The 57,671-nt window shown below is 63.7% G+C and carries 47 protein-coding genes, 2 tRNA genes and 1 riboswitch (2 of these 50 cut by a window edge); of the genes, 15 read left to right on the forward strand and 34 right to left on the reverse strand.

The genetic code is table 11. The annotated features are described in order from the left end of the window. Positions 1-609: the 5' portion of a UDP-2,3-diacylglucosamine diphosphatase gene (locus C8C94_RS09405; protein ID WP_121420533.1), read on the reverse strand. 261 nt of this gene lie to the left of the window's left edge; the window shows 609 of its 870 coding nt (coding positions 1-609); it begins with the start codon at positions 607-609; its stop codon lies off the left edge, out of view. Continuing rightward, on the reverse strand, positions 609-1,346 hold the full coding sequence (locus C8C94_RS09410; protein WP_370449766.1) for a GNAT family N-acetyltransferase: 738 nt from the start codon (positions 1,344-1,346) through the stop codon (positions 609-611). Before C8C94_RS09410 ends, C8C94_RS09405 begins: the two co-directional genes overlap by 1 nt. Before the next feature lie 388 nt (positions 1,347-1,734). Here C8C94_RS09410 and C8C94_RS09415 point away from each other — a divergent pair, with 388 nt between their 5' ends. After that, positions 1,735-4,617 carry an EAL domain-containing protein gene (locus C8C94_RS09415; protein WP_233573587.1) on the forward strand — a complete coding sequence of 961 codons (2,883 nt, stop codon included), beginning with the start codon at positions 1,735-1,737 and terminating at the stop codon, positions 4,615-4,617. 135 nt (positions 4,618-4,752) lie between these two features. Then, on the forward strand, positions 4,753-6,978 hold the full coding sequence (locus C8C94_RS09420) for a bifunctional diguanylate cyclase/phosphodiesterase (RefSeq protein ID WP_121420536.1): 2,226 nt from the start codon (positions 4,753-4,755) through the stop codon (positions 6,976-6,978). Positions 6,979-7,235: 257 nt separating this feature from the next. Here the strand turns inward: C8C94_RS09420 and C8C94_RS09425 are convergent, their stop codons facing one another. The 6 genes from C8C94_RS09425 to C8C94_RS09450 form a co-directional block, all read right to left on the reverse strand. After that, positions 7,236-8,273, reverse strand: a complete 1,038-nt coding sequence (locus C8C94_RS09425) for an amino acid ABC transporter substrate-binding protein (protein ID WP_121420537.1) — start codon at positions 8,271-8,273, stop codon at positions 7,236-7,238. A gap of 25 nt (positions 8,274-8,298) precedes the next feature. Then, positions 8,299-8,859: a GNAT family N-acetyltransferase gene (locus tag C8C94_RS09430; protein WP_121420538.1), complete on the reverse strand. Its 561-nt coding sequence runs from the start codon at positions 8,857-8,859 to the stop codon at positions 8,299-8,301. A gap of 89 nt (positions 8,860-8,948) precedes the next feature. After that, positions 8,949-10,283 carry a phosphoglucosamine mutase gene (glmM, locus tag C8C94_RS09435; RefSeq protein ID WP_055398223.1) on the reverse strand — a complete coding sequence of 445 codons (1,335 nt, stop codon included), beginning with the start codon at positions 10,281-10,283 and terminating at the stop codon, positions 8,949-8,951. Between the two features lie 101 nt (positions 10,284-10,384). Further along, complete coding sequence (folP, locus tag C8C94_RS09440; protein WP_121420539.1) at positions 10,385-11,212, reverse strand: dihydropteroate synthase; 828 nt, start codon at positions 11,210-11,212, stop codon at positions 10,385-10,387. A 117-nt stretch (positions 11,213-11,329) separates the two neighbouring features. Next, on the reverse strand, positions 11,330-13,249 hold the full coding sequence (ftsH, locus tag C8C94_RS09445; RefSeq protein ID WP_055398225.1) for an ATP-dependent zinc metalloprotease FtsH: 1,920 nt from the start codon (positions 13,247-13,249) through the stop codon (positions 11,330-11,332). 175 nt (positions 13,250-13,424) lie between these two features. Beyond that, positions 13,425-14,087, reverse strand: a complete 663-nt coding sequence (locus C8C94_RS09450) for an RlmE family RNA methyltransferase (RefSeq protein WP_055398226.1) — start codon at positions 14,085-14,087, stop codon at positions 13,425-13,427. A 47-nt stretch (positions 14,088-14,134) separates the two neighbouring features. Here C8C94_RS09450 and C8C94_RS09455 point away from each other — a divergent pair, with 47 nt between their 5' ends. Both C8C94_RS09455 and C8C94_RS09460 read left to right on the forward strand, forming a co-directional pair. After that, a complete protein-coding gene (locus tag C8C94_RS09455) occupies positions 14,135-14,608 on the forward strand; it encodes a YhbY family RNA-binding protein (protein ID WP_055398227.1) in 474 nt (157 codons plus the stop codon). Continuing rightward, positions 14,608-15,393 (forward strand): hypothetical protein, encoded by a 786-nt coding sequence (locus C8C94_RS09460; protein WP_055398228.1) that lies wholly within the window; start codon positions 14,608-14,610, stop codon positions 15,391-15,393. The genes C8C94_RS09455 and C8C94_RS09460 overlap by 1 nt, the downstream gene beginning before the upstream one ends. Positions 15,394-15,432: 39 nt before the next feature. On the opposite strand, the gene C8C94_RS09465 is transcribed toward C8C94_RS09460, so the two are convergent. The 5 genes from C8C94_RS09465 to carA form a co-directional block, all read right to left on the reverse strand. Further along, complete coding sequence (locus C8C94_RS09465; protein ID WP_055398229.1) at positions 15,433-15,891, reverse strand: DUF4149 domain-containing protein; 459 nt, start codon at positions 15,889-15,891, stop codon at positions 15,433-15,435. A gap of 11 nt (positions 15,892-15,902) precedes the next feature. Continuing rightward, entirely contained in the window at positions 15,903-16,379 is a 477-nt protein-coding gene (greA, locus tag C8C94_RS09470; protein WP_055398230.1) for a transcription elongation factor GreA, read from the reverse strand. A gap of 180 nt (positions 16,380-16,559) precedes the next feature. Continuing rightward, positions 16,560-19,826 (reverse strand): carbamoyl-phosphate synthase large subunit, encoded by a 3,267-nt coding sequence (gene carB, locus C8C94_RS09475; RefSeq protein ID WP_121420540.1) that lies wholly within the window; start codon positions 19,824-19,826, stop codon positions 16,560-16,562. Positions 19,827-19,836: 10 nt separating this feature from the next. Continuing rightward, positions 19,837-20,262 (reverse strand): hypothetical protein, encoded by a 426-nt coding sequence (locus tag C8C94_RS09480; RefSeq protein ID WP_055398232.1) that lies wholly within the window; start codon positions 20,260-20,262, stop codon positions 19,837-19,839. Positions 20,263-20,282: 20 nt separating this feature from the next. Next, the gene (gene carA / locus C8C94_RS09485; protein WP_121420541.1) at positions 20,283-21,455 is read right to left on the reverse strand and encodes a glutamine-hydrolyzing carbamoyl-phosphate synthase small subunit; all 1,173 of its coding nucleotides are present in this window, start codon (positions 21,453-21,455) and stop codon (positions 20,283-20,285) included. 288 nt (positions 21,456-21,743) lie between these two features. Here carA and C8C94_RS09490 point away from each other — a divergent pair, with 288 nt between their 5' ends. Continuing rightward, positions 21,744-22,559 carry a hypothetical protein gene (locus tag C8C94_RS09490; RefSeq protein ID WP_121420542.1) on the forward strand — a complete coding sequence of 272 codons (816 nt, stop codon included), beginning with the start codon at positions 21,744-21,746 and terminating at the stop codon, positions 22,557-22,559. A gap of 57 nt (positions 22,560-22,616) precedes the next feature. Here the strand turns inward: C8C94_RS09490 and C8C94_RS09495 are convergent, their stop codons facing one another. The 16 genes from C8C94_RS09495 to rpsB form a co-directional block, all read right to left on the reverse strand. Then, positions 22,617-23,390 carry an RNA methyltransferase gene (locus C8C94_RS09495; RefSeq protein ID WP_121420543.1) on the reverse strand — a complete coding sequence of 258 codons (774 nt, stop codon included), beginning with the start codon at positions 23,388-23,390 and terminating at the stop codon, positions 22,617-22,619. A gap of 12 nt (positions 23,391-23,402) precedes the next feature. Continuing rightward, on the reverse strand, positions 23,403-24,029 hold the full coding sequence (gene rnhB / locus C8C94_RS09500; RefSeq protein ID WP_121420544.1) for a ribonuclease HII: 627 nt from the start codon (positions 24,027-24,029) through the stop codon (positions 23,403-23,405). After that, the gene (gene lpxB, locus C8C94_RS09505; RefSeq protein WP_121420545.1) at positions 23,995-25,158 is read right to left on the reverse strand and encodes a lipid-A-disaccharide synthase; all 1,164 of its coding nucleotides are present in this window, start codon (positions 25,156-25,158) and stop codon (positions 23,995-23,997) included. Before lpxB ends, rnhB begins: the two co-directional genes overlap by 35 nt. 10 nt (positions 25,159-25,168) lie before the next feature. Beyond that, positions 25,169-25,957, reverse strand: coding sequence for an acyl-ACP--UDP-N-acetylglucosamine O-acyltransferase (gene lpxA / locus C8C94_RS09510; protein WP_121420546.1), 789 nt, complete (start codon positions 25,955-25,957; stop codon positions 25,169-25,171). A 21-nt stretch (positions 25,958-25,978) separates the two neighbouring features. After that, positions 25,979-26,419 (reverse strand): 3-hydroxyacyl-ACP dehydratase FabZ, encoded by a 441-nt coding sequence (fabZ, locus tag C8C94_RS09515; RefSeq protein WP_010457855.1) that lies wholly within the window; start codon positions 26,417-26,419, stop codon positions 25,979-25,981. A gap of 16 nt (positions 26,420-26,435) precedes the next feature. After that, positions 26,436-27,419, reverse strand: coding sequence for a UDP-3-O-(3-hydroxymyristoyl)glucosamine N-acyltransferase (lpxD, locus tag C8C94_RS09520; RefSeq protein ID WP_121420547.1), 984 nt, complete (start codon positions 27,417-27,419; stop codon positions 26,436-26,438). Between the two features lie 24 nt (positions 27,420-27,443). Next, on the reverse strand, positions 27,444-27,965 hold the full coding sequence (locus C8C94_RS09525; RefSeq protein ID WP_055398240.1) for an OmpH family outer membrane protein: 522 nt from the start codon (positions 27,963-27,965) through the stop codon (positions 27,444-27,446). Beyond that, entirely contained in the window at positions 27,965-30,262 is a 2,298-nt protein-coding gene (gene bamA / locus C8C94_RS09530; protein ID WP_121420548.1) for an outer membrane protein assembly factor BamA, read from the reverse strand. Before bamA ends, C8C94_RS09525 begins: the two co-directional genes overlap by 1 nt. Before the next feature lie 45 nt (positions 30,263-30,307). After that, positions 30,308-31,672, reverse strand: a complete 1,365-nt coding sequence (rseP, locus tag C8C94_RS09535; protein ID WP_121420549.1) for an RIP metalloprotease RseP — start codon at positions 31,670-31,672, stop codon at positions 30,308-30,310. Positions 31,673-31,698: 26 nt separating this feature from the next. Further along, entirely contained in the window at positions 31,699-32,880 is a 1,182-nt protein-coding gene (ispC, locus tag C8C94_RS09540; protein ID WP_121420550.1) for a 1-deoxy-D-xylulose-5-phosphate reductoisomerase, read from the reverse strand. Then, positions 32,877-33,731, reverse strand: a complete 855-nt coding sequence (locus tag C8C94_RS09545; RefSeq protein ID WP_121420551.1) for a phosphatidate cytidylyltransferase — start codon at positions 33,729-33,731, stop codon at positions 32,877-32,879. The genes ispC and C8C94_RS09545 overlap by 4 nt, the downstream gene beginning before the upstream one ends. Before the next feature lie 27 nt (positions 33,732-33,758). Next, the gene (uppS, locus tag C8C94_RS09550; protein WP_121420552.1) at positions 33,759-34,490 is read right to left on the reverse strand and encodes a polyprenyl diphosphate synthase; all 732 of its coding nucleotides are present in this window, start codon (positions 34,488-34,490) and stop codon (positions 33,759-33,761) included. Between the two features lie 289 nt (positions 34,491-34,779). Further along, positions 34,780-35,340, reverse strand: coding sequence for a ribosome recycling factor (gene frr / locus C8C94_RS09555; protein ID WP_094287828.1), 561 nt, complete (start codon positions 35,338-35,340; stop codon positions 34,780-34,782). Positions 35,341-35,389: 49 nt separating this feature from the next. Next, positions 35,390-36,112: a UMP kinase gene (gene pyrH / locus C8C94_RS09560; RefSeq protein WP_008906712.1), complete on the reverse strand. Its 723-nt coding sequence runs from the start codon at positions 36,110-36,112 to the stop codon at positions 35,390-35,392. A gap of 56 nt (positions 36,113-36,168) precedes the next feature. Continuing rightward, positions 36,169-37,095: a translation elongation factor Ts gene (gene tsf / locus C8C94_RS09565; protein WP_055398247.1), complete on the reverse strand. Its 927-nt coding sequence runs from the start codon at positions 37,093-37,095 to the stop codon at positions 36,169-36,171. 106 nt (positions 37,096-37,201) lie between these two features. Further along, on the reverse strand, positions 37,202-37,954 hold the full coding sequence (rpsB, locus tag C8C94_RS09570; RefSeq protein ID WP_055398248.1) for a 30S ribosomal protein S2: 753 nt from the start codon (positions 37,952-37,954) through the stop codon (positions 37,202-37,204). 187 nt (positions 37,955-38,141) lie between these two features. Between rpsB and C8C94_RS09575 the strand changes: the two genes are divergently transcribed. From C8C94_RS09575 to C8C94_RS09585, 3 genes are all read left to right on the forward strand, one after another. Then, on the forward strand, positions 38,142-39,497 hold the full coding sequence (locus C8C94_RS09575) for an amidase (RefSeq protein WP_121420553.1): 1,356 nt from the start codon (positions 38,142-38,144) through the stop codon (positions 39,495-39,497). Between the two features lie 52 nt (positions 39,498-39,549). Then, complete coding sequence (locus tag C8C94_RS09580) at positions 39,550-40,782, forward strand: FAD-dependent oxidoreductase (RefSeq protein WP_055398250.1); 1,233 nt, start codon at positions 39,550-39,552, stop codon at positions 40,780-40,782. A gap of 84 nt (positions 40,783-40,866) precedes the next feature. Beyond that, positions 40,867-42,408: an NAD(P)H-hydrate dehydratase gene (locus C8C94_RS09585; RefSeq protein ID WP_121420554.1), complete on the forward strand. Its 1,542-nt coding sequence runs from the start codon at positions 40,867-40,869 to the stop codon at positions 42,406-42,408. A 3-nt stretch (positions 42,409-42,411) separates the two neighbouring features. Here the strand turns inward: C8C94_RS09585 and C8C94_RS09590 are convergent, their stop codons facing one another. Further along, positions 42,412-43,152, reverse strand: coding sequence for an AraC family transcriptional regulator (locus C8C94_RS09590; RefSeq protein WP_121420555.1), 741 nt, complete (start codon positions 43,150-43,152; stop codon positions 42,412-42,414). Positions 43,153-43,282: 130 nt separating this feature from the next. Here C8C94_RS09590 and C8C94_RS09595 point away from each other — a divergent pair, with 130 nt between their 5' ends. Continuing rightward, positions 43,283-44,275 carry an alpha/beta fold hydrolase gene (locus C8C94_RS09595; RefSeq protein WP_121420556.1) on the forward strand — a complete coding sequence of 331 codons (993 nt, stop codon included), beginning with the start codon at positions 43,283-43,285 and terminating at the stop codon, positions 44,273-44,275. A 93-nt stretch (positions 44,276-44,368) separates the two neighbouring features. On the opposite strand, the gene rnr is transcribed toward C8C94_RS09595, so the two are convergent. Further along, entirely contained in the window at positions 44,369-46,696 is a 2,328-nt protein-coding gene (gene rnr / locus C8C94_RS09600) for a ribonuclease R (protein ID WP_121420557.1), read from the reverse strand. A 19-nt stretch (positions 46,697-46,715) separates the two neighbouring features. On the opposite strand from rnr, the gene C8C94_RS09605 reads away from it, so the two are divergent. Further along, positions 46,716-46,800, forward strand: a tRNA-Leu gene (locus tag C8C94_RS09605). A 185-nt stretch (positions 46,801-46,985) separates the two neighbouring features. Beyond that, a tRNA-Leu gene (locus C8C94_RS09610) sits at positions 46,986-47,070 on the forward strand. Positions 47,071-47,219: 149 nt separating this feature from the next. On the opposite strand, the gene C8C94_RS09615 is transcribed toward C8C94_RS09610, so the two are convergent. Next, the gene (locus tag C8C94_RS09615; protein WP_121420558.1) at positions 47,220-49,976 is read right to left on the reverse strand and encodes a DUF349 domain-containing protein; all 2,757 of its coding nucleotides are present in this window, start codon (positions 49,974-49,976) and stop codon (positions 47,220-47,222) included. A gap of 923 nt (positions 49,977-50,899) precedes the next feature. Between C8C94_RS09615 and C8C94_RS09620 the strand changes: the two genes are divergently transcribed. From C8C94_RS09620 to C8C94_RS09635, 4 genes are all read left to right on the forward strand, one after another. Further along, positions 50,900-51,739, forward strand: coding sequence for a lytic transglycosylase domain-containing protein (locus C8C94_RS09620; RefSeq protein WP_055394774.1), 840 nt, complete (start codon positions 50,900-50,902; stop codon positions 51,737-51,739). A 93-nt stretch (positions 51,740-51,832) separates the two neighbouring features. Continuing rightward, positions 51,833-51,987, forward strand: a riboswitch (ZMP/ZTP riboswitch). A 35-nt stretch (positions 51,988-52,022) separates the two neighbouring features. Further along, entirely contained in the window at positions 52,023-53,267 is a 1,245-nt protein-coding gene (gene glyA, locus C8C94_RS09625; protein WP_121420559.1) for a serine hydroxymethyltransferase, read from the forward strand. Between the two features lie 17 nt (positions 53,268-53,284). After that, the gene (gene nrdR, locus C8C94_RS09630) at positions 53,285-53,734 is read left to right on the forward strand and encodes a transcriptional regulator NrdR (RefSeq protein ID WP_055394770.1); all 450 of its coding nucleotides are present in this window, start codon (positions 53,285-53,287) and stop codon (positions 53,732-53,734) included. 289 nt (positions 53,735-54,023) lie between these two features. Beyond that, a complete protein-coding gene (locus C8C94_RS09635; protein WP_121420560.1) occupies positions 54,024-54,926 on the forward strand; it encodes a DMT family transporter in 903 nt (300 codons plus the stop codon). Between the two features lie 15 nt (positions 54,927-54,941). On the opposite strand, the gene C8C94_RS09640 is transcribed toward C8C94_RS09635, so the two are convergent. Further along, the gene (locus tag C8C94_RS09640; protein WP_233573439.1) at positions 54,942-56,759 is read right to left on the reverse strand and encodes a bifunctional UDP-sugar hydrolase/5'-nucleotidase; all 1,818 of its coding nucleotides are present in this window, start codon (positions 56,757-56,759) and stop codon (positions 54,942-54,944) included. Between the two features lie 103 nt (positions 56,760-56,862). Beyond that, positions 56,863-57,671: the 3' portion of a chorismate synthase gene (gene aroC / locus C8C94_RS09645; protein ID WP_055394766.1), read on the reverse strand. 289 nt of this gene lie beyond the right edge of the window; only the last 809 of its 1,098 coding nucleotides appear in the window; the start codon falls outside the window, past its right edge; its stop codon occupies positions 56,863-56,865.

Raw genomic sequence — 57,671 nt, forward strand, 5'->3', positions numbered from 1 at the left:
TTTGACCTTGCCTTTCAGGTAAGCCGACAAAGACCAGTAGGGCAGGCCCATGCGGGCGCGCAGTGTGTTGAGGTACCGGTTGAGCTTGAGCGTGAATTCATAAAGGTTGTCGCCCAGATACGCCAGCCACTTGGCGCACTGGATGACTCCATCAAAATGGTCGCCGTGCGTGACCCAGAGGCTGCGGCCATCCGCCGTGGTGTGCACCGCATCGGCCCGCACCTCGATGCCTCCAAACGAGTGGCCTACGAACGCGCGGGCAAATTCGTCATGGTTGCCCGGCACAAACACCACCCGGCACCCCTTGCGCGCACGGCGCAGCAGCTTTTGCACCACATCGTTGTGGGCTTGTGGCCAGAACCACTTGCGGCGCAGTTGCCAGCCATCGACGATGTCGCCCACAAGGTAGAGGTGATCGCTGGGGTGGTGCTTGAGAAAGTCCAGCAGCGCAAACGCCTGGCAACCCGGCGTGCCCAGATGCAGATCAGAAATAAAGACCGCGCGGTACCGACGATGGCCGGCGGCTGAGGCATGTGCGTCTTCGGCCGCGTCCTCGTGGCCCATGGATGGCTCCATCCAGGGTCCCAGGGCATCGAATACGGCGCGCATCAGGCCCCCAGAAAATGCTTGCGATAGCGAGGATGCAGGTCCGCCAGGCGCATCAGCATCGGCAAGTCTGCCGTGTTGAAGTCTGGATCCCAAGCCGGAGCGCCCAGCACGCGGGCCCCGAGCCGCAGGTAGCCTTTGATCAGCGCCGGTGGCTCCACCGTGATGGATCCGTCGAGTTGCTCCACGGGCAAGGGCAAACGGGGAAGCACGTGGTATTCGATGGGGGCAAGGTGTGTCTTTCGCACCTGCTGCCAGATGCTGGCGGCCGCATCGCCGCTGACGACGCCGTTGTGAAGCATGGGGATGCTTGCGCAACCGATCATCGTGTCCAACTGGTTGCGCACCATAAAGTCCGCCAGCGCGCTCCACAAAGCCATGATCACGCCGCCGTGGCGGTGGTCGGGGTGCACACAGCTGCGCCCCAATTCCACCATGCGGGGGCGCAGCGAGCGCAGCCGCGTCAGGTCAAACTCGGTATCGCTGTAAGTACCGCCGACGCGCCGGGCCTGGGCCGGAGTGAGCACCCTGTAAGTCCCAATGACTTGCTGGCTCTGGACATCGCGCACCAACAAGTGCTCGCAGTAATCGTCAAAAAGGTCCACGTCATGGCCCGCAATGGGGGTCGTCAATCGAGCGCCCATTTCCGCCGCAAACACGTCGAACCGCAGCCGCTGCGCCTGGCGCACTTCATCTTCATGGCGCGCCCAGGCCACCTCAATAGCGCCGCGTTCCGGCATCGGATGCGCAGCACCCGTCAAAGCGCCCACTCCTTGAAGCACTCTCGGGGAAGCAACTTCGGCAGACAGCGGTGGTGTCAAGGTGGACAGTTCGTTCATGGTGCAACATCTCCTTGCATGAGGATGGGTTGGGCTGAAGGCACCAACCATGGCCGGGAATCTTTTTTCCCTGCGAGCAAGTGTGGAATTGGGACGTGACGTCGCCATGTCGGAGGCGTGTCAATGCCGTGACAGCCGTTCACGCAGAAGCACCAACGCTCGCCATCGTGCGGACTGCATAATTGATTCAGGAACCCGCACCGTGCATGCCCCCTCCCCCGCTCGCCCCCGGAGCCCTGTTACGGGCCCACTGGTCGTGTTTGTTCTGGCGGCGCTGTGCGCAGGGGTGATGGTGTGGGCGCTGGAGCGCCAGGAGCATGCACAACAGCGCACCCAGGTGGCGGACATGGCGGGCGACCATGTGCAGGCCCTGCAACGCGCCATCGAGCTGGCCCTGTCGGCCAACAACGCCCTGGTGGCCCTCGTGCGCCAGGGAAAAGGCCAGGTAACGCAGTTTGAAGAGATCGGCACCCAGATGCTGCCGTTCTATCCGGGCATCGCCGCCATGGGGCTGTCACCCAACGGGGTGGTCAGGCACGTAGTTCCGCGCCAGGGCAACGAAAACTCCGTCGGCTTCGATCAGCTCAATGACCCACGCCAAGGCCCCGAATCCGCCAGGGCACGGGAATCAGGCCGACTGACCCTGGCCGGCCCCATGGAACTGGTGCAAGGTGGCTTGGGAGTGGTGGGGCGCCAGCCTGTTTATCTGGAAGACACACAGGGCCACCGTGCCTTTTGGGGCTTTACCTACGTCACCATCCGATTGCCCGAGGTGCTGGCGGCCGCCCGACTGCCGCAATTGACCCAGCGGGGATACCACTACAGGTTGTGGCGCATCCGGCCCGACACGGGGGAAGAACAGACGATCGCAGCCTCGACCCCACCCGCTGGCCCCGACGCCGTGGGCCGTTCATTGACGCTGCCCAACGGACAATGGACGTTGAGCCTGGTCCCCATCAAAGGCTGGGGAGACCCGGGCGTGCTGGCCATGCGATGCGCGGTGGCCTTGCTGTTTGCGCTGCTGATGACCTACCTCGCCCGGCTGCTTTTCGAGCTGAAGGCGCATGAGCGCGGTCTGGCCTACCAGGTGGCGCAGCGCACCTCGGAGATCCAGGCCACCCAGCAGCAGTTGCGTGCCACCGTCGATGCCATCCCGGACCCGCTTTTCGAGCTTGACCTGGACGGCCTGTACTGCAGCGTGCACAGCCAGCGCGCTGAGTTGCTCATGGCACCCGCAGACATGCTGGTCGGGCACAACGTGACCGAGGTACTGCCTGCGGTGGCCGCACTGTCGGTGATGGACGTGCTGAACGAAGCCCACGCCCAGGGCTGGTCCACCGGTCGGCAGATCGTGCTTGATGTGCCCAGTCTGGGCGCCACCTGGTTTGAGTTGTCTGCGGCGCGCAAGGCCACATCCCCCAGCGCAAAGCCCAGGTTCATTGTGCTGTCGCGCGACATCACCGAACGCAAGCGGTCCCAGGAGCAGCTGCAACTCACCGCCCAGGTGTTTGACCAGAGCAGTGAAGCCATCGTGATTGCCGACGCGGCCCATACCATCGTGCGCATCAACCGTGCATTCACACGGATCACCGGGTACACGGAAGCCGAAGCGGTAGGACAGTCCGTGCGTCTGCTCACGGTCGCCGGAGCCGACGATGACTTCCACGCCGATACCGTCTACGCACAGTTGCCGCAGGGCGGAAGCTGGGAGGGCGAGGCCTGGGGGCGCCGCAAGGATGCATCCACCTACCCGCAGTGGCTGTCGGTGAGCAGCGTGCGAGACGGCAATGGCGTTGTCACGCATTCCATCACGCTGTTCCGCGACATCACCCAGCAGCGAGAGGCCCAGGACCGCATTCAACGGCTGGCCCACTTCGACCCGCTCACCAACCTTCCCAACCGCGCGCTCCTGGCGGAACGCGCCCACCGCCACATTACCGACGAGCAGGCGCGCGGCGGTACGCTGGCCATGCTGTTTCTGGACCTGGACCACTTCAAGAACGTCAATGATTCGCTGGGCCACAGAATCGGCGACATCCTGCTCGTGGCTGTCGCACAAAGGCTTCAGTCTCTCCTGAGGCCCCAGGACACGGTTTCGCGCCTGGGTGGGGACGAATTCCTGCTGCTGCTCCCCGCCACTTCCGCCGCTGCCGCCGCCGACATGGCCACGCAGCTGCTGGCCGCCGTGGCCCAGCCCTTCCAGATTGACCCCTACGAACTCACCACCACCTTGTCGATCGGCATTGCGATGTACCCGGCCGACGGGGAATCGTTCGACACGCTGTACCAGCGGGCAGACGCCGCCATGTACCGTGCCAAGCAGAACGGACGCAACCGGTACGGATTCTTCACCGCCGATCTTGAAGCCCGCACCGCCCGTGCCCTCCAGATCGAAAATGCGCTGCGCCGTGCGCTGGAGCGCAATCAGTTTGAGCTGCACTACCAGCCGCAGGTCTCGCTCACCACGCGCCAGGTGGTGGGTGCCGAAGCCCTGCTGCGCTGGCGCCATCCCGAACTGGGCCTGGTGTCGCCAGCCGAGTTCATCCCCGTGGCCGAGAGCAGCGGCATGATCGTGGCAATTGGCGAATGGGTCATCCACACAGCGGTGAGGGACACCAAACGCTGGCTGGATCTGCACCTGCCCCTGCGGGCCGTTTCCGTGAACGTTTCCGCCGTGCAATTCAGGCACCCCCAGTTGCCCGAGATGGTGACCCGCTGCCTGGAACAGGCTGGCCTGCCAGCCCGCAGGCTGGAGCTGGAGCTGACGGAGGGTGCCGCCGTGGACGATCCCGCCGCCGCACTGGCGATGATGGACCAGCTGCACGACCGGGGCGTGCGCCTGTCGATGGATGACTTTGGCACCGGGTACTCATCGCTGAGCTACCTCAAGCGTTTTCAGATCTACAAACTCAAGATCGACCAATCGTTTGTACGCGACCTCGAAGAGGATGCCAACGACCGCGCCATCGTGAGCGCCATCATCCGCATGGCGCAGGCGCTGGGTATGCAAACCACGGCAGAGGGGGTGGAGACCGACGGGCAGCTCGAATTTCTGCGTGCGCAGGGCTGCGACGAAGCGCAGGGCTTTTACTTCAGTCGCCCCCTGCCCGCGGATGCCTTCGAGGCCTACTTGCGCCAGCAGCAGGAGCAGCAGTCGTCGTCGTCAGGCTAGGCACTTGCGCGCCGTTGGTTGCGGGCGGCATTGCGGCGGTTACCGAAGGTGCCCCCATGGGTCTGTAAGGGAGCGCTGCTACACTTTGGTACAAATTACCCAGGCCGCCAGGCCCTACAGCCCGTACCGGTCTCCATGTTTGCGCCGTACAGCACTCCAGAATCGCAGCGTCCTGGAGTTGCCACCGACACTCCCTTGCAACGCGCGCTGCGCGAACAGCAAACCCTGCTCGACAGTGCAGGCGTAGGCATTGTGTTCCTGCGCCAGCGCAGTGTGGTGCGCTGCAACCAGCGGTATGCCGAAATTTTTGGCCATGCCAGCCCCGAGAGCCTGGTCGGGCTGAACACCGAAACCTTCTACCCTTCGCGCGAGGCGTTTCGCGATCTGGGCCGCACCGCCTACCCGGTCCTAGCCCAGGGCCAGGCGTTCCGCGTCGAGCGCCAGCTGCGCCGGCGCGACGGCAGCCTGTTCTGGGGCAGCCTGACCGGGCGGCTTATCAACCCGCACGACACAGCCGAAGGTTCCATCTGGATCCTGGACGACATCGACGAGCAAAAGCGTGCGCAGGCTGCACTGGGCGCAGCGGTGCGTGAAAAGCAGCTGCTCTTTGACAGCGCAATGGTGGGGATCGTGTTCCTGCGCGACCGGCGCCTGACCCGCTGCAACCACCACTTTGAGCAAATGCTGGGCTACGAGCCGGGTGAACTGGTGGGCAGCCCCTCGCGCCGGTGGTACGCCAGCGACGCTGCGTGGGAAGAGGTCGGCCGCCGATGCTATCCGCAGCTGGCCGCCGGCCACTCCTACGAGGGCGAGCTGGAGTTGTGCCGCAAGGATGGGACCCCCGTGATCTGCGAGGTGCGCAGCAAGTCCATCGACCCAGCCGATCCATCGCAGGGCTCCATCTGGATCACGATGGACATCACGGAGCGCAAGCAGGCGCAGGCCGTGCTTGCCAGTGCCCACGAAGACCTGGAAAGGCAGGTGCAGGACCGCACCCGCGAACTGCGCGAGACCGTTGACAACCTGCACCGTGAGATCAACGACCGCAAGGCCGATCAGGAGCGCATCTACTGGCTGGCCCACTACGACGCCCTGACAGGCCTGCCCAACCGCACGCTGCTGGCAGAACGGGCGCAGGAGGCCATCCGCGTCGCCCAGGAGGGCAACACGCCGCTGGCCCTGATCTTCCTGGACCTGGACCACTTCAAGCATGTGAACGACTCGCTGGGCCACCGCGTGGGCGATACCCTGCTCGTGGAGATCGCCAAGCGGCTGCGGGCCGTGGTGCGCGACAAGGACACCGTGTCGCGCCTGGGCGGTGACGAGTTCATTTTGCTGCTGCCGGGCGCCAACGCCCATGGCGCCGCCCGCGTGGCCGGCAAGCTGCAGGAGGCATCGCGCCAGCACTACCAGATTGACCACCACGAGCTGACCATGGCGCCGTCCATGGGCATCGCGCTATTCCCGCAGGATGGCACGGACTTCGACACGCTGACGCAGTCGGCCGATGTGGCCATGTACCGCGCCAAGCTCGACGGGCGCAACACCTTCAAGTTCTTCACCCCCGAGATGCAGGCGCAGTCGGTGCGCGCCTTGCAGCTTGAAAACGCCCTGCGGCGTGCGCTGGAGCGCAACCAGTTCCACCTGCACTACCAGCCGCAGATGAGCCTGACCAACGGCTCCGTGCGCAGCGTGGAGGCATTGCTGCGCTGGCAACACCCGCAGTTGGGCGCGGTGTCACCGGCAGAGTTCATTCCCATTGCCGAAGACAGCGGGCAGATCCTGCAGATTGGGGAATGGGTGCTGCGCACGGCGCTGTCACAGCTCAAAACCTGGCGCACGAACGGATTCCCCCACCTGACGATGGCCGTGAACCTGTCAGCCATCCAGTTTCGCCAGCCGCAGCTGCCGGAGCTCGTGAGCCGCATGCTGGCCGAGTTCGGTCTGCCGCCCGACTCCCTGGAGCTGGAGCTGACCGAAGGCGTTGCCGTGGACGACCCCCATGCTGCCGTGGCCACCATGGACCAGTTGCACGCACGCGGCGTGCGCATGTCGATGGACGACTTTGGCACCGGCTACTCATCGCTGAGCCAGCTCAAGCGCTTTCAGATCTTCAAGCTCAAGATCGACCAGTCTTTCGTGCGCGACCTGGGTGATGACGGCAACGACCGCGCCATCGTCAGCGCCATCATCCGCATGGCCCAGGCGCTGGGCATGCGCACCACGGCCGAAGGCGTGGAGACCGAAGGTCAACTGGCCTACCTGCGCGAACAAGGGTGCGACGAGGCGCAGGGCTACCACTTCAGCATGCCGCTGTCCGCGCCCGAGCTGGAAGCCTTCATGCGGCGGCAGTTGCATTGACCGACACTGCCCCATGCTGGCCGAAGGGCTCGTGCGGCGGCCAAGGAATGCACCGGTGGACGCAGGAGGGACAGCAGCCCATCGGCTCGAAAAATAGCATAAAAACAGGGCCTAGCGCTTAATGGCAAAGCGCAAGCAGCTATAAATTCAGTAGCAAATACACCCAATCTGCAGGACCGAGGCTCCTGGGGCTGTGCGGGCTTTCAGCAGTCAGCACCCCATGCGCCGTCGCCCAGGTCAGTCCCTGCAAGCGCAGTTCAGCGGATCGGAAACGCGTACATCAGGCCCTGCTTGCTCCACAGGTTGTTGAGGCCGCGCGACAGCCCCAGCGCCGACTTATGGCCGACGTTGCGCTCAAAAATCTCGCCGTAGTTGCCGGTGGTCTTGAGGGCGCGCAGCAACCAGTCCCGGTCCAGCCCCAGGAGCTTTCCGGTATCTTCCGAAGTACCCACCATGCGCTGCACCACCGGGTGGGCGCTGCTGGCTTTCAGCGAATCCGCATTGGCTTGCGTCACACCATACTCTTCGGCTTCGATCAGGCCGTAGATCACCCACTTGACCACGGCAAACCACTCGTCGTCGCCCCGCCGCACCAAGGGCCCCAGGGGTTCCTTGGAGATGAGTTCCGGCAAGATGGTGTGTATTGCCTTGCCTTGCGAAACACCGCTGCGCAAGGCTGCCAGGCCCGATGCATCGGTGGTGAATGCGGTGCACCGGCCCGCCAGATAGGCAGCCGTTGCAGCATCTACCTTCTCAAACATCACGGGTTTGATGTCGAGGCCGTTGGCACGGGAATGGTCGGCCAGGTTTTTTTCGGTGGTGGTGCCCGACTGCACACACACGGTCTGTCCCTTGAGCTGGCGGATGCTCCTGATCTTGCTCTTGGCAGGCACCATGAAACCCTGGCCGTCGTAGTAGGTAACGACCGTCTGGTGCAGACCCATCGATGCATCGCGCGCCAGCGAAAAGGTGGTGTTGCGCGAAAGCACGTCCACCTCGCCGGATTGCAAGGCCGTGAAGCGCTGCGGCACGTCCAACGGCACATACTTGACTTTCAGGCCGTCGCCCAGCACGGCGGCTGCAAGTGCCCTGCAGACATCCACGTCAAGTCCGGACCACTTGCCGCTGGAGTCTGCCATCGCAAACCCGGCCAGCCCGGTATTGACGCCACACACCACCTGCCCGCGCGCCCTGATACCGTCGAGAGTCTTGCCCGCATGGGCCACGGGAGCGGCCAGCAACGCGGCCACAACGATGGCGCCCATTGCGGCGATCTGGCCAAACACTGCCTTCATGCGGTCAGGTCTCCGGAAGGGTGATTCACGGTGCCGACAATGGCGCAGGCCCTGCCCCATCCAGCATCTTCTGCAGAAATTGCGCCTGCCCCATGCTGGGGTCCAGGGTGTAGGCAGCAAAGCCTTCCCGTTCGTACGCGCGCATTGCACTGTGGTTGCCCGAAAGCACTTCGAGCGTGAGCTTGCAGGCACCGCGCTCGCGGGCCAGCGTTTCCACCCGGTGCAGCATGCGCTGGGCGATGCGGTGGCCGCGCCAGCCGGGTGCCACCACCACGTCATGCACGTTGACCAGAGGCCGGCAGGCAAAGGTCGAAAAGCCCTCCAGGCAATTGATCAGCCCCACGGGCACCTCGCCGTGTGGCGCCGAAGCGTCCGCCACCCAGGCCATCACGCTGAAAGCCTGCGGCAGCTGGCGCAGCGCCTCGGGCAAGCCCCGCTGGACCTCGGCGCTCAATGGAACGCCACCACCCGCCACGTCCCTTGCATAGCCGTCGAGCAGTTCGACCAACGCCCGCGCTTCGCGGGCATTGCCGTAGTCCACGGAACGGACGGTGATGGTGGAAGGTATGTCAGTGTTTGAAGGCATTTATGGGGTTCCTGGTCGGCGGCAAAGGCCGCAGCGTAGCGGATCGTGCGGCGCGCCAACGGTGGAAGGAGCTCTCGGCGGGATCACCATCAGCCAGCACGGGCCGCGTCGGCCAACCTTTGCGCGCAGGAACTGGCCATTTGCGCATCACGGGCCTCCACCATCACCCGCAGCAGCGGCTCGGTACCACTCGCGCGGATCAGCACGCGGCCTGACGCGCCCAGTTCCTGCTCGACGGCCTGGGTCGTGTCAGCCAGCAAGCGGTTGGCCTTCCAGTCCTGGCCAGGGGCCAGCCGCACATTCAGCAGCACCTGCGGATAGAGCGTTATGTCGGCCAACAGTTGCGCCAGGGTACGGCCACTGCGCACACAGGCCTGCAGCACCTGCAAAGCACTCACCAAGCCGTCGCCGGTGGTATGGCGGTCCAGCGCCAGCAGATGGCCCGAGCCCTCGCCGCCCAGCACCCACTGGTGCCGCGCCAGCTCTTCAAGCACATAGCGGTCGCCCACCTTGGCCCGCACAAACTTCACGCCCTTTGCCTTCAGCGCCACCTCCACTGCCATGTTGGTCATCAGGGTGCCCACGACACCCGGCACATGCTCATCGCGGCCCATGCGGTCCGAAGCCATCAGGTACAAAAGCTCGTCGCCGTTGTACAGGCGCCCCGTGGCATCGACGATCTGCAGGCGGTCCGCGTCGCCATCGAGCGCAATGCCATAGTCGGCGTGGTTGGCGCGCACGGCCCGCACGAGCGCATCAGGATGGGTGGCTCCCACCTCGTGGTTGATGTTGAGGCCGTCGGGTGAGCAGCCAATCGACAGCACTTCGGCACCCAGCTCGTGGAAGACCTTGGGTGCCACCTGGTAGGCCGCGCCATGCGCGGCATCGACGACGATCTTGAGGCCCTTGAGGGTCAGGTCCTGCGGAAACGTGCTCTTGCAGAACTCAATGTAGCGGCCCGCCGCATCATCGAGCCGCCGCGCCTTGCCCAGGCTGGCCGAATCGGCCCACACCGGGGGTTCGCCCAGGGCCGCTTCCACGGCCTGCTCCCACGTGTCGGGCAACTTGGTGCCCTGTGCACTGAAAAACTTGATGCCGTTGTCGGGATAGGCGTTGTGGCTGGCGCTGATGACCACCCCCAGGCTGGCGCGTTGTGCGCGGGTCAGGTAGGCCACGCCCGGGGTGGGCAAAGGACCCAGCAGCACCACATCCACGCCCGCGGAGTTGAAGCCTGACTCCAGCGCGCTTTCCAGCATGTAGCCTGAAATGCGGGTGTCCTTGCCGATCAGCACCGTGGGGCGCTCCTCGGTCCTGCGCAACACTCGCCCGACGGCATGGGCCAGGCGCAGAACAAAATCCGGGGTGATGGGTGGCTGCCCGACGGTGCCACGAATGCCATCGGTTCCAAAGTATTGGCGCGTCATGTTCTAGCGTCTCCTCGTGTGAATCTCATTGTTTGTTATCCATCGCCAAAGGGTCTGGCATGCGCCCATCCATACAACGCCCCAGCCTCCGGAAGACCCCGTCAGACCGCTTGCATTGCACGCCACACCGCGAGCGCCGCCACGGTTTCGCGGACATCGTGCACGCGCACCACAGAAGCTCCACGCTCCACGGCCAACACCGCTGCGGCCACGCTGGGCACCATGCGCTGCTCTACTGCCAAGCCCGTCACCGCACCCAGCGATGACTTGCGGGACCAGCCTGCCAGAAGAGGATAGCCTGCAGCCCGCAGCACCGACTGGTGCGCCAGCAGCGCAAAATTCTGTTCCACCGTTTTGCCAAAACCAATACCCGGGTCCAGCACAATCCGGTTCTTTTCGACCCCTAGCGCTTGCAGGTCAAGCGCAGAGCGCTGCAAAAAGTATAGCACCTGCTGTACCACATCGCCCTCCATCGGGGCCACCTGCATGGTTTGGGGGTCGCGGTGCATGTGCATCAGGCACACCCCACATTGCGGGTGCGATGCCACCACCTCTGCGGCACCCGGCTGGCGCAATGCCCAGATGTCATTGATGATGTCCGCGCCCAGGTCCAGCACCGCGCGCATGACCTCGGGCTTGTAGGTATCGATGGAGATAGGAACCCCCAGGGACACCGCGCCCTGCACCAGGGGCACCACCCGCGCCAGCTCTTCGTCCAGCGGCACCGCCGGACTGCCGGGGCGCGTGGACTCCCCGCCAATGTCCAGAATGTGTGCCCCGTCGCGGAGCAACTGCTCGCAATGCCGCAGGGCCGCAGCGGTGGAGCCATGCCGCCCGCCGTCGGAGAACGAGTCCGGCGTGGCATTGACGATGCCCATCACGCGGGGCTCGGCCAGGTCAATAGAGAAACGGGAGGTCTGCCAGATCATGGGGGGATCGAGAAAAGGTCACAGGCGCCTTCCTGGTCGAGGTCGGGAGGCAGCACAACACCAGCCATGAAAAACGGGGCACAAGGCCCCGTGAGAACGGATGGACCGGCCAGCCAATCAGGCGGCCGATGGTGCGGTGTCCGTCGTCACCGCAGGCGTGCCGCCGCTGGAGTTGTCGCCGCCCGAGGGAGGAGTACGGGGCGTCCAGTCCTTGGGAGGACGGGGCTCCTTGCCAGCCATGATGTCGTCCAACTGCTCGGTGTCGATGGTCTCCCATTCGAGCAGGGCCTTCGCCATGGCGTGCATCTTGTCGCTGTTCTCTTCGATCAGGCGGCGGGCCAGGTTGTACTGCTCATCGATGATGCGGCGCACTTCCATGTCCACCTTTTCCATGGTCTGCTCGCTCATGGTCGTGGTCTTGGTCACCGAACGGCCCAGGAACACTTCGCCTTCGTTCTCGGCGTAGACCATAGGCCCCAGGGCATCGGTCATGCCGTAGCGGGTGACCATGTCGCGGGCAATGTGCGTGGCACGCTCGAAGTCATTGCTGGCCCCAGTGGTCATCTGGTTCATGAACACTTCTTCAGCGATGCGGCCACCAAACAGCATGCTGATCTGGTTGAGCATGTATTCGCGATCGTAGCTGTAGCGGTCCTGGGCAGGCAGGCTCATCGTCACGCCCAGGGCACGGCCACGGGGAATGATGGTGACCTTGTGCACGGGGTCGCACTTGGGCAGCAGCTTGCCAATGAGGGCGTGGCCAGACTCGTGGTAGGCCGTGTTGCGACGCTCTTCCTCGGGCATGACCATGCTTTTGCGCTCGGGGCCCATGAGGATCTTGTCCTTGGCCTTCTCGAAGTCCTGCATCTCGACGGTACGGGCATTGCGGCGCGCGGCCATCAGGGCAGCTTCATTGCACAGGTTGGCCAGATCGGCACCGCTCATGCCAGGGGTGCCGCGGGCAATGATGCCAGGGGCCACGTCCTGACCAATCGGGATCTTGCGCATGTGCACGTTCAGGATCTGCTCGCGGCCACGGATATCGGGCAGCGTCACATAGACCTGACGGTCGAAACGGCCAGGGCGCAGCAGGGCGGCGTCCAGGATGTCGGGGCGGTTGGTGGCAGCCACCACGATCACGCCCAGGTTGGTTTCGAAGCCGTCCATCTCAACCAGCATCTGGTTGAGGGTCTGTTCGCGCTCGTCGTTACCGCCGCCCAGGCCAGCACCACGCTGGCGGCCCACCGCGTCGATTTCATCGATGAAGATGATGCACGGAGCGTTCTTCTTGGCGTTGTCGAACATGTCGCGCACACGGGCCGCACCCACGCCGACAAACATTTCCACAAAGTCGGAGCCAGAGATGCTGAAGAACGGCACCTTGGCTTCGCCTGCGATGGACTTGGCCAGCAGGGTCTTGCCGGTACCGGGAGGGCCAACCAGCAGCAGGCCGCGCGGAATACGCCCGCCGAGCTTCTGGAATTTCTGCGGGTCTTTCAGGAAGTCCACGACTTCCTTGACTTCTTCCTTGGCCTCGTCGCAACCCGCCACGTCCGCGAACGTGACCTGGTTGTTGTTTTCGTCGAGCATGCGCGCCTTGCTCTTGCCGAAGCTGAAGGCGCCGCCCTTGCCGCCGCCCTGCATCTGACGCATGAAGTACACCCACACGCCGATCAGCAGCAGCATGGGGCCCCAGCTGACCAGGAGGGTCATGAGCAGGGAGCCTTCTTCACGGGGCTTGACGTCGAACTTGACGTTGTTGTTGATGAGATCGCCCACAAGGCCACGGTCCAGATAGGTGGCCGTCGTGCGGATCTTGCGGTCGTCATTGGTGACGGCCACGATCTCGGTGCCGCCCTGGCCTTCCTGGATGGTCGCGCTCTTGATGCGGTTGCTGCGGACTTCCTCCAGGAACTCCGAGTAGCCGACGTGGCCTGCGCTGGCTCCGGCACGGGTGTCAAACTGTTTGAACACCGTGAACAGCACCATGGCAATAACCAGCCACACGGCAATTTTTGAAAACCACTGATTGTTCAAGCGGGGCTCCAGTTGCGGGAAACAGAAAACGGACACACTGCCGTCATGGCACGCATGTGCGGCCCATTTTAGGTGTTTCAAGCCACCCGGCCATCCCTATTCCCCCTAGCGGCCATGGAAACAGCACGGGCTTTAGGGTCGAAATTCACGGATTCTTGACCTGAGGCAAGCCCGTTCAGGCGGTCTTCTTGAGGCCCATGCCCACCAGAAAGGTCTCGGACGATTTGTCGCGGGAGGCCTTGGGCTTCAACGGCTTGACCACTTTGAAGGTCTGTTTGAACAGCGTGACCAGATCGCTGTAGCCGCTGCCATGGAACAGCTTGACTACCAGGGCCCCATCCGGTTTCAAATGGTTGCAAGCAAACTCCACAGCCAGTTCGACCAGATGGGCAATGCGCGCAGCGTCGGCGGATTCGATACCGGACAGATTGGGAGCCATGTCCGAAACGACAACATCCACCACCCGACCATCCAGGGCCTGCTCTAGGCGCTCCAGCACCTCCGCCTCACGAAAATCACCGTTGATATAGGTAACACCCTCGATGGGCTCCATGGGCAGAAGGTCTAGCGCAATGATGGTGCCGTTGAGTTGGCCCGCTGCAGCCCCCCCGGGCGACATGCGCCTGCGCAGGTACTGACTCCAGGCGCCCGGCGTGGACCCCAGATCCACCACGGTGTAACCGGGTTTGATGAGACCCAGCTGTTCGTCGATTTCCTTGAGCTTGTAGGCGGCGCGTGCCCGGTATCCCTCTTTCTGGGCCAATTTGACATAGGTGTCGTTGACATGGTCGTTCAACCACGCCTTGTTGACCTTCTTGCTTTGGGTTTTGACTTTCATACCGCTCCATTGTCTCTCGACAATCAGCACCGCCGATAATATGGCCCATGCCCCAAATTCAACTGACTCCCGCCGAGCGCCGGGAACAACGCGCCAATGCCCACCACCTGGACCCCGTCGTCCTGGTCGGCGGCGATGGACTCACCCCTGCGGTCAAGAAGGAAATCGACGCCGCCCTGAACGCCCATGGCCTTATCAAGGTGCGCGTTTTCAACGATGACCGCGTGGCGCGCGAGCTGATGTACCAGGAGCTGACCGCCGAACTCAACGCAGCCCCCATCCAGCACATCGGCAAGCTGCTGGTACTGTGGCGCCCCCAACCCGTCAAGGAACGTACGGTCGATGAGGACCGCATGCCCGGCCCACGCGACGTCAAGGTGCTCAAATACAGCAAGCGCGGCGGCCAGCGCCCCGAGATCAAGCAACTGCGCGTGCTGGGCAACCAGCGCCTCACTTCGGGCGGCCAGATCAAGCGCGCCAAGCCCAAGCAAAAATCCATCAAGAAGCGCCAGGCAGACTGATGAGCCACGATGCAGGTTCGGCAGTACCTGCAAACTTTGCAGCACCTGCTGGCATGGCGCCCGTCCGCCACATCCTCTGCATGAAGTGGGGCACGAAATACGGCCCCGAATACGTCAACCGGCTGTATGCCATGGTGCGCAGGCACCTGAGCGGGGATTTTCGCTTTGTCTGCCTGACCGATGACAGCACGGGCATCCGCAGCGAAGTGCAGTGCCTGCCCATCCCCGCACTCGATCTGCCACCCGGCATCCCCGAGCGGGGCTGGACCAAGCTGGTCACTTTCAGCAAGGACCTGCACGGACTTCGAGGCACGGCCTTGTTCCTGGATGTGGACGTGGTCATCACCGGCAGCCTGGACGATTTTTTCACCCAGCCGGGTGAATTCCTGATCATCCACGACTACAAGCGCCCCTGGCGCATCACGGGCAACTCCTCGGTCTATCGCTTTGAGCTGGGAGCTCACCCCGACGTGCTGGAGCACTTTCGCGCGCATTTTTCAGAAATTCGTGAGCAGTTTCGCAACGAGCAGGCCTACTTGTCGGACTTCCTGCACCGGCAGGGCAAGTTGCAATACTGGCCTGCGGCCTGGTGCCCGAGTTTCAAATACCACGGAATACCGCCCTGGCCGACCAACTACTGGCGGCCGCCGTTTGTGCCAGCGGGCGCACGCATCGTGATCTTTCATGGGGAATGCAATCCCCCCGATGCTTTGGCCGGGCGGCGCAACCGGCGGTTTCGCTTCATTCGTCCGGCCACCTGGGTGGCGGAGCACTGGCGCGAATAGGCGGTTTGAAGGCGGCGCTGGTTGCGACCAGCGCTCGCTTCAGTCGTCTGCAGTGCCGTCAGGCCCGACCGGCAACAACGGCGGCTTCTGAACCTGGCGCAGTGTTTGCCACAACACGGCCAGTGCGCAGCACCACTGCAGCACATACATCACCGTCCCCACACTGTGCCACAGGCGCAAATCCTGCCGCGCCACGATACGCGGCGCCACACCAAACTGCGTGAGCAGCGCCAGCAGCATGCCACCAAGTATAAAAACCATAGCAGCTTGCGCCCATGGATACTGCGCTATCGCCTGTTTTGGCCTTGAAATCAGCAGCAGAACCAGACAGCAGGCGACCGCCACCCAGGTCTGCGCCGCAAACAGCTTGGCCGCCATGTTGCCCGCCACCATGGGCGACGGAAGGTGGGCAAACAGCATGGGAACGACCAGAAACCCGATGGTAGTCAGGCTGCCCCACCAGAGCGCAGCGACCAGGGCAGGAAGGCGGTGGAACATGCCGTTCCCGCTCACTGGTAGCTGACCGCCACCACTTCGTAGCGGCGAATCCCGCCGGGAGCCTGCACTTCGGCGGTATCGCCCTCTTCCTTGCCGATCAAGGCGCGGGCGATAGGGCTCGAGATATTGATGAGCCCTTGCTTCAGATCCGCCTCGTCCTCGCCCACGATCTGGTATTTCACGAGGTCGCCAGACTCTTCGTCTTCCAGTTCGACCGTGGCGCCAAAGACGACCTTGCCGCCGCCATCCACGGCGCTGGGGTCGATCACCTGAGCCACCGACAGCTTGCCCTCGATCTCCTGGATGCGGCCTTCGATGAAGCCCTGGCGGTCCTTGGCGGCGTCATAGTCAGCGTTTTCGCTGAGGTCGCCCTGCGCGCGCGCTTCGGCAATTGCCGTGATCACAGCGGGGCGCTCTACGGTCTTGAGGCGGTGCAGTTCTTCCTTGAGCTTTTCAGCACCGCGCTTGGTAATCGGAATGGTGGCCATCGTGTTGCGTCTCCATAAATCAAAACGGTGAAAGCGCCAGAAGCACTTCCACCGGTCAATCGCCAGGCATGCCCGCGCTGCGCTGGGCGATGCGAATGGCAAGTCTACAAAAGGAAACCGCCGCACGTTGCCGCGCGGCGGTGTCTGTTCAGGCGGCAATTATGCCGCTTTTGCCGATGCTCAGGCAGCCAGTTGGGCGTGCAGCTCCTGCACCGAGTACACGTCGAGCTTGTCCAGGTACTTCATGCCCTCCACCGCCGCCTCGGCGCCAAAGATGGTCGTGAACGTGGTCACGCGGGCCAGCAGCGACGAGGTGCGGATCGCACGCGAATCGGCAATCGCATTGCGGCGCTCTTCCACGGTGTTGATGACCATGACGATCTCGTTGTTCTTGATCATGTCCACGATGTGCGGGCGGCCTTCGGTCACCTTGTTGACCACGCCCACAGGCACGCCAGCTTCGGCAATAGCAGCTGCAGTGCCCTTGGTCGCCACCAGCTCAAAGCCCAGCGCCACCAGTTGGCGGGCGATGTCCACGGCACGCGGCTTGTCGGCATTCTTCACCGTGAGGAACACCTTGCCCGATGTGGGCAGCTTGGTGCCAGCGCCCAGCTGGCTCTTCACAAAGGCTTCGCCAAAGGTCTTGCCCACGCCCATGACTTCGCCGGTGGACTTCATCTCTGGGCCGAGGATGGTGTCCACGCCAGGGAACTTCACGAACGGGAACACGGCCTCCTTCACGCTGAAGTACGGCGGTGTCACTTCCTTGGTGATGCCCTGCGAGGCCAGCGTTTGACCCGCCATGCAACGCGCCGCGACCTTGGCCAGCTGGATGCCCGTGGCCTTGGAAACGAACGGCACCGTGCGCGAGGCGCGGGGGTTCACTTCCAGCACGTAGATCACGTCCTTGCCGTCCATCTCCTGGATGGCGAACTGCACGTTCATCAGTCCCACCACGTTCAGGCCCTGGGCCATGGCGGCGGTCTGGCGCTTGATCTCGTCGATGGTGGGCTGCGACAGGTAGTACGGGGGCAGTGAGCAGGCGGAGTCGCCGCTGTGCACGCCCGCCTGCTCGATGTGTTCCATGACCCCGCCGATGAAGGTGACGCCTGCCGAATCGCGCACGCAGTCCACGTCGCACTCGATAGCGTTGGAGAGGAAGCGGTCGAGCAGCACGGGCGAGTCGTTGCTCACTTTGACCGCCTCACGCATGTAGCGCTCCAGGTCACGCTGCTCGTGCACGATTTCCATCGCGCGGCCACCCAGCACGTAGCTGGGGCGCACCACCAGGGGGTAGCCCAGGGCGGCGGCCTTTTCCAGGGCTTCGGGTTCGGTGCGTGCCGTGGCGTTGGGCGGCTGGCGCAGGCCCAGCTCACCCAGCAGCTTCTGGAAGCGCTCGCGGTCTTCAGCCGCGTCGATCATGTCGGGGCTGGTGCCGATGATCGGGACGCCAGCAGCTTCCAGACCCAGGGCAAGCTTCAGGGGCGTCTGGCCGCCGTACTGCACGATCACGCCGACCGGCTTTTCCTTGTCCACAATCTCCAGCACGTCTTCGAGCGTCACGGGCTCGAAGTACAGGCGGTCGGAGGTGTCATAGTCGGTGGAGACGGTTTCGGGGTTGCAGTTGACCATGATGGTCTCGTAGCCGTCCTCGCGCATGGCAAGGGCCGCATGCACGCAGCAGTAGTCGAACTCGATGCCCTGGCCGATGCGGTTGGGGCCACCGCCCAGCACCATGATCTTCTTGTTGTTCGTAGGCTCCGACTCGCATTCGGCGACACCACCGTGGGTGGCGACTTCGTAAGTGGAGTACAGGTACGCGGTGTTGGTAGCGAACTCGGCCGCACAGGTGTCCACACGCTTGTACACGGGGCGCACTTTGAGCGCACGGCGTGCTTCGCGCACCGCCTTCTCGGTGGTCTTGAGCAGCTTGGCCAGCCGGCGGTCGGAGAAGCCTTTTTGCTTGAGCGTGAGCAGCGTGCCGGCATCCAGCGCCGCCAGGGCACCGTCACCCTTTTCGGCCACCAGCTTGTCGATGTCCAGCTCGATCTTCACGATCTGCTCAATCTGCACCAGGAACCACTTGTCGATCTTGGTCAGCTCGAACACTTCATCGACCGAAAGACCCATGGCAAACGCATCGCCCACGTACCAGATGCGCTCGGGACCGGGCTCGCCCAGTTCCTTTTCGAGCGTCTCGCGGTCCTGGGTTTTCTCGTTCATGCCGTCCACGCCAACTTCCAGGCCGCGCAGGGCTTTCTGGAAGGACTCCTGGAAGGTGCGGCCCATGGCCATGACCTCGCCCACCGACTTCATCTGCGTGGTCAGGCGGCTGTCGGCCGTGGGGAATTTTTCGAACGCAAAACGTGGGATCTTGGTGACCACGTAGTCGATCGAAGGCTCGAACGATGCAGGCGTGGCACCGCCCGTGATTTCGTTCTTGAGCTCGTCCAGCGTGTAGCCCACGGCCAGCTTGGCGGCGACCTTGGCAATCGGGAAGCCCGTGGCCTTGGAGGCCAGCGCCGACGAACGCGACACGCGCGGGTTCATCTCGATGACGATCATGCGGCCGTCCTTCGGGTTGACCGAGAACTGCACGTTGGAGCCGCCCGTGTCCACGCCGATCTCGCGCAGCACCGCGAGCGACGCGTTGCGCATGATCTGGTATTCCTTGTCGGTCAGCGTCTGCGCGGGGGCCACGGTGATCGAGTCGCCCGTGTGCACACCCATCGGGTCCAGGTTTTCGATGGAGCAGATGATGATGCAGTTGTCCGCCTTGTCGCGGACCACTTCCATCTCGTACTCCTTCCAGCCAAGCAGCGACTCTTCAATCAGCAGCTCATTGGTGGGCGAGGCTTCCAGGCCGCGCTTGCAGATGGTCTCGAACTCTTCAGGGTTGTAGGCAATGCCGCCGCCGGTACCGCCCAGCGTGAAGCTGGGGCGGATCACCGTGGGGAAACCCACGGTCTTTTGCACGGCCCAGGCTTCGTCCATGCTGTGGGCGATGCCAGAGCGCGCGGAGCCCAGACCGATCTTGGTCATGGCGTCCTTGAACTTCAAGCGGTCTTCGGCCTTGTCGATGGCTTCGGGGGTGGCGCCGATGAGCTCCACCTTGTATTTGTCGAGCACGCCGTTGTGCCACAGGTCCAGCGCGCAGTTGAGCGCTGTCTGGCCACCCATGGTGGGCAGGATGGCGTCGGGACGCTCCTTGGCGATGATCTTCTCGACCGTCTGCCAAGTGATGGGCTCGATGTAGGTGACGTCGGCCGTGGCCGGGTCGGTCATGATCGTCGCAGGGTTGCTGTTGATCAGGATGACCTTGTAGCCCTCTTCGCGCAGGGCCTTGCAGGCCTGTACGCCGGAGTAGTCGAACTCGCAGGCCTGGCCGATGATGATGGGGCCAGCGCCGATGATGAGGATGCTTTTGATGTCTGTGCGTTTTGGCATGGTGCGTCGATCAGTCGATCGTGGGTTCGGCTGCCTGGGGGCTGGGGGTTGGGGCAGAGGCTGCTGTTGCATCTGCGGGCAAACGCCGCTGGGTCAACTTGGCAAGCAGCGCCTCGGCGCGTGCGGGAGGAAGGTTCTTCTGCATCAGCTGCAGCAGGCCGTCGCCCTGGATCAGTGGGCGCAAGACTTCTTCTTCCGCGTCATAAAACGTCACTTCCCACTCCTGCAGCAGCTCTGCAAAGGCGGCATCGTCCAGCGTCTTGCCCTTGGCCACGAGCGTGACGAGCGGCATGGCCTTGTTCTCGACGAACGCTTTCTTGTAGGGCTTTTGCGCCCAACGTTCCGTGAACCACTCACGGTGGGGCGAAGGCAGGGTCAGGACACGCTTGTGGATCGCCTTTTCCAGCGATGCAAGGGGGAAGCTGAACAGTTTCATGGTGCTGTTTCCTTCCGCGCTTAACCGGCTTTTGCCGCGCGCATGGCGTCGGTGAAGCGGTCAAAGAGGTATGCGATGTCGTGCGGACCTGGGGATGCCTCAGGATGCCCCTGGAAACAGAAAGCGGGCTTGTCCTTGTGGACCAGCCCTTGCAGCGTGCCGTCAAACAGGCTGACGTGCGTGGCGCGCAGATTGGCAGGAAGCGATTCCATGTCCACCGAAAAACCGTGGTTCTGGCTCGTGATGCTCACGCGGCCCGTGTCCAGGTCCTTCACCGGGTGGTTGGCACCATGGTGGCTGTGGGTCATCTTGAAGGTCTTGGCACCAGCAGCCAGGGCCATGATCTGGTGCCCCAGGCAGATGCCGAACGTGGGCATGCCACTGTCCACAATCGTGCGGGTCGCGGCGATGGCGTAGTCGCAAGGCTCTGGGTCGCCAGGGCCGTTGGACAGAAAAACACCATCGGGCTTGAGAGCCAGCACATCAGCGGCCGGCGTCTTCGCGGGCACCACGGTGACCTTGCAGCCACGTTCCGCCAGCATGCGCAGGATGTTCTTCTTGACGCCGAAGTCGTACGCCACCACATGAAACTGTGGGGCCGACAGTTCGCCGTAGCCAGTACCCAGTTTCCACTCTGTCTGCGTCCACTCATAACGCGCTGCCGTGGTCACCACCTGGGCCAGGTCCAGCCCGGCCATGTTGGGGGCCGCCTTGGCCTTGGCGATGGCTTCGTCGATGAGCGCCTGCGTGACAGGCTGCCCTGCAGCAAGGCCGATGATGGTGCCGTTTTGCGCACCCTTGCTGCGCAGCAGGCGCGTGAGCTTTCGGGTGTCGATGTTGGCGATGGCAACGGTCTTCTCACGCACGAGGTACTGCGAGAGCGTTTCCGTGGAGCGGAAGTTGCTTGCCAGCAGCGGCAGGTCTTTGATGATCAGGCCTGCGGCGTGGACCTTGTCGGCTTCGATGTCCTCCACATTGACGCCGTAGTTGCCGATGTGCGGATACGTGAGGGTCACGATCTGCTGGCAGTAGCTCGGGTCGGTGAGGATTTCCTGGTAGCCGGTGATGGCGGTGTTGAACACCACTTCGCCGACGGTGGTGCCGGTGGCACCAATCGAATTGCCGATAAAGACCGTGCCGTCTGCGAGCGCCAGAATGGCGGGCGGGAAGTTTCCCTGTAGAGACAAAAGCACTGGGTTCTCCGGATGGTTACGGTCGCCCGGCGCCTGCAGTCCACTCGTGCACGCAAAGGTACGCAAGTGCTGGTGGCTGCTCTCAGATGGGTTGTTGCTTTGGGTGCGGTCGGGCGACGCTGTTGCGAGAAAAGCTCCCGATTATATCCTTCATGGCGCGCTCACCAACAAATGCGCGTCTTGCATAACCTTGTTACGTAAGCAAGTGTTCCAGGCATTTCAGAGGACAACAGGCGCCCTAGACTTCGCCCCGTTTCCCCACCGCCCCCACTCCAAAGGCTGATCCCGATGCGCATTTTTCTCCGACCCCTTGCCCTTTCCCTGGCGGGCCTGTGCGCCACCATGGCCGCTCAAGCCCTGGAGCTGGCGAAATACCCCCAGGTCTTCGTGGCACCCCAGGGCGTTGAAGTCGTGCTGGCCCCCACCGCAGACGGCAAGCAGGCCCTGGTGCGAGTGAGCGGCATCAACGACCCCATCGATCAGGTCGTCTTCCTGAGCCAGTTGGAGCAACGGGGCTCGGCGCGCGAGGTATACGCCACCACGCTCGATGGCCGCAGCTACGGTCTGCTGCAAAAGCAGAACCAGGCCTATCGCAATGGCGACCACTATGTGGTGTACCTGCCAGGCAAGCGCGATGGCGTGCCACTGGCCTTCAGCGAAGAAAAGAGCAAGGCCTTCAAGCTGGCGGACCTGCTGGCCAGCTACAAAGGCCAACAAAAGCAGGGCCTGCAGGACAAGCTGGCCCGCTTTGACCGCAACAAACGCCTGGCCAGCGTGCAGGCCGAACTGGTCAAGGCCGACCAGGACGCCACCGCTGCATGCGGTACGCCAGTGAAGACCAACGTTGACTGGGCCACCATTGACGACGAGAAACTCCAGTCGCTGAGCATCGGCAGCTTCTGCGGCGTGGTGGCATCAGAGCTGGAGTCCATGTGCCGCAACACCCCCGCCTTCAAAAGCACGGCATCCGGCCTGGGCTTGGTGCAATGCAAATTCGCTCCGCAGCTGAAAATCCGGGTGGAGAACCAGCAAGTGCTGTTCAGCACGGAGAAGGACGCCCCCAACCAGGAGGAATTCGTGCGCCAGTTCCTGCGCAATCTCTAAAAAAGTGAGGCGCTCCGCCCCCTGAGATCTGCTGGAAACGATCAAGAAGCGATGGTTTCAGCGCCCGGCGCCGCTCGCATGCAAGCAGATCGCTGCAGCCGCCGCCACATTCAGCGACTCTTCGCCGCCCGGTTGTGCAATGCGGATGCGCAGAGCGGCACGCTCTTCCAGTGCAGGGGAAACGCCCTGCCCTTCGTGGCCCAACACCCATGCACACGGCCAGGGCAAGGCGGCACGGTGCAGCCAGTCTCCGGCGTGTGAGCTGGTCACGAGCATGGGCACCTGCAGCGATTGAAGCTCGCCGTGCTCCACGCCCTCGATCAGGTCGAGCGCGAAATGCGCACCCATACCCGCCCGCAGCACCTTGGGGGACCACAATGCGGCGCTGCCCTTGATGGCCACCACCTGCCGGAACCCGAACGCGGACGCACTGCGCAGGATGGAGCCCACATTACCGGCGTCCTGCACACGGTCCAGCACCACGGTCGCCGCACCCGGATGCACCGCAGGGGGCGCGGGCAAATCCATGATGAAACCCATCCGAGCGGGCGACTCCAGCCCACTGATGTCGGCAAACAGTGCGTCAGCAATTACTATGATTTTCATAGCAGTTTGCACCCACTCTACCTGCGCCAGCGGCCAAAAAGACTCTGAAAACACCGCAATGGATGCGCGCTGGCCACGCTCCAGGGCCGCGCGGCAGAGGTGATCACCCTCCAGCCAAACCCGGCCTTGTTTGCGGTAGGCCGTGGTGTCCTGCGCAAGACGGCGCAGATCTTTCACGAACGTGTTGTCCCGCGAATGGATGGTGGTGATCGAGGAGGATGTCATGGTTGGGCAGGTTCAGCCGCGCAGATTCTGCGCCACGGGCGCAAAGGAACGCCGGTGGTGGACGCACGCGCCGTGCTCGCGCAGGGCCGCCATGTGCACCGCCGTGCCATAGCCTTTGTGGCCCGCAAATCCGTACTGGGGAAATTCTTCATTCACCTGCACACACCAGCGGTCACGGTGCACCTTGGCCAGGATGGACGCGGCCGAGATGGCCGGCACCAGCGCATCGCCCTTGACGATGGCCTCAGCCTGGATGTCGAGCGTGGGCAGCCGATTGCCATCGACGAGGACCATGACGGGCTTCAGGCGCAGCCCCATCACGGCCCGCCGCATGGCCAGCATCGTGGCCTGCAGGATGTTGAGCTGATCGATCTCTTCCACGCTGGCCTCGGCAATGCTGCAGCACAGCGCCTTGGCGCGGATTTCGTCGTAGAGCTTTTCGCGCCGGGCGGGCGTGAGCTTCTTGGAGTCTGCCAGGCCTGCGATGGGATGCAGATCGTCCAGGATGACTGCAGCAGCCACCACAGGCCCCGCCAGCGGGCCACGGCCCGCTTCATCCACGCCGGCCACAAGGCCTGGCGGATGCCAGGGCAGGCAGGCCTGTTCAGGCAGCGGGACGGAGGATTTTCTGGATCGCATCGGCAGCCAGTTGGGGAGTGTTGCGGCGCAGGCTCTCGTGCAGCGCCGTAAAGCGCTGCTCCAGGGCCGTGATTTTTTCGGGATGGTGCTGGCGGGCATCCAGCCATTGGAGTGTTGCCGCACAAAGCGCCTGGGGTGTCGCGGCATCCTGGATCAGCTCGGGCACGACGAAGTCGCCACACAGGATGTTGGGCAAGCCCACCCAGGGCTGCAACTGCTTGCGGCGCATAAGCCACCAGCTCAATGGGTGCATGTGGTAGCCAATGACCATGGGGCGCTTGAACAGGGCCGCCTCCAGCGTGGCGGTGCCACTGGCGATCAGCGTGGTGTCGCAGGCGGCGAGCACGGCGTGGGATTGCCCAGAAACGATCTGCACCACACCGCCCAGCCCAGCGGCCTGCGCTGCCTGCACGATGCGTTCGCGCAGCGCTGGCACGGCAGGCACTATCAATTTAATAGCTGGTCGCGCTTTTCTGATAAGCGCTGCAGCCTCAAAAAAGGGTTGAGTGATGTAGGCGATCTCCGAAGAGCGGCTGCCCGGCAGAATGGCAAGCACTTCGTCCGTATCCTGCAGCCCGAGCTGGGCACGGGCGGCTGCACGGTTCGGCACCATGGGAATCACACCCGCCAGCGGGTGCCCCACGTAGGTGGCGGCGATGCCATGCCGCGCGAGCAGTTCAGGCTCGAACGGAAAGATGCACAACACGTGATCAGCGCTGCGACGAATCTTCTCGACGCGTTCCGCGCGCCAGGCCCAGATGGAGGGGCACACGAAATGCACAGTCTTGATGCCCGCAGCGCGCAGGTCAGCTTCCAGCCCCAGGTTGAAATCAGGGGCATCCACACCGATGAAGACATCCGGGCGGTCCTTGAGCAACCGCTCACGCAGTTGCTTGCGGATGCCCAGCAACTCGCGCAGGCGGCGCAGCACTTCCATGCTGTAGCCATGCACGGCCAGCTTCTCGCTGGGCCACCAGGCATTAAAACCCCGGCGTTGCATTTGCGGGCCACCAATGCCGCAGGTCTGCAGGTCTGGCCAATGGGCCTGCATGCCGTCGATCAACAGACCGGCCAGCAGATCGCCCGATGTCTCGCCCGCCACCATGGCGACGCGGGGGGAAGCAGCCATCACCCAGCCCTCAGCGCGCTATGCCGCGCGTGGTGTCGGCCAGGAACCGCTCCATCATCGCGGCATCCTCGCTGGCCTGCGGTGAAGACTGCACCAGCTCAGCAATGGCGGCACGTGCAGCCTCCAGCGTGAGGCCCTGGCGGTAGATCAGCTTGTGCATCTGCTTGACCGCAGCAATGCGCTCAGGCGAGAAGCCGCGGCGGCGCAGCCCCACCACGTTATAGCCCCGCACGGCCAGCGGGTTGCCATCCACCAGCATGAAGGGGGGCACGTCCTGCGACACTGCGCTGGCAAAGCCCACCATGGCATGCGCCCCGACCTTGACGAATTGGTGGATGCCGGTAAGCCCGCCCACCGTCACCCAATCGCCCAGGTGGACATGGCCTGCCAGGGTGGTGTTGTTGGCCAGCGTGGTGTGGTTGCCCACATGGCAATCATGGGCGATGTGGGTGTACGCCATGATCCAGTTGTCGTCCCCCACCGTGGTGATGCCACCGGCCTGGGGCACACCGAGGTTCAGGGTGCAGAACTCGCGGATGGTGTTGCGGTCGCCGATGACCAGTTCGGTAGGCTCGCCCGCATATTTCTTGTCCTGCGGGATGGCGCCGATGGAGTTGAACTGAAAGATGCGGTTGTCGGCGCCAATCGTCGTGCGCCCGTCAATGACGCAATGTGCGCCGACCGTCGTGCCCGCACCGATCGACACATGCTCACCAATAACCGCATACGGTCCCACCGTGACCGAAGGGTCCAGGCGTGCGCCGTCCGCAACAATGGCAGTGGGATGAATATTGCTCACGATCCAACAGGCCCGGGTCGGTCAACCCACGCTGCGCATGGTGCACATGAGTTCGGCCTCGCAGGCCACCTCTTCGCCCACGCTGGCCACGCCCTTGAACTTCCAGATGCCGCCACGAACGCGATCGATGGTGATGCTCAGGATCAACTGGTCGCCGGGCTCCACCGGGCGCTTGAAACGCGCGCCATCAATGCCCACAAAGTAGTAGATATTGTTCTCATCGGGCACCTTGCCCATGGCATCAAACGCCAGCAAGCCCGCAGCCTGGGCCAGCGCCTCCAGGATCAACACACCCGGCATCACGGGACGTCCGGGGAAATGCCCCATGAAGTAGGGCTCATTGAACGTCACGTTCTTGATGGCCTTGATGCGGGTGTTGCTCTCAAGCTCGATCACTTTGTCCACCAGCAGGAACGGGTAGCGGTGGGGCAGTTGCTTGAGAATTGCGTGAATATCCATCATCGAGTTGTTCTTCCGTTCATGCTGCCTTGAGAGCCTGCTCAAGCGCCTTGATGCGCTCCCGCAAGCTGTGCAGTTGTTTGAGTGTTGCAGCGTTTTTTTCCCAGCGCGCATTGTCGTCGATGGGAAACATGCCCGTGTATTGCCCAGGCCGCGTGAGCGAGCGTGTGACCACCGTAGCTGCCGAGATATGCACGTTGTCGGCCAGCTCCAGATGGCCCAGCACAATCGCCCCGCCGCCCACAGTGCAGTGCGCGCCAATGGTCGCGCTGCCAGCCACCCCCACACACCCAGCCATGGCCGAGTGCTTGCCGATGCGCACGTTGTGGCCAATCTGGATCAGGTTGTCGAGCTTGACGCCATCTTCGATGACGGTGTCCTGAAGCGCGCCCCGGTCGATGCAGGTGTTGGCGCCGATCTCGACGTCGTCTCCGATGCGCACGGCACCGAGCTGTTCGATCTTGACCCACTGCCCTTGTTCGGGCGCAAAGCCAAAACCATCCGCGCCGATCACCACACCGGCGTGCACGATGCAACGCGCGCCGATGGTGCAGCCTTCGCCCACGGTTACACGCGACTTGAGGATGGTCCCCGCGCCCACCTGCGCTCCACGCTCCACCACACACAGCGGCCCAATGGTCGCAGTGGGGTGCACTTGTGCCGTGGGATCCACCACGGCACTGGCGTGTACCCCCGCGCACTGCGCTGGCGCATTGCGTTCCCGCCACAATTGGGTGGCACGCGCGAAATACACGTAGGGGTTGTCCGCCACGATGCAGGCACCACGTGCCAGAGCGGCATCGCGCATGGCAGGCGCCACAATGACACAGGCCGCCCGGGAGGCGGCCAGTTGCTGTTGGTAGCGGGGGTTGCTCAGGAAACTGAGATCTCCCGGCCCGGCAACCTCCAGGGGCGCGATGCGGGAGATGACGACATCCCGTGTCGCACCTCCTTCCAGCGAGCCACCGAGCGCATCAACTATGTGCCCAAGAAGCAAGCTCACGCGCCACCTGTCCAGGGCTGTGGCTTACTTGCCAGCAGAGGCATTCAGCGCCTTGATCACCTTGTCGGTGATGTCATGCTTGGGGTTGATGTAGACGGCCTCCTGGAGGATCACGTCGTACTTCTCGGCTTCAGCCACTTGCTTGACGACCTTGTTCGCACGTTCGAGCACCTGGGACAGTTCCTCGTTCTTGCGGGCGCTCAGGTCTTCCTGGAACTCGCGGCGCTTGCGCTGGAATTCACGGTCCTGGTCCACCAGCTGGCGCTGGCGGGTCGTGCGCTGGCTTTCAGCCATCGTGGGGGCTTCGCGTTCGAATTTCTCTGTGGCGGTCTTCAGGGTACTGCCCATGTCCACCAGTTCTTTCTCGCGACGGGAGAACTCCTGCTCCAGCTTGGCCTGTGCAGCCTTGGCAGTGCTGGCCTCACGGAAGATGCGGTCTGTATTGACAAAACCGGCTTTGAACGACTCTTGAGCTTGCGCAGGGGCTGCCACGGCCATGGAGCCAAGCAGCAGAGCCAAAGAGATATGGCGAGAAATGGATTTCATTAGAAAGACGTTCCAATCTGGAATTGCAGTTTCTGGATTCTATCGCCGGCGAACTTGCGCACCGGTTGCGCAAAAGCCAGACGCAAAGGACCGAGCGGGGAAATCCAGCTCAAGCCCAGGCCCACGGAAGAACGCATGTCACTGAAGGTAACTTTTTCGTTTTCTCCGTACACATTACCCACGTCAAAGAAGGTGAATACACGCAGTGTCCGGTCGTTCCCTGCACCCGGGAACGGCGCGATCAGTTCCGCGTTCAGCGTCACCTTCTTTGGCCCCCCCAAAGAGGCCCCCGTCACGTCGCGCGGACCCAGGGTACCCTGGTCAAAGCCACGCACCGAGCCCAACCCGCCCGAATAGAAATTCTTGAACACCGGGAACGGCCGGCCATTCATGCCCTTGCCGATACCCACCTCGCCATTGAAGGCGATTGTGAAACGTTTGTTCAGCGGTACGTACTGCTGGTACTGGTAGTTGGCCCGCACATAGCGAGCATCCCCAGCCACCGACCATTCTGAATTGAGGCGCTGATAGCGGCCGGAATTCGGTGCCAGAGCGCTGTCGCGGTCGTCCCGCGACCAACCGATCGTCAAAGGAATGGAGGTGCTGCTGTAGCCAAACTGGTCGGCATAAGCCAGGTAGGTGGCGGGAATGTTCGTCCCCGCCTTGATCTTGGTCTGCTCCAGCCCACCGCCAAAGAACACGGTATCGGTTTCACTGAACGGAACACCGAATCGCACCGACGTGCCGGTGGTCACCAACTCGTAGTTACCGCCCTGGTCTTCGTAAGGCTTGTCCGTGCGGTAGTACACGTCCAGCGTACGAGAAATGCCATCGGGCGTGAAGTACGGATTGGTGGTGCTGAACACGAGCGTGCGGCGGTACTTGCTGGTGTTGACATCAATGCCCAGGTAGTTGCCAGAGCCAAAAATGTTCTCTTGCTTGATACCAAACGACAGCGAGACCTTTTCGGCGCTGGAAAAACCTACCCCCATCTGCAGCGATCCGGTGGGTTTTTCTGCCACGTTGATCACCAGGTCCACCTGGTCTGGAGAGCCCGGCACCTCCTGGGTCTCCACATTGACCTCGGTGAAGAAGCCCAGGCGGTCCACGCGATCACGCGACAGGCGGATTTTTTCACCGTCGTACCAGGAGGCCTCGTACTGGCGGAACTCGCGGCGGATCACTTCGTCGCGTGTGCGGTTGTTGCCACTCACATTGATGCGGCGCACATAGGCACGGCGCGAGGGCTCCGCCTGCAGAACAAAAGCAACGCGGTTGTTTTCCCGGTCAATCTCGGGCACGGCTTCTACCCGCGCGAACGCAAAGCCAAACCGGGAGAAATACTCGGAAAACGCCTTGGTCGTTTCAGTGACCTGGTCCGCGTTATAGGGTTCACCAGGGCGAATGGTGACCAGAGACTTGAACTCATCTTCACGGTCCAGGTAGTTGCCTTCCAGCTTCACGCCAGACACCACATAGCGCTCACCTTCGGTCACATTGACAGTGATGGAAATGTCCTGCTTGTCGGGCGAAATAGCGACCTGGGTGGAATCGACACGGAATTCCAGATAGCCGCGCTGCAGGTAGTAGGAGCGCAGGGTTTCCAGATCGGCGTTGAGCTTGGCACGTGAATAGCGGTCCGACTTGGTGTACCAGCTGAGCCAGCCACCGGTGTCCTGATCAAACAGGCCTTTGAGCGTGGATTCGCTGAAGGCCTTGTTGCCAACAATGCGTACTTCCTTGATGCGGGCGGGATCGCCTTCGACCACGGTGAAAGTCAGGTTGACACGATTGCGCTCGATCGGGGTCACGGTCGTGACGACCTCGGCGCCATAGAGGCTCTTGTTGATGTACTGGCGCTTGAGCTCCTGCTCTGCCCGGTCGGTCAGCGCCTTGTCATAGGGACGACCCTCGGTCAGACCGACATCGCGCATGGCCTTCTTCAGCGCGTCCTTGTCAAACTCGCGGGTACCGGCGAAATCCACGTCGGCCACAGTGGGGCGCTCCTCCACCACAACCACCAGCACATTGCCAGTCGCCTCCAGGCGCACGTCCTTGAACAGGCCCAGACCGAAAAGTGCGCGAATGGCAGCTGCGCCCTTCTCGTCGTTGTAGTCGTCACCAACCCGCAGTGGCATGGAGGCAAACACGGTGCCGGGCTCGACGCGCTGCAGCCCCTCGACGCGGATGTCCTGCACCTTGAAAGGCTCCAGAGCCCATGCCGCATTGGCGGCAAAAATCATGGCTGCAACGGCCGATGCGGTACGCACGCCCAGGCGATTGATGTGTTTTTTCATGAATGAAGCTGGCGCCGCAGTTGCAGGGCAAGCGCGGCAAAAGTGTTAGCCAAAGAGCCGAGTGATATCGTTGAACAGGGCAATGGACATCATGAGAAGCAAGACCGCAACGCCTCCACGCTGCAGGCGCTCCATCCACGCGTCTGACACCCCCCTGCCCGTGACACCCTCCCAAAGATAATACATCAGGTGCCCTCCGTCCAAGACGGGCAGCGGCAGGAGGTTGAGCACGCCCAGGCTCACGCTGATCAGGGCGAGGAAAACGAGGTACTGCGTCAGGCCCAGGCTGGCAGAACGCCCGGCATAGTCTGCGATGGTCAAGGGCCCGCTGATGTTCTTGAGAGATGCCTCACCAATCACCATGCGGCCCATCATGCGCAGCGTCAATACCGACACATCCCAGGTCTTGACCACACCGGCCCAAGCACCTTCCAACACGCCATATTCAACGGTCACGAAATCTGGTGGAGCGCCAACGTAGGCCCCAATGCGGCCTATGGTCGCACCCAGTTCCGGCTTGGCCTCCGGCAAAACATCCAAGGTCAGCACCTGCCCTGCGCGATCCACGCGCCAAGGCTGGGCCAGTGGCTCGCTGCCACGCACGGACTGCCGGATCAACTCGCGCAGCTGCTGACCATCCACCACATCGATGGCGCCAATCTTGAGTACCACATCTCCCTGGCGCAATCCGGCGCGCGCAGCGGCTCCGTCAGGCATGACCTCGCCAAGCACCGGACGTGTCCATGGCCCCAGAATGCCTATTTTGCGAAACAGCTGGGCGTCTGCTTCGCGGCTGTCGATCTTCGACATGTCCAGCACAATTTCCCGGTGTGCAGCCCCCGACTGTGGCTGCACATCCAGGCGCACGTTCACCCCCTCCAGGGCACCGCGAGTAAGCAGCCAGCGCAAATCTTCAAACGACCGCACGGGTTCCAGGTCGTCAGAACCCAATGCTGCCTGCGCGACCAGTTCACCGCCACGCAGGCCCGCGCTCTGCGCCACGGAACCAGCCACCGGGCTGGCCAGGACCGCCTTGGGCTCCTCCACCCCGTTCCAGTTGACGATGGAATACAGCAGCACGGCCAGCAGCAGATTCGCAACAGGGCCTGCGGCCACGATGGCAGCGCGAGACCGCAGAGGTTGGGTGTTGAAGGCCAGATGCCGCTCTTCGGGGAGCACAGGCGCTTCCCGCTCGTCCAGCATGCGCACGTATCCACCCAGCGGAAACGCCCCCAGGACAAACTCCGTGGGCGAGCCCTTGGGTTGCCAGCGCAGCAGCGGGTTGCCAAAGCCCACCGAGAAGCGCAGCACCTTCACTCCGCACGCCACGGCCACCCGGTAGTGGCCGTATTCGTGTACGGCAATCAGAAGGCCGAGGGCCACGATGAAGGCAACGATGGTGAGGAGCATGTGCGGGTCCGTGTTGCGGTGGAAACTCAGGCCGCCAGGCGGTCTGCGGCTTGCTCAGCGGCATTGCGTGCTTGGCTATCCAGGTCCAGCAACGCTTCGAGCGAATTGGGCTTGGAGGGGGAAACCGCCTCCAAAGTTGCAAGATTCACGGCATGAATATGGTCAAAACGAAGCCGCCCCGACAAGAACGCTCCCACAGCCACCTCATTGGCAGCATTCAATACGGCCGTCGTCCCCTCGGCGGCTTTCAGCGCTTGCCAGGACAGGTGCAAACCCGGGAAGCGGTGGGCATCAGCATCTTCAAACGCCAGCGCGGACAGGGTCGAAAAGTCCAGTTTGCTCGCACCACTCGCAATGCGCTCCGGCCAGGCCAGGCCGCAGGCAATGGGCACGCGCATGTCGGGTGTTCCCAATTGAGCCAGGATCGATGCATCCTTGAACTGAACCATGGAATGGATGATCTGCTGCGGATGGATCACCACCTTGATCTGGTCCGGGTGCAGATCGAACAGCCAGCGGGCCTCGATCACTTCGAGCGCCTTGTTCATCATCGTGGCCGAATCCACCGAAATCTTGCGCCCCATCGAGAAATTGGGATGCGCGCAGGCCTGGGCAGGTGTGATCTCAGCCAGCGTGGACGGGTCTCGTTGCCGAAACGGCCCCCCGGAAGCCGTGAGCAAAATGCTGTCCACCCGTTGCGCCCAAGTGGCAGGATCTTCTGGCAGGCACTGAAAGATGGCGGAGTGTTCGCTATCGATGGGCAACAGCGTCGCCCGCCCCTCGCGCACCGTCTGCATGAACAAACCGCCGCCAACCACCAGCGCTTCCTTGTTGGCCAGCAGCAACCTCTTACCCGCGCGCGCAGCCGCCAGACACGGTGCGAGACCCGCAGCGCCCACAATGGCCGCCATCACCGCATCTACTTCATCGTGTGATGCTATCAATTCAAGAGCATCTTGCGCTTGAAGGACCTGCGTTGGAAGGCTATTGGCCACTAATATTTCAGCCAGAAGCGCCGCATGGGGCGCGCTCGCCATCACCGCGAAGCGAGGACGGAACTGTGCACACTGCGCCAGCATGAGATCCACCTGGGTGGCAGCGCTGAGCGCAAACACCTCGAAGCGATCGGGATGGCGGGCCACCACATCCAGCGTGCTGGTGCCAATGGAGCCGGTGGAACCGAGGACGGTGATTTGTTGTTTCTTCATGGAGTCGTCAGGCTCGTGAGCATCATGGCCAGGGGGAGCGTGGGCAGCAGAGCATCCACGCGGTCGAGCACACCACCGTGTCCTGGCAACAGGCCACTGCTGTCCTTGACACCGGCGCTGCGCTTGATGAGGGACTCCACGAGATCTCCCGACACACTCATGGCCACCATGAACAGCGCGGCAAGCACCAGCATCCACCAGCCTTGTAGCGCCATTCGGCTGTAAAAACTGGGCACAGCCGCCTGCCAGTGCGCATCGGCCACGACCCAGACGAAGGCCATGACCACCACGCCCGCCAAACCGCCCCACACGCCCTCCCAACTTTTGCCAGGACTGATCGAAGGGGCCAGCTTGCCTTTTGTGAAGCGCAGGCCAAAAGCACGGCCAGCGAAGTAAGCAAAGATGTCTGCGACCCACACCAGGAGCAGCACCGACAGCAGAAAATTGATACCCACATTGCGCGCCTGCACTACGGCGAGCCAAGCGAGCCACAGCGCCAATACCCCTGCCACCAGGCGCACTCCACCCGGAATCCGGGACCAACCAGGCACCCCTGCCTTGAGCAGCCAGGCAGCCGCCAAGACCCACAGGCCCCCGCCCACCACCCACAGGGCGGTCAACGGACGATCGACCCAGCCCAGGGCCCACGAACCCGCACACAGTGCGACACAAGCAGCGCCCACGGTCAGAGAGCCGGCCTGGCCAAAACCGCTCAGACGCCCCCACTCCCAGGCACCCGCAGCCATGAGCACCAACACGACCACGGTGAAGGGCACCGTAGATGGGTAAAAAAGCGCCGGCAGCAAAATGGCCAGCAGGACAAGGGCTGTGATAACGCGCTGCTTGAGCATGGGGCCTTTCAGAACCTGTTCAGGTTCTTAGCCCGGCATCGGCTGGGGATGCGCGGACAGGATTTGTTCGGAGGTTTTGCCAAAACGGCGCTCGCGGCCACCGAAGGCAGCAATCGCCTCGTCCAGCGCCGACTCATCGAAATCCGGCCACAACCGGTCGCTGAAGAAAAACTCGGAGTATGCGGCCTGCCACAGCAAAAAGTTGCTGATCCGCATTTCCCCGCCGGTGCGAATCACCAGGTCCGGATCGGGCACATGGGCCATGCCCATCGCACCCTGCAGGCTGGCCTCGGTGATAGGCTCACCGCGTGCCGCCAGCGACGCTGCGGCCTGGGCAATGTCCCAGCGGCCACCGTAGTTGAAACACACGTTGAGCACCAGTCGGGTGTTTTCAGCCGTAGCGGCTTCTGCCTGCGCCAGGCCATCGCGGACCTTCTGCGAAAGACCCGCGCGCTCACCCACGAAATACAGGCGCACGCCATCCTTCTTGAGTTGCGGCACTTCGCGCGCCAGCGCCATCGCCAACAGTTCCATGAGGCCAGAGACCTCGTCGGCGGGGCGGTTCCAGTTTTCGGAGGAGAACGCAAACACCGTGAGTACAGCCACACCGCGCTGCACGCAGGCGCGTGCACAGCGGCGCAGTGAATCCACGCCTTGCTTGTGGCCCGCCAGGCGCGGCAAAAAACGGCGCGTGGCCCAGCGGCCGTTGCCATCCATGACGATGGCAATGTGGTGTGGCACCAACGAAGAGTCAGCCATGTGAATGTTCAAGCCCTGGGGCCTAGAGCGTGTGATGCACTTTTAAGTGCCCGCGAAAGTCGGGGAAAGGCCCGGCAACTAGGCGCAGGACGCGCCGCGGTATGAATACCGCCAGCGGCTTGCAACGACGTAGCCGGGCCTTTCCCCGACTTTCCCAAAGGGTTGGCCCCACACGCAGGCACTCGCGGCGCTGCAGCGCTTGCCAAGGCCGGGGCCTTGCCTGCGCACTGCGCCTTGCGATCACCTGCGTGTGGGGCCAACGCGGGTACGTAAAAGCGCATAACACGCTCTAGACCGCCATGATTTCCTGCTCTTTGGCGGCCACCAGCGCATCGATCTCGGCGATATGCTTATCGGTGAACTTCTGCACGTCGGTTTCGGCGCGCTTCTGGTCGTCCTCGGAGGCCAGCTTGTCCTTGACGAGCTTCTTGACGGACTCGTTGGCATCGCGGCGCAGGTTGCGCACGGCGATCTTGGCGCTCTCGCCCTCGTTGCGCGCGAGCTTCGTCATTTCCTTGCGGCGCTCTTCGCTCATGGGGGGCATGGGCACGCGGATCAGGTCGCCCATGGAGGCGGGGTTCAGGCCCAGGTCGCTTTCGCGGATGGCCTTTTCAATCTTGGCGCCCATGCCCTTTTCCCAGGGCTGCACGCTGATGGTGCGCGAATCGATCAGCGCCACGTTGGCCACCTGGCTCAGTGGAACCAGGGAGCCGTAATACTCGACCTGCACCGTATCGAGCAGGGCCGGATTGGCACGACCGGTGCGAATCTTCTGCAGGTTGTTCTTGAACGCGGTGATGGACTGGTCCATCTTGGTTTCAGCAGTCTTCTTGATGTCGGCAATCGTCATGTTTTCTCCTCGGGCCGACCTGCATGCAATGCAGGCCTTTCCATCGTGATCAAGCGTAAACCAGCGTACCTTCGTCTTCGCCCATCACCACGCGCTTCAAGGCGCCGTGTTTGATGATGGAGAACACCTTCACGGGCAGCTTCTGGTCACGGCACAGGGCGAAGGCAGTCGCGTCCATGATGCCCAGATTGCGGGACATGGCCTCGTCAAAGCTGAGCTTGGTGTAGCGCGTCGCCGTGGGATCTTTCTGGGGGTCGGCAGTATAAACGCCGTCCACCTTGGTGGCCTTGAGCACCAGTTCGGCGCCAATTTCCGCGCCACGCAGGGCAGCTGCTGTGTCGGTGGTGAAAAACGGGTTGCCCGTACCGGCCGCGAAGACCACGACCTTGCCCTCTTCAAGATACTGCAGCGCCTTGGGGCGCACATAGGGCTCGACCACCTGCTCGATGGCAATGGCGGACATCACACGGGCCACCAGTCCCTGCTTGTCCATGGCGTCGGCCAGGGCCAGGGCGTTCATCACGGTGGCCAGCATGCCCATGTAGTCGGCGGTGGCTCGATCCATCCCGACCGAGCCCCCGGCGACGCCACGGAAAATATTGCCCCCACCGATCACCACGGCCACCTGGACACCCAGGCGGGTCACTTCGGCGATCTCCTCGACCATGCGCACGATAGTGGCGCGGTTGATACCGAAGGCGTCATCCCCCATCAGCGCCTCACCAGACAGCTTGAGCAAAATGCGCTTATGGGCTGGTGCAGCGTTGGACATGGGAAATTTCTCCAGTAAGTGGTACGAGGCTTTGGTGGGGTGGTTACAGGGAACGATCAGGCAGCAGCCTTGGCAGCAGCCACCTGGGCAGCCACTTCGGCAGCAAAGTCGTCCACCTTCTTCTCGATGCCTTCGCCCACCACGTACAGGGTAAAGCCCTTCACGTTGGTGTTGGCAGCCTTGAGCATCTGGGCCACGGTTTGCTTGCCGTCGGCAGCCTTCACGAAGACCTGGTCGGCCAGCGAGACTTCCTTGAGGTACTTCTGCACCGCGCCGTCGATGCGCTTGGCCGTGATTTCAGCGCTTTGTGCAGGCTTGCCGGCAGCCACGAGTTCCTTGTTGGCTTCGTCAGCCTTGCCTTCGGCGACCGAGCGCTCCTTGGCGATCAGGTCGGCAGGCACGTCAGCGCTGGTCAGGGCCACGGGCTTCATGGCGGCCACGTGCATGGCAACGTCCTTGGCGGCGGTGGCGTCACCGTCGAACTCGACGACCACACCGATGCGCGAGCCGTGCAGGTAGGCAGCCAGGTTGGAGCCGCTGAAGCGCTTGAAGCGGCGGAACGACATGTTCTCGCCGATCTTGCCGATCAGGCCCTTGCGCACGTCTTCCAGCGTGGGGCCGAAGCTGTCTTGGCTGTAGGGCAGCGCGCCCAGGGCTTCGACGGTGGCAGGGTTGTGCTCAGCCACCAGCTTGGCAGCGGCGTTGGCCATGGCGATGAAGCTGTCGTTCTTGGAGACGAAGTCGGTTTCGCTATTGACTTCCACCAGGGCACCGGTGGTGCCGTCGATGTAGCTGGCGACCACGCCTTCAGCCGTGATACGCGATGCAGCCTTGCCAGCCTTGGTGCCCAGCTTGACGCGCAGCAGCTCTTCAGCCTTGGCCATGTCGCCGTCAGCTTCCGTCAGCGCCTTCTTGCATTCCATCATCGGAGCGTCGGTCTTGCCACGCAGTTCAGCAACCATGCTTGCGGTAATTGCAGCCATCTTTGTTCCTTCAGTGTTCAGTTCAGTCAGTTCAGATTCGGGCTAAAAAAAAGGGGGCTCACCAGGGGCCCCGCTTTTGTTCGCGACGGATCGCGCAGCCGGGCTATCAGGCAGCGGCTTCTTGCACTTCCACGAATTCGTCGGTGCTCTCTGCAGTAGCAGCCTTCACGACTTCATTCACGGCGTTGGCACGGCCTTCGATGATCGCGTCAGCGATGCCACGGGCGTACAGCGTCACAGCCTTGGCCGAGTCGTCGTTGCCAGGGATCACGTAGTCGATGCCTTCAGGCGAGTGGTTGGTATCGACCACACCAATCAGCGGGATGCCCAGCTTCTTGGCTTCGGCAACGGCGATCTTGTGGAAGCCCACGTCGATGATGAAGATGGCATCGGGCAGAGCAGCCATGTCCTGAATGCCGCCGATATCCTTTTCGAGCTTCTCGATTTCGCGGGAGAACGTCAGTTGCTCCTTCTTGCTCAGGCTGTCGAGGCCAGCTTCTTGCTGGGCCTTCATGTCCTTGAGGCGCTTGATCGAGGTCTTCACGGTCTTGAAGTTCGTCAGCATGCCGCCCAGCCAGCGCTGATCCACGAAAGGCACGCCAGCGCGTTGCGCTTCGGTGGCCAGGATTTCACGGGCTTGGCGCTTCGTGCCGACCATCAGGATCGTGCCGCGGTTGGCAGCCAGTTGCTTGGCGAACTTTTGGGCTTCCTGGAACAGTGGCAGCGACTTTTCCAGGTTGATGATGTGAATCTTGTTGCGATGGCCGAAGATGTAGGGGGCCATCTTGGGGTTCCAGAAGCGGGTTTGGTGACCGAAGTGGACACCGGCTTCCAGCATTTCGCGCATGGTAACGGACATAAAAATACTCCAAAGGTTAGGTCTAAAATCAGCCCCAATATTTGCAGTGCCGTGATCGTCACGAACACCGCAACACCTTGACAGGGCTGCTTTGCGATTGGTCTTGCCGCAGCGGCCACGCTGGTTGTGCAAACCTTGCACCACTGCGCTACTGCTCCCAGCAAAACCCAAAGATTCTAGCACACCCATGCTCCCTGACCTGATCGCCACCCGTGAGCAACTGCGGGACGGCGCCACCACCGCGCCCGCCGAGCTGGAACGCTGCATCGACGCTGCCCAGGCCACCTCCAACACCCACAGCTTTGTGCGAACTCTGTTCGACGAGGCTCGCACCACAGCGGTGCAGCCGGGCGTGGCCCAGTTGCCTCTGGCCGGGCTGTCAGTGTCGGTGAAGGACCTGTTTGACGTGGCCGGCCAACCCACCCCGGCGGGCTCCACCGCGCTGGCGGGGGCTCCCGCAGCAGCTCAAGACTGCCCGGCCGTGGCCCGGCTGCGCGCAGCGGGTGCCAGCCTGATTGGCCGCACCAACATGGTGGAGTTCGCTTTCTCGGGCGTAGGCGTCAACCCCCACTACGGCACGCCTGCTGCCTGGGACGCCCGTTTTGGCGCCGTGCCCGGCGCCCCCCGGGTGCCCGGCGGGTCTTCGTCCGGCGCTGGGGTGTCGGTCGCCACTGGCGCCGCGTTCATTGGACTGGGATCGGACACCGGTGGCTCCATCCGCATTCCTGCGGCGCTCAACGGCATCGTGGGCTTCAAGAACACCGCCCGGCTGGTGCCTACCGCTGGCGCCGTGCCGCTGTCCACCACCCTGGACACTGCCTGCGCCATGACGCGCACAGTGCGCGACGCCATCGTGGCGCACGAGGTGCTGGCCGCCCGGCGCGTGACGCGCAGCCTGGCGCCGCTGTCGCAGTACCGGCTGGCGGTGCCGTCCACCCTCTTCCTCGACGGGCTGGATGCCACCGTGGCGCGCGCGTTTGAGCGTGGCGTGGAAGCCTTGCGCCAGGCCGGCGCCCAGATCGACACCATCGACCTGCCCGCCGTGTTGGAGCAGCCCGCCTATGGTTTTGCCGCCCCCGAAGCCTACGCCTGGCACCGCGAGCTGCTGCAGCGCGCGGGCGACCGCTACGACCCCCGGGTGCGCATGCGCATTGAAAAAGGCGCCACGCTGATGGCCTGGGAATACATCGACCTGATGCTGGCGCGCCAGCAATGGATTGCGCGCATGCTCTCCGACATGGAGCGCTATGACGCCCTGCTGTCCCCCACCGTTCCCATCGTGGCACCGTTCATTGCCGATGTCGCACCGGCCGATGGACTGGACAAAGCCCAGGACGCCGCCCGCGACGCCGAGTTCTTCCGCGTCAACAACCTGCTGCTGCGCAACACCAGCGTGGTCAATCTGCTGGATGGCTGTGCGCTGTCGCTGCCTTGCCATGTGCCAGGGGAACTCCCGGTCGGGCTGATGGTCTGGCACGGAGCGCTCAGGGACGACACGGTGCTCAACGTGAGCCTGCAGATCGAACAAATACTACAAAAATAATAGCTGCTCGCGCTTTACCAACAAGCGCCAGAAGCCAAAAATACCCATATTCATGAAGATTGCTATCGTGGGCGCCGGCATCATCGGCGTCACCACCGCCTACGAGCTGGCCAGCGACGGCCACGAAGTCACGGTGTTCGAACAACGCAGCGCAGCCGCCGAGGAAGCCAGCTTTGCCACTGCAGGACTGCTCGCCCCCTACCTGCTGAGCCCCTGGGCAGTGCCGGGCTTTGGCCAGCCGCTGCGACTGATGGGGGCACAGGCCACCCTGCGGATGGCGGGCGGCCTGACCCTCGCCAACTGGGCCTGGTTGCGCCGCTGGCGCAGCATGGCCCGCAGCCACAGCGCCCCGGCTACAGCCGTCGAGCGCCTGGCGCAGTACAGCCAGACGCGCCTGCAATCCATCGCCAGCCAGCACGAGCTGGATTTCGAAGCCAGCGATGGCCGCCTGGTGCTGCTGCGCACTGAGGAAGACCGCACGCGCCTGCAGCCCGCACTGCAGGTGCTGCGCGACAGCGGCGTGACCTTGCGCGAGATCGACGCCGATGTGGCCCGCCAGATCGAGCCCGGCCTGTCGCCCGAGGCGCCGCTGGCAGGCGCCATCCACTTGCCCGACGCGCGCGCGGGCAACTGCCGCCTGTTTGCCCAGCTTCTGCGCCAGGGTATTCAGGGCGGTGGCGTGCAGTTTGTGTTCAACACCCGCGTGGACCGACTGGGCAGCAGCCCCACCGGCGTGGTGCTGCAAGGCGAAGCGGAGCTGCGCCGCTATGATGCCGTGGTGTTGTGCGCGGGCATGGCATCAGCCACGCTGCTGCCTGCGCTGGGCCTGGACCTGCCCATGGCGGCCGTGTATGGCTACTCCGTCAGTGCCCCGCTGCGCGAATCCACCCACGCCCCGCGCGCCAGCGTGGTGGATGCGGGTCAGCAGATATCCATCACCCGCCTGGGCCAGCGTGTGCGCATTGCCGGTGGCGCCGAACTGGCCGGGGCCGATGCCGAGCACCACACCCCCACACTGCAGCGCCTGTACCGCACGTTGAACGACTGGTTCCCCGGTGGCGTGCAGCTGTCATCCAACCTGCAGATCTGGCGCGGCGCCCGCACCATGCTGCCCGACGGAGCACCGGTGGTGGGCGCCAGCGGCGTGCCGGGCTTGTGGCTCAACACCGGCCACGGCGCAAGTGGCTGGGCTCTGGCCTGCGGCAGCGCCCGGGCGCTGGCCGACCTGATCGCGCAGCGCGAGCCCGAGGTGTCGCTGGACGGGCTGGGCATGCGTCGGTTCTAGGAGCCTGCGCTTTGCCCCCACGGGGTGTCGGCGCACAATGGCAGGCGCGCTGCCACTGGCAGCAGCCCTTGCCCCCTGCAGCCCATGCACCGCATCACCGCCCACCAGCCTTATCCCCTGTTCAACACAGCCGCCACCCGCCGCCTGGAAAATGCGGCTGCGGCCGCCCTGCCCCCGCACACCCTCATGCAACGCGCCGGCCTGGCCGTGGCGCAATTGGCCCAGGCGCTGGCCCCCCACGCACGCACCGTGTGGATTGCCTGCGGGCCCGGGAACAACGGGGGTGACGGACTGGAGGCTGCCATGCACCTGCAGCGCAGTGGCCGCAAAGTGGTCGTGACCTGGCTGGGCCAGCCCGATACGGCCCCGGCCGATGCCAGGGCCTCGTGGCAGCGCGCACGGGATGCGTGCGTGGTCTGGGCAGACACCGCACCCGGCGATCTGGGGGCCAACGACCTGTGCATTGATGCGCTGCTGGGCATTGGCGTCTCTTCTTCACCCCACAGCCCCGCACGCACGCCCGACGCAAGGCTCCAGGCCTGTCTGCAAGCCCTGCACCGCAGCCCGGCCCCCGTGCTGGCCGTGGACCTGCCCAGCGGGCTGGACGCAGACACCGGCCAGTTTGCTGCAGGCCTTGCGCCCGACACCCCAACCCACCAGCACTACCACCTGCACCACCAAGCACCCCCGCCACGCCACACGCTGAGTCTGCTCACCCTCAAGCCCGGCCTGTTCACCGCCGCCGGGCGGGACGCAGCAGGCCAGGTCTGGCTGGATGATCTGGGCGTAGAACCCGGGTACGAGCCGCCCAACGCCTGGCTCTCCGGCCCCGCCCTGCCCACCCCCCGCGCCCATGCCAGCCACAAAGGCAGCTATGGCGACGTGGCTGTGGTGGGCGGCGAAGGACTGGCGGCGCGGGGTATGGGCATGGCGGGCGCCGCACTGCTGGCAGCTTCGGCCGCTCTGCACAGCGGCGCGGGCCGGGTGCTGGTGGCCCTGCTTGACAACGGCCAGCAGCAACTCGACCCACAGCAGCCCGAGTTGATGTTCCGCCGCTTTGAAGCGCTGGCACTGGAACAGCTCACCGTGGTCTGCGGCTGTGGCGGCGGGCAGGCCATCGCACGCGTTCTGCCCGAGGTCATCACCCGCGCGGCCCGACTGGTGCTGGATGCCGATGCGCTCAACACCATCGCCACCCAGGCCGCTTTGCACGCGCTGGTGGTGGCGCGCGGCCAGCACGGGCAAGCCACGGTGCTCACACCGCACCCGCTGGAGGCCGCCCGCCTGCTGGGCCTGACCACCGCCGAGGTCCAGGCCAACCGGCTTGGGGCTGCGCAGCAGCTGGCAGACCAGTTCAACTGCGTGGCCGTGCTCAAGGGCTCGGGCACCGTGGTTGCCGCACCCGACCGCGTGCCCGCCATCAACCCCACGGGCAACGCGCGCCTGGCCACGGCGGGCACGGGCGACGTGCTGGCGGGCATGGTGGGCGCCCACCTGGCCGCCGGCGCCAGCGCCTTGCGCGCTGCGAGTGAAGCGGTGTACCAGCATGGCCAGGCGGCTGATGATTGGCCAGCGCGCCAGGCGCTGACGGCCAGTGTGCTGGCGCGGCGCGTGGGCGGAAGCTGAACCTCAGGCCAGCAAGGTCACCGTCTTGAGCGGCTTGAGCACGCTCGACGGTGTCATGCCAAAGGTCTGCCGGAACATGCGGCTGAAGTGGGCCGAATCAGAAAACTCGCCGTGCAACGCCGCGTCGGTCAGGCGCGGACTGACCGCCAGCCCCACCATCGCCAGCCGCACCTGGGACCAGACCCGATAGGTGCGCAAGCTCACCCCCATTTCGGCGCGAAACAGGTGGTTGAAACGCGACGCTGAAAGCTGGACGCCCGAGGCCAGGTCACCCCGTGCCACCCGCCCCGCCTGCGGATGGCGCAGCACGTGCAGGCTGCGGACAACGCGAGGATCGAGCGGCGCCACCTCGCTATCGAGCGGGCAACGCAGCAAGGCGGGCAGGTCGAAGTGATGCAGATAACGCTCCATGGCGCTGCGCGCGCCCACGGAAACTGCGACATCCAGCACCACGCCACCCTCTTGCCGGAACAGACCGCGCAACCCCCGTGCTTCGCGCGAATCGGGCTCCAGGTACACCAGGGCAACCGTCTCGCCGCAAGGGTCGAACAGGTGCTCCACGCCCGCATCCACCAGCGCGCTGTGGCAGGTCTCCACACGCCCTGCCCCCCAGTGCACCGCGAACCGACCCGAGAGCCCCATTAGAAGCACCGGCGACGCATGGCAGTGCCAGCCCGTGGCCGGGATCTCTCCGACGTAGAGCGCCCGGTCAGTGCCCAGGGTCAGTGTGTTGCGTGCTGGCATAGCCCAAACCTACAAGTTTTTTTACCGCGTTCTCCGTAGCCTTGCCTCTCCCGCCAGGGGCCGAGCGTGCGTTGACGCTTGAAGCAGCAGTCCCTGGCATGCACGCAGCCATATCCTTGGAGAACGCTTCTTGAAACGCATCGTTATTTCTGTCGCAACGGCTCTGGTACTGGGCACGGTCGGCCTCTACTACGGGGCACCTTCGCTGTTCAAAGAGCCGCTGCTCAGCGCCAATCGCCATCTGTCCGGCCTGGAAGAAAAAACCGCCGATGCGGCCATGCACACCATCCACTACCTGGACAACGGCACGCCCCCAAACCCCGCGCCGGGCCACGGCAGTGGCACGCCCATCGTTCTGCTGCACGGCATTTTTGCGGAGAAAGACCATTGGGTGGATTTTGCGCGACCGCTCACCGGCCAGTACCGAGTGATTGCCCCAGATATCCCGGGCTTTGGCGAGAGCACACGGCGGGACGACCAGCCCTACGACTACGCCGCCCACGTCACGCGGCTGGCCGCGTTTCTGGACGCGCTCGGCCTTGCGAAAGTGCATCTGGCGGGCAACTCAATGGGCGGCACCATCGCCGCTCTCTTTGCTTTGCAGCATCCCGAGCGCGTGGCCAGCGTGGCGTTCATCGGCGCACCCCACGGCATTCGCTCGCCCCAGCCCAGCACCATGGACCGCCTCATCGACACCGGACAACGCCCGCTGGTAGCCCACGATGCCGCAGCATTCGGCGCCATGATGGATCTGGTGTTTGAAAAGCGCCCCTTTTTGCCCTACCCCATCCTGCATGCGTCTGAGCAAGAAGCGCTGCGCAACGCCACCTCCAACACGCGCCTGTGGGACGCACAGCTCAAAGACCGCTACCTGCTGGAGCAACGACTGAGCACGTTGCAGCACCACCCCATCCTCGCCCTGTGGGGCGAGAGCGACCGCGTGTTCGACCACTCTGGACTGCAGACTTTGCAGAAGCTGTTGCCCCACGCCCATGCCGAAGCACTGCCCGGCATTGGCCACCTGCCCATGATGGAGGCGCCCAAAGAGACGGCGCAGCGGTACGCCCGCTTCTTGGGCGTTGTGGCCACGACCCCGCGCGAGACCACGCCGAAAATCCAATAAAAATAGCTGCTAGCGCTTATCCATAAATCGTTAGCAGCTATTAATTAGTGAGCAATAGCTTGAGCGTGATTTTGTACGCCGTACCCGCTTGTGTCAGCCCCGGCGGGGCTTGCGCGCCTTGCTCTTGCTGGATTTTCCCGCAACCGCCTTCTTGACAGATGCTTTCAGAGACTGGATCGGTGAACGCGCAGCCCGCTCACGCGAAAGGCCCGCTTGCTCCGTGGCAGATGGGGTTGGGCCCTTGTCGGACTTGCGTCCACCGGACCGGCCACCCGCCTTGCGGGCGCCACCAGCGCCTTCTGCGCCCAGGCCCTTGTCTTTCAACGCGCGGCCCAGCAACTCTTCGCCCTCGCGCACCAGGCGGAAGTCGATCTTGCGTCCGTCCAAGTCCACACGGCTGACCTGCACCCGGACCCGCGCGCCGATGGCGTAGCGGATGCCTGTTCGCTCACCACGCAGCTCCTGGCGCGCCTCGTCGAACTTGAAGTACTCGCCGCCGAGCTCGGTGATGTGCACCAGTCCTTCGACATACATCGCGTCCAGCGTGACGAAGATGCCGAAGCTCGTTGCTGCGCTGACCACGCCGCTGTATTCCTCGCCCAGGTGCTCGCGCATGTACTTGCACTTGAGCCAAGCTTCCACATCGCGGCTGGCCTCGTCGGCACGGCGTTCGTTGGCACTGCAGTGCAGGCCTGCGGCCTCCCAGGCCTGGGTGTCGCGGCTTGGCGGTGCTACATCCTTGCGGGGCTTGGTGCCGGGCGCCGCCACGCGGGCCGCCAACCGCTTGGCCAGCTTGGCATGGGCTTCGCCGGGTGTAGGCAAGGACGGCAGCGCGTACTTCGTCTTGCTCAGAATGGCCTTGATGACCCGGTGCACCAGCAGGTCGGGGTAGCGCCGGATCGGGCTGGTGAAATGCGTGTAGGCATCGAACGCCAAGCCAAAGTGCCCACTGTTGACGGGCGTGTAGATGGCCTGCTGCATGGAGCGCAGCAGCATGGTGTGGATCTGCTGAGCGTCGGGCCGGTCCTTGGTTGCCGTGGCGATGGCCTGGAAGTCACCGGGTTTCGGGTCGTCGCCGATCGTCATGCCCACAGCCATGGCCTTGAGGTAGTTGCGCAGGATCTCCTGCTTCTCGGGCGTGGGGCCTTCGTGCACACGGAACAGGCCGGGCTGTCCGCCCTGGGCGATGAAGTCAGCGCTGCACACGTTGGCGGCCAGCATGGCCTCTTCGATGAGTTTGTGTGCATCGTTGCGGGTGCGCGGCACGATCTTTTCAATGCGGCCGTTTTCGTCGCAGACGATCTGTGTTTCGGTGGTCTCGAAGTCCACAGCGCCGCGCGCCTGGCGCGCGATGAGCAGCGCACGGTACACGTCATGCAGGTTGAGCAGGTCCTTCACGCGGTCCTTGCGCTTGCTGGCCTCGGGGCCGCGCGTGTTGGCCAGGATGGCCGCCACTTCGGTGTACGTGAAGCGCGCATGGCTGAACATCACGGCCGGGTAGAACTGGTAGGCATGCACCTCGCCCTTGGCGGTGACCAGCATGTCGCAGACCATGCACAGGCGCTCTACCTCGGGGTTGAGCGAGCAGAGCCCATTGCTGAGCTTCTCGGGCAGCATGGGGATCACGCGGCGCGGGAAGTACACGCTGGTGGCGCGGTCGTAGGCATCGATGTCGATGGCACTGCCCGTCTCCACATAGTGGCTCACGTCGGCAATCGCCACCAGCAGGCGCCAGCCCTTGCTGCGGCCGACCTTGGCGGGCTCGCAGTACACGGCATCGTCGAAGTCGCGCGCATCTTCGCCGTCGATGGTGACCAGGGGCACGTCGGTCAGGTCCACGCGGCGCTTCTTGTCTTGTGCGCGCACCTTGTCGGGCAGCTCCTTGGCCTGGGCGAGACACTCTGCCGAGAACTCGTGTGGCACGCCGTACTTGCGCACCGCGATCTCGATCTCCATGCCAGGATCGTCCACTTCACCGAGCACTTCGGTGATACGCCCCACAGGCTGGCCGAACAAGGCTGGAGGTTCTGTCAGCTCAACCACCACGACCTGCCCGGGCTTCGCGGCGCCCGTGGCGCCTTTGGGGATCAGTACATCCTGACCGTAGCGCTTGTCTTCGGGAGCCACGAGCCACACGCCGCTTTCCTGCAGCAGTCGGCCGATGATGGGCTGGGGCGGGCGCTCAATGATTTCAACGACACGCCCTTCGGGGCGGCCACGGCGGTCCTGGCGGACGATGCGCACACGCACACGGTCCTTGTGCAAGACTGCGCGCATTTCGTTCGGGGGGATATAGATGTCGCCTTCGCCATCGTCACGGATGACAAAACCGTGTCCATCACGGTGCCCTTGCACGCTGCCTTCAATCTCGTCCGACAAATGCGTGGACTGCGTGCCGGGGGTGGTTTTTTTGATATACAATCTTAGACTTTCCTGAAATGCCCAGGTGGCGGAATTGGTAGACGCACTAGTTTCAGGTACTAGCGAGTAACATCGTGGAGGTTCGAGTCCTCTCCTGGGCACCAAGTTTAACGAGAACCAGCGATGGTTTTCAAAATATCGAAGCCGCTGTACACACAGCGGCTTTTTTATTTGCCGATACGTTTTGCCCTCCCTGTTGCGGCCAAAGAATTTTGAACCGACGGCACATTTTTTTGAAAACTCTTCAGAAGCCGAGTTTCTTATCCTATAATTCGAGGCTGATCTGAAAGCCCAGGTGGCGGAATTGGTAGACGCACTAGTTTCAGGTACTAGCGAGTAACATCGTGGAGGTTCGAGTCCTCTCCTGGGCACCAAACACATTAAAAGCCGTTGCAGTTGCAACGGCTTTTTTGTTTTCTGGCCGCCAAAGAAAAACGAGACCACCAGCGATCTCGTCTTGCGTGTTGCGGTAAGCGCTGTGGGCACACACACCGCAGTGCACATGCCCACCCGTCACATCACATCACTTGCGCAGCAGTGTTTTCAGCACATTCTGCAAACGGCGTGCGCTGCCTGCATCGCTGGAGCTGGCCAGCACGCGCGCCACATCCTGCCCCCAGGTCTGTGCAGGCGCAGGATCATTGCGGCGCGTCAGCAGCTGCAACTGCAGCATGCGACGGGCAGCGATGTGCTCCGCCGGAGTGGGCGCCTCAGCCGCCATCTCCAGGCGCAGCAGCGCTTCTGCCGCATCACCCTTGGGGGCAGCCGTCAGCGCTTGCGTCCAGGCGCTGCGCACCGATGCCGTCACACCCGAACCCAGATCTTGTGTGCTGGGCACCAGCGCTGCATCGCGCTTCTCCCAGGCCGTCAACAACTGGGTCAGCGCCTCGCAGTGGGCCTGAGCCGCAAGCTTCTTCAAGGCCAACTGGGCATGCTCCATGGCTTCGCGCTGGGCGCGGAACGCGGTGTCACCCAGGCGGGGGCCGCGGTCCTCGAACGCTGGGCGCTCGCCAAAACGGCCGCCACGATCAGCACGGTCGCCAATGCGGCCATCGCCACGCGGGCCACGGGCGCCATCGCGATCACCCGGACGACCATCGCGGCGGTCGCCTGGACGCGCACCACGGCCAGCGGCCGCAGGCGCATCCTTCTTCATGCCGGGGCGGTCGTCACCGCGCACTGCCACCACAGGCCGGGCAGTAGGCTTAGGTGCTGCGGGCGCTGGCGTGGCAACCTCGGCAACTTCACCACCATCGGGGGTTTCGGCAGATTCACCGGCGCCACCCTCGGTAGCAACCGGGAGAGCGCCTGCCTGCGCCTCTGAATGCGCCTGAGCATCCTTTTGCGCCGTGGCCACAGCTTCTGCCGCCTGGGCCTGACCGCGCAGTGCAGCTTCCAGCGCCTGCATGGCCGCGCGAATCTGCTGCGCATCACCGCTGGCATTGGCAGCCTCCAGGGCCTTGGAAGCCTCCAGCACCACGCGATCGCGTGCGCTCAATTCGGTCACCGCGCGCTCGCGGTCTGCCGACTTGCGGTTGAAGGCTTCATCGATGGGTTTGCGAAACGCATCCCACAGCTTCTGCTCGTGCTTGCGGTCCAAGGGCACGGTTTGCGCCTCAGCCTGCCAGCGCTGCTGCAGCGCCTTGACCGCATCGATGCGCAAAGTGGGGGCCGCACCAAGGGCCATGGCCTCATCAATCATTGCATGACGGCGGGCCAGGCTTTCCTTCTGTGCAGCTTCCAGGGGAGCAGCTGCCATGGAAATCGCCTGCTTCCAAAGGGGTTGCAGTTCCGCAAACAGCTTCTCGCCCACATGGCCGCCTTCGCGCCAGCGATCACCAAACTGGTGGAGGGCACGGTTGATGGCTTTCCAGTCGCCAGAGTTGGCATGTTCCTGCGCCCACGCCTTGACCTCTTCGATCAGCGCCAGGCGTTGGGCCTTGTGCTCAGCGGCTTCGGTGCGGATCTTGTCAAGCCACGCCTCCACCACCTTGTGCGCAGCGTTGCAGGCTTCGTCGAATTTCTTCCACAGGCTGTGGTTGGGAGCCCCGCCCTGGTCTGCCTGTTTCCACTGCTCGCGCAGGTTGCGCAGGGTTTCCTGCATCTTGCGGCCGCCCAGGGCCTGGCCCTCAGGGCGGTTGAGCAAGGCCTCAGCCTTGGCCACCAGGTCTTCGCGCACCTGGTCTGCGCTCCAGCGTTGCCAGCCTTCCAGCTCACCAGCCGCCACCAGGGCCGTATGCACCTGCTGCTCCAGGGCGCTATCGATGTGTTTGCCATGCACCTTGAGCACGGCGCGCAGCGCGGCTGCAGCCCCGGCACTGGCCTTCCCATGACCCTCGGCAGTTTCCTTTTCGAGGACCGCCAAGGCCTCCCGCACACTATGCGCAGCCTTTTCAATCACTTCCGGCGCGACTTTGGGCTTGGCAACACGCGCAGGCTTGGCGGCCGCAGCGGCAGCAGCAGCCTCCGTGGGCAGGCCGCGCGCGGTACGCAGCTCATCCGCCCAGACGGGCACTGGCGGCAGCGGTGCATTGACATCTTCGGCGGCCGCCACAGCCTGGGCCAGTGCGGGCTGGAATGCCTCCCACACCACCAGCAGCTGGGTGCGCGACGCATCGAGCAAGGGGGGGAAACGTGCCTCCACACTGGCCCAGCTGGCATCGCCAGTCAACTCCTGCGCCTGTTCCTGCCAGCGGGCCACATCGGCACGCAACAGCTCCAGCGCCGCCTGAGCGTCACGCCAGGACTTGGTGGAAAGCACTTCGATGCGCTGGGCCAGCAGCACAGCCGCCTCACGCTGCACCTGAACGCGGTGCTGCAGATCCTCGATCACCTTCACGCGATCCGCGACCTGTACCTTGAGCACAGACAAGGGCTCGCGGGACAGCGGTGCGCCCGCCTTGGCGGCATCACGCTGCCATGCCAGGGCATCGGCAATGTTGAGCTTAGGGGCTGCAAGCAGCACCTGCGCTTTTTCAGCCCACTCGGCGGCAATGACCTCCTGGCCCTTGGCGCGGCGGATTTCATCGAGGCGCTCACGCACCGCGCGCGCGGCGCCCTTGTCACGCCCGCTCAACTCTTTGAAAACCTCCTGCAACTGCTCGTGGTCTGGCTGGGTAGCCAGCCAGTCACGAATGCGGGAGGCGCGCTCGCCTGAGGTAGCGGCAGAAAAAGCGCCACCGGTCAGCGCATCAAGCGGATGCGGCTCATGGGTTTTGGCCGGGGCCGGATTCACTTCAGGTGCGTCGGACATTTTGCTGCGGGAAAAAAATGGAAACATGGATCCAATGGATAACAAAGGCGGCCCCGGGCGCACTGCCTGAAGGCCTGCCCCGGCAACTGCGCTGCACGCGCGCCAGGGCAACAAAGCGGCTATTTTCACCGGGTTTGGCAAACAGGCCGCAGCATGGCGGTGTGCCAAGCCCTGGGGGGGTGATCTGGCACAAGGCTTTGCCAGACGGGCTGACATGCTACGGCCCTGCAAGGGTGCCGCCGCTCTAGGGAACAGCCCCCATTATCTATATATAAGGGCCAAGAGCCCAAAAGCACGCCACGCCACAAACAAGAAAGCCCGGCAGACAGGACCTCAAGGCCTGCCTGCCGGGCTTGACGGCTGACACAACGGTCTTTGCCATCGGTCGCAATGCGGAGATGAAGGTCCACATGGCGAGGAGGCAAGGTATTGCCTCCAGGGGTTTGCCGTAGAAGCCGCATCTGCTGCACCAGGACACTGAATGCCCTCGGAGGGAGACTTGGCTTCGTCTGGCGATGCCTGAAATCTACAGGCAACGCAACCTTACCAAAGGCGCCGCCGCAACTCAAACTGGATTCTCAATGGCAAAAAGACCGGCGATTGAATTTGACATACGCACGTAACAACAGCTCGCAAAGTCCCAAGCGCCAGGTCGGCGCACACCCCCTAAAACCTGTGATTTTTTACATATTTTTCATAACTTAATGATCTTAAAAATCAAAATGTTAGTATTGACTAAGCATTTAGTGAACTTCTAGAATCCGCCAGCCCCAAAACGGGCTAGTAAAAACCCCAACCTCGCTGCCGAACCCGGCTAAGTCAAAGCAGGCCTCAAGCACACCAAAGACGTGCGGCCTCACTTGATGGCGTACCAATCCAGGCGATCCGCCGAGACGAGACAGTCCCCGACGACTGCCCGGCTCACTGTGGCGCCTCAGAAAGGAAGAGCTATGACAGCGTCAGGAAAAATAGTCTCCGGCGTGCGGACCTTCGTGGCCGACGTGACCGAAGGTTTTCTTGAAATCACCCACAACAGCTTTGCCCTCATCGGCCTGGCTGTCGCCTTCGTCGTGATCACCCTCACGGCCCGCCCGGACTTGCGCCAGGCTGGTGAAGCACAGTTGATGAACTGGCTGCAGGCCCGCCAAGTGGAAGTGCTTGGCATGCCCATCGAACCAGAAGCCAGTGAGCGCGCCACGGCGGGCAACCCCAAGGACCTGCCCAAAGAGCAGGCTGCCGTCGCCTTCTGGCTCAGCAAGAAGTACCGTGTGGCCCCTGAGCCGCTGAGCGTGCTGGTGGCCGAGGCCTATGAAATTGGCGCAAAGTCCAAGATCGACCCGACGCTGATCCTTGCCATCATGGCCATCGAATCGAGCTTCAACCCGTTTGCACAAAGTGCCGTTGGCGCCCAGGGGCTGATGCAGGTGATGACCAATGTGCACACCGACAAGTACCAGAACTTTGGCGGGCACTTTGCTGCCTTTGACCCCGTGAGCAATCTGCGTGTGGGCGTGAAGGTTCTGCAGGAGTGCATTGCGCGCGCCGGTTCGGTGGAGGGCGGGCTGCGCTTTTATGTCGGCGCAGGCAATCTTGCCGACGATGGCGGCTATGCGGCCAAGGTGATGGCCGAGCATTTCCGGCTGCGCCAGGTCGCCGGTGGCCGGGCCATGCCCACCACGCCACCACCCAACCTCTCTACCCAGGCTCCCGCACAGGTCATCCCGGTGGCCGCACCGCCCGCAACGCCTGCCGCCAGCGGTGACAAAGTGGCCCTGCTCTCCGGGCTCTGACAAGGTTCGCGAGCCCCTGGGGGTAGAAACATCCCTCGGACACACCGCCTCCCATTTCCCTGGCACCTTTGCGCGCGTCACGTCAGCTACACTAGCGAGGTACGCGACTGGCGATAGGCGCGGCATCCAACACAGGGTGCTGCCGCTGACGTGGAAACCGACAAGGGCCTGCCCCTTGTGAACCACTGGGAAGCGTGCCGCACGGGGTTTATCCCTTCTGCGTTCAGCCGTTCGCCTGGGCAGCCCTTGTTTCAAGGGACACAAGTTCATAGGACTGCCAATCATGTACGACCGCAATATTCTTGTCGAACAAACCGACCCCGAACTGTTTGCCGCCATCCAGGCTGAAAACGCCCGGCAAGAGCACCACATCGAGCTGATCGCCAGCGAGAACTATGCCTCCCCCGCCGTGATGTGGGCGCAGGGCACGCAGCTGACCAACAAATACGCCGAAGGCTACCCCGGCAAGCGTTACTACGGTGGCTGCGAGCATGTGGACGTGGCCGAGCAACTGGCCATCGACCGCGTCAAGCAGATCTTCGGCGCCGAAGCCGCCAACGTGCAGCCCCACTGCGGCGCCTCTGCCAACGAGGCGGTGTTCCTAGCCTTCCTCAAGCCCGGCGACACCATCATGGGCATGAGCCTGGCCGAAGGCGGCCACCTGACACATGGCATGCCGCTGAACATGTCGGGCAAGTGGTTCAACGTGGTCTCCTACGGACTGGACGCCAACGAAGCCATCGACTATGAAGCGATGGAAAAGAAGGCCCACGAGACCAAGCCCAAGCTCATCATCGCCGGTGCATCGGCCTACAGCCTGCACATCGACTTTGCGCGCTTTGCCAAGGTGGCCAAGGACGTGGGTGCGATCTTCATGGTGGACATGGCCCACTACGCTGGCTTGATCGCAGCTGGTGTGTACCCCAACCCCGTGCCCCACGCCGACGTGGTCACCTCCACCACGCACAAGAGCCTGCGCGGCCCCCGTGGCGGCATCATCCTGATGAAGGCCCAGCACGAAAAGGCTATCAACAGCGCCATCTTCCCCGGCCTGCAAGGCGGCCCGCTGATGCACGTGATCGCCGCCAAGGCCGTGGCCTTCAAGGAAGCTCTGCAACCCGAGTTCAAGGCCTACCAGGAGCAAGTAGCGAAGAACGCCAAGGTGGTGGCAGAGACGCTGACCGCACGCGGCCTGCGCATCGTGAGCGGCGGCACGCAAAGCCACGTGATGCTGGTGGACCTGCGCGCCAAGGGCATCACCGGCAAGGAAGCCGAGGCCGTGCTGGGCGCCGCCCACATGACCATCAACAAGAACGCGATCCCCAACGACCCTGAAAAGCCGATGGTGACCAGCGGCGTGCGCATTGGCACCCCTGCCATGACCACGCGCGGCTTCAAGGAAGAAGAGGCCCGCATCACGGCCAATCTGATCGCCGACGTGCTGGACAACCCGCGCGACGAAGCCAACATCGCTGCGGTGCGCGCCAAGGTCAATGCCCTGACCGCCCGCTTCCCCGTCTACGGCTAAATCCACAGCCGAAAACCATGAAGTGCCCCTTCTGCAGCCACCTCGAGACGCAAGTCGTTGAAACGCGGGTGTCTGAGGATGGGGTCTTCATCCGCCGCCGCCGCCAGTGCGGCGCGTGCGACAAGCGCTTTACCACCTACGAGCGGCCGGAAGTAAACTTCCCGGCCATCGTCAAGAAGGACGGGCGCCGCATTGAATACGACCGGGGCAAGCTGCTCGCCTCGTTCAACCTGGCTTTGCGCAAGCGCCCCGTGAGCACCGACCAGATCGACAGCGCCATCGAGCGCATCGAGGAAAAGCTGCTCAACCTGGGCCAGCGCGAGGTGATCTCCAGCCGCATTGGTGAGCTGGTGATGCGCGAGCTCAAGAAGCTCGACAAGGTGGCATACATCCGCTTTGCCAGCGTGTACCGCAGCTTTGAAGACATCGACGACTTCCGCGCCATGGTCGACGAAGTGCGCAAGTAAAAGCCTTCGTATTGCTGTCTGCACCGGTGCCGGCTACAGGGCCGGACGATCTCAGGCGATTTTGGCCTCCAGCGGTTATCACACAAGCGCTAACAGCTATAAATAGAGTAGCACCCACATCCACGGGCGACGCATGTGGACCTGTGCGGGCGGGCGCTGTCGCGCGTGCTACACCGCAAAATGCTCCAAAATTAATAGCTGCCCGCGCTTTCTGGACAAACGCTAGGTGCCAATTTGGCTTGAAAATTGGCTTGGTGCGAGCCAGCGCGCGACTCGCCTGTACTCCACAATGCGCCCGGTGAAAACCCGCCACTTCCTGCAGCTGGTGCTGCTGTCCGCCCTGTGGGGCGCCTCCTTTCTTTTCATCCGCATTGCCAGCCCCGTGCTCGGGCCCAACGTGATGGCTGCGCTGCGCATTGGCCTGGCCACGTTGACGCTGATGGGCATCATGCGGGTCGCCAACGAACCCTGGCCATGGCGCCATTGGCGCGAGCTGTTCGGGCTGGGCACGCTCACCGTCGCACTGCCTTTTCTGCTGTATGCCTGGGCGGCCTTGCACCTGCCCGCCGGCTACAGCTCACTGCTCAACACCATGGCCGTGCCCTTTGGCGTGATTGCCGCCGCGTGGATGAAGGAGGACACACTGAGCACGCGCAAGTGGCTGGGTTGCATCTGCGGCTTTGCGGGGGTGGCGCTGATCGTGCAGCTGGGGCCCGTGGAGCCCACGCCTGCCTTGCTGATGGCCGCGGCGGCCTGCATTGCAGCGTCTGCGTGCTATGGCATCTCTACGACGTGGATGAAGCGCGCCACGACGCGAATGTCCCCGTTGTCGATCGCCGCAGGCATCCACGCCGCCGCACTGGTGTTGCTGCTGCCGGGCGCTGCGTGGAGCCTGCCCGAGGCCCGTTTCACACCGGGGGCACTGGCTGCGGTGGCCGTGATGGGCATCGTGACCTCGGGCTTGGCCTACTGGCTCAACCTGCGGGTGCTCAAACATGTCTCGCCCGTGGCAGCGATGAGTTCGGCCTTCATGATCCCGCTGTTCGGTGTGGCCTGGGGCCACATCTTTCTGGGCGAGGCCTTGGGCCCCGGGATGGTGTGGGGCGGAGCGCTGGTGCTGGTGGCCACCGGTCTGGTGACAGGATTCAACCCGCTGCGCTGGCTGGCGGCAATGCGCCCGGGGCGCAGCTAAGAACCAGCACGCGCCTCAGCGGGCCCCGCGCGTGATGCGGTCAGTGGCGGGCACCGGCACCGGGCTGTGGGCGCGGAAGTAAGCCTCCAGCGCATCCAGGTCCAGCCCGCCCACCAGGCGGTCGCGGCCTTCGGCCAGCACGGTGAAGTTGTCCCCGCCGCTGTCCAGGTAGCTGCTCATCACCACGCGCACCTGCGCATCGTCGCGCAGCGGGGTACCGTTCAGCACCATGTGGCTAATACGCGCACCCACTGGCTGGGTGAGGTCATAGCGGTACGAAAACCCTGCAGACACCAACAGCACCCGGGGCCGCTGCACGGTGTTGCTGCCGCTGGCGAACTGCTGCTCCAGCGCCGCCTTGATCTGCGCGCCCGTGAAGGTCTTGACGACCAACTGGTTGCCGAAGGGCTGCACCGCGTAGAGCTGGCCATAGCGCACCAGCCCTTGATCGTCGGGCACCAGGTCAGCGCGCAGGCCACCCGGGTTCATGAACGACAGCTGCGCCCCACCCTGCTCCGGTGCACGCGTGACGTGGAGCTGGGCATCGGCCACCAGGTTGCCCAGCGCGCTTTCGAGCGACGGGGCCGGTGTGCGCCGCAGGGCGCCAGCGGCCTGCCCCACGGGGCGCTGGGCCAGCGGCACGGCAGCCGCGCGGTAGGTGTCGATGACGTTCTGCACCTGCGGATCGGCCGCAAAGGACGGCACGGCCGAGGTCAGGGGCACGTGCCCCTGGCTGCCCGTGAACGCCTCGCCCTGCACGATGACATTGCGCGCAGCTTTGTGCACCACGCGGCGGGTGCGCGTGTCCACCCGCAACTGGATGTCCGTGAGCAGCGTGCCGTACTGGCCCGCGCTGGTCAGCAGAAAGGGCTTGGCCGGGTTCACGCGGCCGTAGTCGCAAACATAGGCCTGGTGCGTGTGGCCCGAGACCACCACGTCCACGGCCGGGTCCAGCCGCTCCAGGATGGGCACGATGTCGCCCGAAAGGCCCGCGCAGCTGGTCTCCTGCACGCCGGCCGTGGTGCCGCCGCCCTCGTGGATGACCACAGCGATCACATCGGCGCCCTGGGCACGCAGCTGCGGAATCAGCGCGTTGGCCGTGGCCGCTTCGTCCTCAAAGCGCAGGCCCGCCACACCCGAAGGGCTGACCATGGTGGGCGTGGCCTGCAGCGTGAGTCCGATCACGCCCAGGGTGACGGTCACTCCACCCTCGGTAAATCGTTTGATGCCGGTGGCAGGCAACAGCGTGCGCCCATCCTCGGTGCGCACGGTGTTGGCGGCCAGGAAGCCGAACCGCGCCCCAACGAAGGGCTGGCTGATCTGGCAGGGCTGGCGCGCAGTGAACTTCTCGCAGCCGCCGTGCTGCAGGCGCAGCAGTTCGCGCCAGCCCCGGTCGAACTCATGGTTGCCCACGGCATTGAAGTCGATCTGCATGGCGTTGACCGCCTCAATGGTGGGCTCATCCAGGAACAGTGACGACAGCAGCGGCGATGCACTCACCATGTCCCCCGCCGAAACCACGGCGTGGTGCGGCCCCCGGGCCTTGAGCGCCGCCATGGCGCTGGCGAAATAAGCCATGCCCCCGGCAGGCACCGAGACCGGCCCCGCCGCAGTCTGGACGGTATGCGCCATGCGCGGCGGCTCCAGGTTGCCGTGCAGGTCGTTGAAGCCAATGAGCGTGATGTCGATGTGCTGAGGGGTTCGCCCATCGCCAGTTGGCAAAGCCGTGCCGCAGCCCGCCAGCAGCGCCCCCAGTGTGGCCACCATCGCGAGTGCGACCTTGCGGCGACCTCGCTGCGATCCCATGAAACCCTGTGCCAACAAGCTGCGCATGGACTACCTCATTCAATCCAAGAAAAAAGGGCGCGCATCGCTGCACGCCCTCTGCGTCACCAGCACCGAAAGCCCGTGCTCCAACCGCAGCGCAGCGCGCCCGTTACAGGAACGATGCCTGGATAGGCGGCACCGGGGGCACCACGTCGCCACACTGCGCGCGATGGCGCAGGGCGTGGTCCATGACGACCAGTGCCAGCAGTGCCTCGGCAATCGGTGCGGCGCGGATGCCCACGCAGGGGTCATGGCGGCCCTTGGTGATGACCTCGGTGCTGTTGCCATGCACATCGATCGATTCACGCGGGCTGATGATGGAACTGGTGGGTTTGATCGCAATGCTCACTTCCAGGTCCTGCCCGGTGCTGATGCCGCCCAGCACACCACCGGCGTTGTTGGTGCGAAAGCCCTGGGGCGTCATCGAATCACCGTGCATGGTGCCCCGATGGGCCACGCTGGCAAACCCAGCGCCGATTTCCACGCCCTTGACAGCATTGAGGCCCATCATGGCGTGGGCAATGTCGGCATCAAGCTTGTCGTACAGCGGCTCACCCAGGCCCACCGGCACGCCGGTGGCCTGCACGCGGATGCGGGCACCGCACGAATCACCGGCCTTGCGCAGGGCATCCATGTAGTCCTCGTACTGCTGCACATCGGCCACGGGGGCGAAGAAGGGGTTGCTGCGCACATGCTCCCAGCTCTCGAACGGGATGGCCAGCTCGCCCAGCTGCGTCATGCAGGCGCGAAACTGTGCACCGTATTGCTGGGCCAGCCACTTCTTGGCCACCGCGCCCGCAGCCACCGTGGGGGCCGTCAGCCGGGCCGACGACCTGCCACCGCCACGCGGGTCGCGGATGCCGTACTTGTGCCAGTAGGTGTAGTCGGCATGGCCGGGGCGAAAGCTCTCGGCGATGT

This window comes from Acidovorax sp. 94, from assembly GCF_003634645.1.
GTDB classification, from domain to species: Bacteria; Pseudomonadota; Gammaproteobacteria; order Burkholderiales; family Burkholderiaceae_C; genus Acidovorax; species Acidovorax facilis.

Excerpts from the sequence above, each read along its gene's own strand:
- C8C94_RS09410 (WP_370449766.1), bottom strand. The coding sequence starts at position 1,346 with ATGCCGGAACGCGGCGCTATTGAGGTGGCCTGGGCGCGCCATGAAGAT.
- C8C94_RS09415 (WP_233573587.1), top strand. The coding sequence starts at position 1,735 with ATGGTGTGGGCGCTGGAGCGCCAGGAGCATGCACAACAGCGCACCCAG.
- C8C94_RS09420 (WP_121420536.1), top strand. The coding sequence starts at position 4,753 with ATGTTTGCGCCGTACAGCACTCCAGAATCGCAGCGTCCTGGAGTTGCC.
- C8C94_RS09425 (WP_121420537.1), bottom strand. The coding sequence starts at position 8,273 with ATGAAGGCAGTGTTTGGCCAGATCGCCGCAATGGGCGCCATCGTTGTG.
- C8C94_RS09430 (WP_121420538.1), bottom strand. The coding sequence starts at position 8,859 with ATGCCTTCAAACACTGACATACCTTCCACCATCACCGTCCGTTCCGTG.
- glmM (WP_055398223.1), bottom strand. The coding sequence starts at position 10,283 with ATGACGCGCCAATACTTTGGAACCGATGGCATTCGTGGCACCGTCGGG.
- folP (WP_121420539.1), bottom strand. The coding sequence starts at position 11,212 with ATGATCTGGCAGACCTCCCGTTTCTCTATTGACCTGGCCGAGCCCCGC.
- C8C94_RS09450 (WP_055398226.1), bottom strand. The coding sequence starts at position 14,087 with ATGAAAGTCAAAACCCAAAGCAAGAAGGTCAACAAGGCGTGGTTGAAC.
- C8C94_RS09455 (WP_055398227.1), top strand. The coding sequence starts at position 14,135 with ATGCCCCAAATTCAACTGACTCCCGCCGAGCGCCGGGAACAACGCGCC.
- C8C94_RS09460 (WP_055398228.1), top strand. The coding sequence starts at position 14,608 with ATGAGCCACGATGCAGGTTCGGCAGTACCTGCAAACTTTGCAGCACCT.
- C8C94_RS09465 (WP_055398229.1), bottom strand. The coding sequence starts at position 15,891 with ATGTTCCACCGCCTTCCTGCCCTGGTCGCTGCGCTCTGGTGGGGCAGC.
- greA (WP_055398230.1), bottom strand. The coding sequence starts at position 16,379 with ATGGCCACCATTCCGATTACCAAGCGCGGTGCTGAAAAGCTCAAGGAA.
- carB (WP_121420540.1), bottom strand. The coding sequence starts at position 19,826 with ATGCCAAAACGCACAGACATCAAAAGCATCCTCATCATCGGCGCTGGC.
- C8C94_RS09480 (WP_055398232.1), bottom strand. The coding sequence starts at position 20,262 with ATGAAACTGTTCAGCTTCCCCCTTGCATCGCTGGAAAAGGCGATCCAC.
- C8C94_RS09490 (WP_121420542.1), top strand. The coding sequence starts at position 21,744 with ATGCGCATTTTTCTCCGACCCCTTGCCCTTTCCCTGGCGGGCCTGTGC.
- C8C94_RS09495 (WP_121420543.1), bottom strand. The coding sequence starts at position 23,390 with ATGACATCCTCCTCGATCACCACCATCCATTCGCGGGACAACACGTTC.
- rnhB (WP_121420544.1), bottom strand. The coding sequence starts at position 24,029 with ATGCGATCCAGAAAATCCTCCGTCCCGCTGCCTGAACAGGCCTGCCTG.
- lpxB (WP_121420545.1), bottom strand. The coding sequence starts at position 25,158 with ATGGCTGCTTCCCCCCGCGTCGCCATGGTGGCGGGCGAGACATCGGGC.
- fabZ (WP_010457855.1), bottom strand. The coding sequence starts at position 26,419 with ATGATGGATATTCACGCAATTCTCAAGCAACTGCCCCACCGCTACCCG.
- C8C94_RS09525 (WP_055398240.1), bottom strand. The coding sequence starts at position 27,965 with ATGAAATCCATTTCTCGCCATATCTCTTTGGCTCTGCTGCTTGGCTCC.
- bamA (WP_121420548.1), bottom strand. The coding sequence starts at position 30,262 with ATGAAAAAACACATCAATCGCCTGGGCGTGCGTACCGCATCGGCCGTT.
- rseP (WP_121420549.1), bottom strand. The coding sequence starts at position 31,672 with ATGCTCCTCACCATCGTTGCCTTCATCGTGGCCCTCGGCCTTCTGATT.
- ispC (WP_121420550.1), bottom strand. The coding sequence starts at position 32,880 with ATGAAGAAACAACAAATCACCGTCCTCGGTTCCACCGGCTCCATTGGC.
- C8C94_RS09545 (WP_121420551.1), bottom strand. The coding sequence starts at position 33,731 with ATGCTCAAGCAGCGCGTTATCACAGCCCTTGTCCTGCTGGCCATTTTG.
- uppS (WP_121420552.1), bottom strand. The coding sequence starts at position 34,490 with ATGGCTGACTCTTCGTTGGTGCCACACCACATTGCCATCGTCATGGAT.
- frr (WP_094287828.1), bottom strand. The coding sequence starts at position 35,340 with ATGACGATTGCCGACATCAAGAAGACTGCTGAAACCAAGATGGACCAG.
- pyrH (WP_008906712.1), bottom strand. The coding sequence starts at position 36,112 with ATGTCCAACGCTGCACCAGCCCATAAGCGCATTTTGCTCAAGCTGTCT.
- tsf (WP_055398247.1), bottom strand. The coding sequence starts at position 37,095 with ATGGCTGCAATTACCGCAAGCATGGTTGCTGAACTGCGTGGCAAGACC.
- rpsB (WP_055398248.1), bottom strand. The coding sequence starts at position 37,954 with ATGTCCGTTACCATGCGCGAAATGCTGGAAGCCGGTGTCCACTTCGGT.
- C8C94_RS09575 (WP_121420553.1), top strand. The coding sequence starts at position 38,142 with ATGCTCCCTGACCTGATCGCCACCCGTGAGCAACTGCGGGACGGCGCC.
- C8C94_RS09580 (WP_055398250.1), top strand. The coding sequence starts at position 39,550 with ATGAAGATTGCTATCGTGGGCGCCGGCATCATCGGCGTCACCACCGCC.
- C8C94_RS09585 (WP_121420554.1), top strand. The coding sequence starts at position 40,867 with ATGCACCGCATCACCGCCCACCAGCCTTATCCCCTGTTCAACACAGCC.
- C8C94_RS09590 (WP_121420555.1), bottom strand. The coding sequence starts at position 43,152 with ATGCCAGCACGCAACACACTGACCCTGGGCACTGACCGGGCGCTCTAC.
- C8C94_RS09615 (WP_121420558.1), bottom strand. The coding sequence starts at position 49,976 with ATGTTTCCATTTTTTTCCCGCAGCAAAATGTCCGACGCACCTGAAGTG.
- C8C94_RS09620 (WP_055394774.1), top strand. The coding sequence starts at position 50,900 with ATGACAGCGTCAGGAAAAATAGTCTCCGGCGTGCGGACCTTCGTGGCC.
- glyA (WP_121420559.1), top strand. The coding sequence starts at position 52,023 with ATGTACGACCGCAATATTCTTGTCGAACAAACCGACCCCGAACTGTTT.
- nrdR (WP_055394770.1), top strand. The coding sequence starts at position 53,285 with ATGAAGTGCCCCTTCTGCAGCCACCTCGAGACGCAAGTCGTTGAAACG.
- C8C94_RS09635 (WP_121420560.1), top strand. The coding sequence starts at position 54,024 with ATGCGCCCGGTGAAAACCCGCCACTTCCTGCAGCTGGTGCTGCTGTCC.
- C8C94_RS09640 (WP_233573439.1), bottom strand. The coding sequence starts at position 56,759 with ATGCGCAGCTTGTTGGCACAGGGTTTCATGGGATCGCAGCGAGGTCGC.